46 protein-coding genes, 1 tRNA gene and 1 other RNA gene (1 of these 48 running past the window's edge) are annotated in these 46,072 nt (G+C 62.7%); 34 read left to right on the top strand and 14 right to left on the bottom strand.

Going from position 1 to position 46,072, the window contains the following annotated elements; translation table 11 throughout:
• The 14 genes from AUR04nite_RS12635 to AUR04nite_RS12700 all read left to right on the top strand — a co-directional run.
• Positions 1–158 carry the end of a CpaF family protein gene (locus tag AUR04nite_RS12635; protein ID WP_141365576.1) on the top strand. Its footprint begins 1,069 nt before the window's first position, so 158 of the gene's 1,227 nt are visible here — the last part of the coding sequence; its start codon lies beyond the left edge, outside the window; the stop codon is at positions 156–158.
• Positions 155–1,006, top strand: a complete 852-nt coding sequence (locus AUR04nite_RS12640; protein ID WP_141365578.1) for a type II secretion system F family protein — start codon at positions 155–157, stop codon at positions 1,004–1,006. Before AUR04nite_RS12635 ends, AUR04nite_RS12640 begins: the two co-directional genes overlap by 4 nt.
• Positions 1,003–1,944, top strand: a complete 942-nt coding sequence (locus AUR04nite_RS12645; protein WP_141365580.1) for a type II secretion system F family protein — start codon at positions 1,003–1,005, stop codon at positions 1,942–1,944. Before AUR04nite_RS12640 ends, AUR04nite_RS12645 begins: the two co-directional genes overlap by 4 nt.
• Before the next feature lie 82 nt (positions 1,945–2,026).
• Positions 2,027–2,239: a hypothetical protein gene (locus AUR04nite_RS18335; protein ID WP_407646699.1), complete on the top strand. Its 213-nt coding sequence runs from the start codon at positions 2,027–2,029 to the stop codon at positions 2,237–2,239.
• Positions 2,240–2,245: 6 nt separating this feature from the next.
• Positions 2,246–2,665: a TadE family protein gene (locus tag AUR04nite_RS12655; protein WP_141365582.1), complete on the top strand. Its 420-nt coding sequence runs from the start codon at positions 2,246–2,248 to the stop codon at positions 2,663–2,665.
• A 49-nt stretch (positions 2,666–2,714) separates the two neighbouring features.
• Positions 2,715–3,113: a hypothetical protein gene (locus AUR04nite_RS12660; RefSeq protein WP_141365584.1), complete on the top strand. Its 399-nt coding sequence runs from the start codon at positions 2,715–2,717 to the stop codon at positions 3,111–3,113.
• A gap of 25 nt (positions 3,114–3,138) precedes the next feature.
• Positions 3,139–3,606 (top strand): hypothetical protein, encoded by a 468-nt coding sequence (locus tag AUR04nite_RS12665; protein WP_141365586.1) that lies wholly within the window; start codon positions 3,139–3,141, stop codon positions 3,604–3,606.
• A 49-nt stretch (positions 3,607–3,655) separates the two neighbouring features.
• The gene (prfB, locus tag AUR04nite_RS12670; protein ID WP_141365588.1) at positions 3,656–4,771 is read left to right on the top strand and encodes a peptide chain release factor 2; all 1,116 of its coding nucleotides are present in this window, start codon (positions 3,656–3,658) and stop codon (positions 4,769–4,771) included.
• A 311-nt stretch (positions 4,772–5,082) separates the two neighbouring features.
• A complete protein-coding gene (gene ftsE / locus AUR04nite_RS12675; RefSeq protein ID WP_141365590.1) occupies positions 5,083–5,886 on the top strand; it encodes a cell division ATP-binding protein FtsE in 804 nt (267 codons plus the stop codon).
• Positions 5,886–6,800 carry a permease-like cell division protein FtsX gene (gene ftsX, locus AUR04nite_RS12680; protein WP_141365592.1) on the top strand — a complete coding sequence of 305 codons (915 nt, stop codon included), beginning with the start codon at positions 5,886–5,888 and terminating at the stop codon, positions 6,798–6,800. Before ftsE ends, ftsX begins: the two co-directional genes overlap by 1 nt.
• Before the next feature lie 57 nt (positions 6,801–6,857).
• The gene (locus AUR04nite_RS12685) at positions 6,858–8,291 is read left to right on the top strand and encodes a M23 family metallopeptidase (protein ID WP_141365594.1); all 1,434 of its coding nucleotides are present in this window, start codon (positions 6,858–6,860) and stop codon (positions 8,289–8,291) included.
• 136 nt (positions 8,292–8,427) lie between these two features.
• Complete coding sequence (gene smpB / locus AUR04nite_RS12690; protein ID WP_141365596.1) at positions 8,428–8,907, top strand: SsrA-binding protein SmpB; 480 nt, start codon at positions 8,428–8,430, stop codon at positions 8,905–8,907.
• Positions 8,908–9,025: 118 nt separating this feature from the next.
• Positions 9,026–9,394: a transfer-messenger RNA gene (gene ssrA, locus AUR04nite_RS12695) on the top strand.
• A gap of 268 nt (positions 9,395–9,662) precedes the next feature.
• Positions 9,663–10,130, top strand: a complete 468-nt coding sequence (locus AUR04nite_RS12700) for a DUF2568 domain-containing protein (protein WP_141365598.1) — start codon at positions 9,663–9,665, stop codon at positions 10,128–10,130.
• A 59-nt stretch (positions 10,131–10,189) separates the two neighbouring features.
• Here the strand turns inward: AUR04nite_RS12700 and crcB are convergent, their stop codons facing one another.
• The 7 genes from crcB to aroA form a co-directional block, all read right to left on the bottom strand.
• Positions 10,190–10,570, bottom strand: coding sequence for a fluoride efflux transporter CrcB (crcB, locus tag AUR04nite_RS12705; RefSeq protein ID WP_141365600.1), 381 nt, complete (start codon positions 10,568–10,570; stop codon positions 10,190–10,192).
• The gene (locus tag AUR04nite_RS12710; protein ID WP_141365602.1) at positions 10,567–11,058 is read right to left on the bottom strand and encodes a fluoride efflux transporter FluC; all 492 of its coding nucleotides are present in this window, start codon (positions 11,056–11,058) and stop codon (positions 10,567–10,569) included. The genes crcB and AUR04nite_RS12710 overlap by 4 nt, the downstream gene beginning before the upstream one ends.
• Positions 11,055–11,555 carry a universal stress protein gene (locus AUR04nite_RS12715; RefSeq protein ID WP_170184201.1) on the bottom strand — a complete coding sequence of 167 codons (501 nt, stop codon included), beginning with the start codon at positions 11,553–11,555 and terminating at the stop codon, positions 11,055–11,057. Before AUR04nite_RS12715 ends, AUR04nite_RS12710 begins: the two co-directional genes overlap by 4 nt.
• 202 nt (positions 11,556–11,757) lie before the next feature.
• The gene (locus AUR04nite_RS12720) at positions 11,758–12,387 is read right to left on the bottom strand and encodes a metal-dependent transcriptional regulator (RefSeq protein WP_141365606.1); all 630 of its coding nucleotides are present in this window, start codon (positions 12,385–12,387) and stop codon (positions 11,758–11,760) included.
• A 6-nt stretch (positions 12,388–12,393) separates the two neighbouring features.
• The gene (locus AUR04nite_RS12725; protein WP_141365608.1) at positions 12,394–13,197 is read right to left on the bottom strand and encodes an inositol monophosphatase family protein; all 804 of its coding nucleotides are present in this window, start codon (positions 13,195–13,197) and stop codon (positions 12,394–12,396) included.
• A 12-nt stretch (positions 13,198–13,209) separates the two neighbouring features.
• The gene (gene rsgA / locus AUR04nite_RS12730) at positions 13,210–14,304 is read right to left on the bottom strand and encodes a ribosome small subunit-dependent GTPase A (protein ID WP_174787883.1); all 1,095 of its coding nucleotides are present in this window, start codon (positions 14,302–14,304) and stop codon (positions 13,210–13,212) included.
• Positions 14,304–15,656: a 3-phosphoshikimate 1-carboxyvinyltransferase gene (gene aroA, locus AUR04nite_RS12735; RefSeq protein ID WP_141365661.1), complete on the bottom strand. Its 1,353-nt coding sequence runs from the start codon at positions 15,654–15,656 to the stop codon at positions 14,304–14,306. The genes rsgA and aroA overlap by 1 nt, the downstream gene beginning before the upstream one ends.
• Positions 15,657–15,938: 282 nt before the next feature.
• On the opposite strand from aroA, the gene AUR04nite_RS12740 reads away from it, so the two are divergent.
• Together AUR04nite_RS12740 and rsrA are read left to right on the top strand one after the other, a co-directional pair.
• Entirely contained in the window at positions 15,939–16,586 is a 648-nt protein-coding gene (locus AUR04nite_RS12740; protein WP_141365663.1) for a sigma-70 family RNA polymerase sigma factor, read from the top strand.
• Position 16,587: 1 nt separating this feature from the next.
• Positions 16,588–16,848 carry a mycothiol system anti-sigma-R factor gene (gene rsrA / locus AUR04nite_RS12745; RefSeq protein WP_141365610.1) on the top strand — a complete coding sequence of 87 codons (261 nt, stop codon included), beginning with the start codon at positions 16,588–16,590 and terminating at the stop codon, positions 16,846–16,848.
• A gap of 76 nt (positions 16,849–16,924) precedes the next feature.
• Here rsrA and AUR04nite_RS18540 read toward each other — a convergent pair whose 3' ends face one another.
• The 3 genes from AUR04nite_RS18540 to AUR04nite_RS12755 all read right to left on the bottom strand — a co-directional run bounded on the left by AUR04nite_RS18540 (position 16,925) and on the right by AUR04nite_RS12755 (position 21,679).
• Complete coding sequence (locus AUR04nite_RS18540) at positions 16,925–16,999, bottom strand: 50S ribosomal protein bL37 (RefSeq protein WP_369299107.1); 75 nt, start codon at positions 16,997–16,999, stop codon at positions 16,925–16,927.
• A 147-nt stretch (positions 17,000–17,146) separates the two neighbouring features.
• Complete coding sequence (locus tag AUR04nite_RS12750) at positions 17,147–17,752, bottom strand: GDSL-type esterase/lipase family protein (RefSeq protein WP_141365612.1); 606 nt, start codon at positions 17,750–17,752, stop codon at positions 17,147–17,149.
• A 159-nt stretch (positions 17,753–17,911) separates the two neighbouring features.
• Positions 17,912–21,679 (bottom strand): multifunctional oxoglutarate decarboxylase/oxoglutarate dehydrogenase thiamine pyrophosphate-binding subunit/dihydrolipoyllysine-residue succinyltransferase subunit, encoded by a 3,768-nt coding sequence (locus AUR04nite_RS12755; protein ID WP_141365614.1) that lies wholly within the window; start codon positions 21,677–21,679, stop codon positions 17,912–17,914.
• A gap of 426 nt (positions 21,680–22,105) precedes the next feature.
• Between AUR04nite_RS12755 and AUR04nite_RS12760 the strand changes: the two genes are divergently transcribed.
• The 5 genes from AUR04nite_RS12760 to AUR04nite_RS12780 all read left to right on the top strand — a co-directional run bounded on the left by AUR04nite_RS12760 (position 22,106) and on the right by AUR04nite_RS12780 (position 27,117).
• Positions 22,106–23,425 carry a hemolysin family protein gene (locus AUR04nite_RS12760; protein WP_141365616.1) on the top strand — a complete coding sequence of 440 codons (1,320 nt, stop codon included), beginning with the start codon at positions 22,106–22,108 and terminating at the stop codon, positions 23,423–23,425.
• Positions 23,422–24,504 carry a hemolysin family protein gene (locus AUR04nite_RS12765; protein WP_141365618.1) on the top strand — a complete coding sequence of 361 codons (1,083 nt, stop codon included), beginning with the start codon at positions 23,422–23,424 and terminating at the stop codon, positions 24,502–24,504. Before AUR04nite_RS12760 ends, AUR04nite_RS12765 begins: the two co-directional genes overlap by 4 nt.
• Positions 24,505–24,668: 164 nt before the next feature.
• Positions 24,669–25,511: a metal ABC transporter ATP-binding protein gene (locus tag AUR04nite_RS12770; protein ID WP_141365620.1), complete on the top strand. Its 843-nt coding sequence runs from the start codon at positions 24,669–24,671 to the stop codon at positions 25,509–25,511.
• 8 nt (positions 25,512–25,519) lie between these two features.
• Positions 25,520–26,377 (top strand): metal ABC transporter permease, encoded by an 858-nt coding sequence (locus tag AUR04nite_RS12775; protein WP_141365622.1) that lies wholly within the window; start codon positions 25,520–25,522, stop codon positions 26,375–26,377.
• An 86-nt stretch (positions 26,378–26,463) separates the two neighbouring features.
• A complete protein-coding gene (locus AUR04nite_RS12780; RefSeq protein WP_141365624.1) occupies positions 26,464–27,117 on the top strand; it encodes a maleylpyruvate isomerase family mycothiol-dependent enzyme in 654 nt (217 codons plus the stop codon).
• Positions 27,118–27,130: 13 nt separating this feature from the next.
• On the opposite strand, the gene AUR04nite_RS12785 is transcribed toward AUR04nite_RS12780, so the two are convergent.
• Positions 27,131–27,625: an NUDIX domain-containing protein gene (locus AUR04nite_RS12785; RefSeq protein ID WP_218024683.1), complete on the bottom strand. Its 495-nt coding sequence runs from the start codon at positions 27,623–27,625 to the stop codon at positions 27,131–27,133.
• A 7-nt stretch (positions 27,626–27,632) separates the two neighbouring features.
• Positions 27,633–28,055: a Fur family transcriptional regulator gene (locus tag AUR04nite_RS12790; protein ID WP_141365626.1), complete on the bottom strand. Its 423-nt coding sequence runs from the start codon at positions 28,053–28,055 to the stop codon at positions 27,633–27,635.
• A gap of 164 nt (positions 28,056–28,219) precedes the next feature.
• On the opposite strand from AUR04nite_RS12790, the gene AUR04nite_RS12795 reads away from it, so the two are divergent.
• From AUR04nite_RS12795 to AUR04nite_RS12805, 3 genes are read left to right on the top strand one after another with little or no spacing between them, the layout of a single operon-like run.
• Positions 28,220–28,960, top strand: a complete 741-nt coding sequence (locus AUR04nite_RS12795) for an MBL fold metallo-hydrolase (RefSeq protein WP_141365629.1) — start codon at positions 28,220–28,222, stop codon at positions 28,958–28,960.
• Positions 28,957–29,793, top strand: a complete 837-nt coding sequence (locus AUR04nite_RS12800) for a sulfurtransferase (RefSeq protein WP_141365631.1) — start codon at positions 28,957–28,959, stop codon at positions 29,791–29,793. Before AUR04nite_RS12795 ends, AUR04nite_RS12800 begins: the two co-directional genes overlap by 4 nt.
• Before the next feature lie 10 nt (positions 29,794–29,803).
• A complete protein-coding gene (locus AUR04nite_RS12805) occupies positions 29,804–30,232 on the top strand; it encodes an HIT family protein (RefSeq protein ID WP_141365633.1) in 429 nt (142 codons plus the stop codon).
• 132 nt (positions 30,233–30,364) lie between these two features.
• On the opposite strand, the gene hrpA is transcribed toward AUR04nite_RS12805, so the two are convergent.
• Complete coding sequence (gene hrpA, locus AUR04nite_RS12810) at positions 30,365–34,345, bottom strand: ATP-dependent RNA helicase HrpA (protein WP_141365635.1); 3,981 nt, start codon at positions 34,343–34,345, stop codon at positions 30,365–30,367.
• 402 nt (positions 34,346–34,747) lie between these two features.
• Here hrpA and AUR04nite_RS12815 point away from each other — a divergent pair, with 402 nt between their 5' ends.
• From AUR04nite_RS12815 to AUR04nite_RS18545, 4 genes are all read left to right on the top strand, one after another.
• Positions 34,748–35,746: an ABC transporter substrate-binding protein gene (locus tag AUR04nite_RS12815; RefSeq protein ID WP_141365637.1), complete on the top strand. Its 999-nt coding sequence runs from the start codon at positions 34,748–34,750 to the stop codon at positions 35,744–35,746.
• Between the two features lie 98 nt (positions 35,747–35,844).
• Positions 35,845–36,765, top strand: coding sequence for an ABC transporter permease (locus tag AUR04nite_RS12820; protein ID WP_141365639.1), 921 nt, complete (start codon positions 35,845–35,847; stop codon positions 36,763–36,765).
• Positions 36,758–37,549 carry an ABC transporter ATP-binding protein gene (locus AUR04nite_RS12825; protein ID WP_141365641.1) on the top strand — a complete coding sequence of 264 codons (792 nt, stop codon included), beginning with the start codon at positions 36,758–36,760 and terminating at the stop codon, positions 37,547–37,549. Before AUR04nite_RS12820 ends, AUR04nite_RS12825 begins: the two co-directional genes overlap by 8 nt.
• Positions 37,550–37,718: 169 nt before the next feature.
• Positions 37,719–38,102 (top strand): GNAT family N-acetyltransferase, encoded by a 384-nt coding sequence (locus AUR04nite_RS18545; RefSeq protein WP_141365643.1) that lies wholly within the window; start codon positions 37,719–37,721, stop codon positions 38,100–38,102.
• Between the two features lie 75 nt (positions 38,103–38,177).
• On the opposite strand, the gene AUR04nite_RS12835 is transcribed toward AUR04nite_RS18545, so the two are convergent.
• Positions 38,178–38,253: transfer RNA gene (locus AUR04nite_RS12835), tRNA-Arg, on the bottom strand.
• A gap of 154 nt (positions 38,254–38,407) precedes the next feature.
• Here AUR04nite_RS12835 and argS point away from each other — a divergent pair.
• The 6 genes from argS to AUR04nite_RS12865 form a co-directional block, all read left to right on the top strand.
• Entirely contained in the window at positions 38,408–40,051 is a 1,644-nt protein-coding gene (gene argS, locus AUR04nite_RS12840; RefSeq protein ID WP_141365645.1) for an arginine--tRNA ligase, read from the top strand.
• Positions 40,052–40,057: 6 nt separating this feature from the next.
• On the top strand, positions 40,058–41,479 hold the full coding sequence (lysA, locus tag AUR04nite_RS12845) for a diaminopimelate decarboxylase (protein WP_141365647.1): 1,422 nt from the start codon (positions 40,058–40,060) through the stop codon (positions 41,477–41,479).
• Positions 41,480–42,769: a homoserine dehydrogenase gene (locus tag AUR04nite_RS12850; RefSeq protein WP_141365649.1), complete on the top strand. Its 1,290-nt coding sequence runs from the start codon at positions 41,480–41,482 to the stop codon at positions 42,767–42,769. It begins immediately after the preceding gene.
• Between the two features lies 1 nt (position 42,770).
• Positions 42,771–43,871 (top strand): threonine synthase, encoded by a 1,101-nt coding sequence (thrC, locus tag AUR04nite_RS12855; RefSeq protein WP_141365651.1) that lies wholly within the window; start codon positions 42,771–42,773, stop codon positions 43,869–43,871.
• A 149-nt stretch (positions 43,872–44,020) separates the two neighbouring features.
• Positions 44,021–44,953, top strand: a complete 933-nt coding sequence (gene thrB / locus AUR04nite_RS12860; protein ID WP_141365653.1) for a homoserine kinase — start codon at positions 44,021–44,023, stop codon at positions 44,951–44,953.
• A gap of 307 nt (positions 44,954–45,260) precedes the next feature.
• On the top strand, positions 45,261–46,072 hold an 812-nt coding region (locus AUR04nite_RS12865), incomplete at its 3' end, for a Rho termination factor N-terminal domain-containing protein (protein WP_174787884.1).

Below are 46,072 nucleotides of genomic sequence, written 5' to 3' on the forward strand. Positions count from 1 at the left end.
CTGTTCGCAACCGAGTTGAAGCAGGGGCCATAGAAACGTCGACGCTCTTCGATAGACAGCAAGGAGAACTCCTTCCTGCAGCTGGAGCAGACTGGGCGCACGCAAAATTTGATTTGGCTGGGTTCAATGTTGCTGAGCATATGGGGCGAGCATCATGAGTCTGCTGCTCGGGTTGCTCGGGGGACTGGGGCTGGCGCTCATTGCCGATTGGTGGTTCTTTGCGCCCTGGGAGAAAGAACGAAGGAAAAGCTCGGTCATACAGCTGGCGCTTTTGAGAGCAGGGATTACTACCGTCAGCCGCACAAAATTCATCATGATCTGCTGTGCCAGTGCCATAGTATTCGGACTAGTAACGTTTGGACTGACATCGTCTTGGCTATTTGCAGTCATATTTATGGGTTTCGGTCTGCTTGCACCCTGGATTTATCTGCGGCACCAAGCTGCAAAACGCCAGGCTGCCCTTCAAGAGCAATGGCCGGAGGTTGTCGACCATCTTCGTAGCGCAATTCGGGCAGGCCTTTCGCTTCCAGAATCACTAAGCCAACTTGCTACGGTGGGCCCCGAAGCCCTTCGGCCTGTTTTTAAAGAGTTCGCTCTGGACTATCGGGCTACCGCAAATTTCAGCGTTGCCATCAACCAGCTTTCAGATCGATTAGCAGACCCCATTGCAGACAAAATCATCACCACCCTGCGAATCACCAGAGAAGTAGGCGGCACAGATCTAGGGCTGACGCTTTCTACTCTCGCGGCTTTCTTGCGGGATGACGTGCGAACACGTGGAGAGCTGGCGGCGCGGCAGTCTTGGATTGTCTCAGCAGCTCGGTTGGCAGTGGCCGCTCCGTGGATCCTGTTGTTGGTATTGGGAACTCAGCCAGCTGCCAAAGAAGCCTATATGACGCCGAGCGGAGTGGTAGTGCTTGGTGCAGGCCTTGTTGTTTCTTTTGTCTGCTATCGTGTCATGCTGCGGCTTGGGACATTACCTGTCGAAGAACGGGTGCTGTCATGAGCAGCTTCATGCCTTGGGCAATATTGTGCGGAATTGGCTTGGGACTCGGACTGTGGCTTGTCGTCCTGCGGCTACCAGCTTGGAGAGCGATGGGGTTTGCCGATCGTGTTGCTCCGCATATTCGAGTTGGAATGAGATCGTCTCGGATGCTGCAAGATTCGTGGCAGCAAGATTCAGGAACTTCTGCGATGTGGCAATTGGCACGTCCAGTACTTGAACAGCTTAAACGAATTGCAGCAGTTCACAGCCCTACTTCTGCGACTGTTCGAAGACGGCTCCAAGCAGCAGGCCTGCGCATGAGCTTGGTGGACTATCGATCGCAGGAATTGTTGTGCACTTTCATAGGACTAGTTGTTGGTGCCGCCCTGATGACCGCAATGTCCTTGCGACAACCTTCTCCTGTTCTCTTTTCGCTCGTAGTCGTGATCGGGTGCGGGCTTCTTGGCTACTTTCTGCGCGGCTGGTGGCTTGGCGAGCAAGTTAAGAAGCGCGCTCGCCGAATACTGACACAGTTTCCGACGGTGGCCGAAGTACTCGCACTGACAGTAGGCGCCGGTGAATCAACGACCGGTGCAATTGAGCGAATTTCCAGAATTTGCCACGGAGAAATCGGTGAGGAATTTACCCAAGCACTCAACGACATCCATGCGGGATCAAGCCTAATTGCAGCATTGTCGAATTTGGCGGACCGTGTCCAAATTGGCGCCATGACGAGATTTGTCGATGCCATCGCAGTCGCGAGCGAACGAGGCACTCCACTAGGGCAGGTGCTTCGTGATCAAGCACAGGACGTGCGGGATGCCTCAAAGCGTGAACTGATGGAAATAGCAGGAAAGCGTGAAATTTCCATGCTCGTGCCCATCGTTTTTGGTGTGCTTCCGTTGACAATTGTCTTTGCTATTTTCCCGGGACTAGCGCTTTTGGAGATGAGTTATTGAACAAAAACCATCGACGACATCCCCAAATAAATAGTCATCCTCAAACGAAGGAGTTGCTCACATGCTTAGGCTACAGATCTTGATGTGCACCCTAGCCGCCGGGCTCGTAGAACGGATCCAGAAAACTTCGTCCGCTGGCATTCGAAAGTTCCATGACTCAAGGGGAGATGTGCCCGGATGGGTCATGATCACATTAATGTCCGCGTTGCTGGTTGCGGCATTGCTTGCGATCGCTGGGCCCCGGCTTCAGGAACTCTTCAATCAGGCAATTGATCGAGTCTCCGGTTTGGGATAAAACGGCATGAAATGCATCTCGGCAGTTTGCCAGTCGTTCCCTGTTTCGCTTCGTCGAAACGGGGAACGAGGTTCTGCAGTTGCTGAGTTCGTCATGATTACGGCATTGCTCATCGTCCTGGCGATGACAGTAATACAACTCGCGTTGATCCTGCATGTTCGAAACACGCTCGTTGACGCTGCTGCAAATGGTGCTCACTATGGCGCCTTGGCAAACCGTACTCCGGCCGATGCGGTAGGACGGACGCGGACACTAATCACTGAATCACTCAGCAGTCGATTTGCCAACGATATTGCAGTCGGTGTGCGATCGGTGGGCGACGAGCAGGTAGTCACCGTAACGGTCAATACCCGTGTCCCCTTGGTTGGCTTGCTTCCTAACGGATGGGAGATTTCAACTAGTGCAGGTGCAGTTCGTTATGGCTGACCCGTGTGCGACCGCAAGATCCTACCGGGAGCGGACAAGCGGGAAATTCTTGGATACTAAAGGCAGCGCAATCATCGAGTTTATTTTTGCCGCAACTGTTTTGATCATTCCCATGATCTATCTGGTGCTTGCTGCGGCGGCGTTAGAAGCTGGAAGTTATGCCGTGGTTTCAGCTGCAGATCAGGCGGCGAAAGTCTATGCAGTTTCAGAGACCCCTGCCCAGGGGCAATCGAACGTGCGCAATGTGGTGCACCGAGCGATGAGTAATTTTGAATTCTCTGAGGCGCAGTCCAACATCGTTTGCGAACCGAAGTGCTTGGAGCCTGGGTCAATCGTGACCGTGACCGTCAGTCTGGCAGTTCCGTTGCCTTTCATCTCGGATTATTTCGAAGCATCGGTCTTCACCGTTGATTCGACCGCTGCACAACGGGTTGATCGCTTTGGCTAATGAGAACGAAGGCACCGAACACAGGATGGGCGAAAAACACCGTAAGTCGCGAGGTGCCAAACAGCTGCTGATTGAGGAAGCAGGCCAATCTCTAGTCCTTGCAATAGGACTTTGCGCGCTCACGTTGTTGACCATTTCGGTAGTCATGGGTGCTAGTGCAGTTAATCTCAAAGCGAGGCAGCTGTTGGCCATTGCCGACGGGGCAGTTGTTGCAGCAGTTGATGAATTTGAGTTTGTGGCTGATGAGGGGTCTCCTCGAATCCAGCTGACCACCGATCAGGTAAGCCAGGGCGTTAGACGCTACTTGGCTGACATTGGGGCAAGTGGCCGAATAGACAATTTGGAAATCGGTTCGGTAAGAATTCTGCCGGGCGGGCAAGGCGCAGAACTTACACTGAAAGGCACCGTGAGCCCGCCAATTGTGGGCTGGGTAGTTCCGTCAGGCATCACCATCGAAGTTAGTTCTAGCGCGCAGACGGTATTGAGCCGATGAAGCTCAGAAATCGGGATCTGCTGGAGCTATGACGTAGTCTTAGAAGACCATGGCAAAAACTGACTTTACTGCTGAAATCCGCTCCCTCCGTGCGACCTACGCCACCATTGAGGAAGTGAGCGACGTTGAACAGATCAAGGCGGATATCGCCGTTTTGTCTGAGGAAGCCGGTGCCCCAGACCTCTGGGACGATCCAGCCAGTGCACAAATCGTCACGAGTAAATTGTCATACCGCCAAGCTGAACTGGAACGTCTGACCAAACTGCGGACACGGATCGATGACTTGGAAGTACTAGTCGAGTTGGCAGAGTTGGAGGACGACGCTGACACGATCGACGAAGCTGACAAAGAACTGGCTTCGATTCACAAGGCACTGGACGACCTGGAAATCGTCACGCTGCTCAATGGAGAATTCGATTCTCGCGGTGCCGTGGTCACCATTCGTTCTGGTGCGGGAGGCGTAGACGCCGCGGACTTCGCAGAAATGCTGCTGCGCATGTACCTGCGTTGGGCTGAGAAACGTGGTTATAAGGCAACTGTCATGGACACTTCCTATGCGGAAGAAGCTGGCCTGAAGTCCGCGACGTTCGAAATCGATGAACCATATGTATTTGGCGTTCTTTCAGTCGAAGCTGGTACCCATCGCCTCGTGAGAATTTCCCCATTCGACAACCAGGGCCGCCGACAGACTTCCTTTGCCGCGGTTGAGGTGGTTCCGCTGATTGAACAGACCGACACTATCGATATCCCTGAGTCTGAAATTCGTGTTGATGTCTTCCGTTCGTCTGGTCCTGGTGGCCAGTCGGTCAATACCACTGACTCAGCGGTTCGAATGACGCACATTCCAACAGGAATCGTAGTGTCAATGCAGAATGAAAAGTCGCAGATTCAAAACCGAGCCGCGGCGTTACGCGTGCTTCAGTCGCGACTTTTGCTGCTGAAGAAAGAGCAGGAAAACGCTAAGAAGAAGGAACTTGCCGGCGACGTCAAAGCTTCTTGGGGCGATCAAATGCGTTCCTACGTCTTGAACCCATACCAGATGGTGAAGGACCTGCGCACTGATCATGAGGTTGGCAACACGCAAGCAGTGCTTGACGGAGAGATTGACGATTTCATCGATGCTGGGATTCGCTGGCGTGCTGCTCAGCGTCGACCAGAAAAATAAGACTTCAGACACTAGAAAAAGCGGTGTAAAGAAGCGCGGGTACTGTGGCTATGGCCAACGGAGACTCGCTCTTGCATCGCTTTAGGTCGAAAGTCGTTGAAATCACTATGGGACTGGTACTTAGCATCTGATTTTCGGCATACTTTGGAGCAAGCTGTTAGTAGCTGATGAATCTGGCAACACGCCCTTGAATTCCTCAGAAATGACAGCAACGCACCGATAAGGTTTGGTTGATTGGCGCATCAAATGACGTTTGCACTCGAGATTGGTTTTCGTGGGTCGCGCCCCGACGAAAGCTGGCGATTGAAGAAATGATTAAATTCGAAAACGTCTCGATGGTTTACGAGCCTCGGCAGGAAAATGCTGCTTTGGACGACGTGAGCATCGAGATTAACCGCGGCGAGTTCGCATTCCTCGTCGGCGAATCCGGCTCGGGAAAATCTACATTCCTCAGTCTTGTGCTGCGCGAAAAGCGCTCATCCGCTGGTGCAGTTTATGTCGCCGGCCAGAACCTCAATAGGATCTCCAGCCGTAGAGTTCCTAAACTTCGCCGTAATATCGGGTTCGTCTTCCAGGACTTCCGTTTGTTGCGTGAACGTACAGTCTTCGACAACGTGGCTTTCGCGATGGAGGTCATTGGTGCGTCTAGGGCACAGATTCGGGATCGGGTCCCCGACGCATTGAAGCTGGTCGGGCTGGAAGACAAGGCTCGCCGCAAGCCTACAGAACTCTCGGGCGGTGAACAGCAGCGCGTGGGTATTGCCCGTGCAATCGTCAATAAGCCAGCGATTCTTTTGGCAGATGAGCCCACCGGTAACCTCGACCGGAAGAACAGCATCGAGGTCATGAACGTGCTCGACAGGATTAATCAGAACGGAACCACCGTTTTGATGGCGACGCATGCTCATGAACTGGTCAGTGAATATCGTCATCGAGTGATCGAGCTGAATCGAGGCCGCATCATCCGTGACGAGGTTGAGGGCCAATATACGAAGATGACTACTGTGATCAATCAGGACGGATCACGTGCATTGCTCTTTGGCGACGATTCGGCCCCGCAGGAACGGGACAGCGACGCGACCGAAGCTATCAATGACAAGAAGGACGAAGACTAGTGAGACTTGGATTTATCCTGCGCGAAGCGGTCAAGGGGCTGCGCCAGAACGTCGTCATGGTCGTTTCAGTCGTACTTGTAACCTTCGTTTCTTTGACATTCGTCGGGGCCGCGGCCTTGCTGCAGCTTCAAATCAACCAGATGAAGGGCTACTGGTATGACCGCATGGAAGTAGCGGTCTATCTGTGCGACGACACCAGTGCGGCCACAAATTGCGCGGGGAAAGAAGTTACCGAGCAACAGCGCAACGACATCAAGTCGCTTCTAGAGTCTGAGCAGTTAAAGCCTTACATCAAAGAAATTGCTTACGAGTCCAAAGACCAGGCCTACAAGAATTTCCTAGATCAGTACAAGAATTCTTCTCTGGTCGACCAGGTTAAGCCTGATCAGTTGCCTGAGTCCTTCCGAGTTGCCCTTGTCGATCCTGAAAAGTATCAGGTGATCAATGAAGCTTTGTCTACGGTTCCTGGGGTTGAGTCAGTCGTGGACCAGCGCGAGTTGTTGGAAAAGGTCTTCCAGCTGGTTCGAGTTGCTTCGGGTGCAGCAGCCATCGTAGCTGCCGTAATGATCGTCTGCGCCGTCCTGCTGACAGGTACGACGATTCAGCTCTCGGCCATGCATCGCAGGTTGGAAACCACCATCATGAGATTGGTGGGTGCCTCTAAAGCGACGATTCAGTTGCCCTTCGTTATTGAAGGCGTTATCGCATCGTTAATCGGTGGCGTGTTGGCCACAGGAACACTTTGGCTCCTAATGAAGTTCTTGGTAGAAGACAAACTAGCAAGTGAAAACGTAGGAGTTGCGTTCATTTCGACTGGCGAAGTTTGGCTCATTGCCCCGGCCCTCTTGATACTTGGTATCGTTTTGGCAACAATTTCATCAGTGGTAACGTTGAAGCGATACCTGAAGGTTTAGTTCAATCCACCCATGCCGGTGGCTACCATGACGCACTACTTATCCCCAAGGAGTCCTATGCTGTCCAACGCAGTTCGGCGCAAGTTCCTGCGCGCCACCATCGGTGGAGCCATGGCGTTTGCCCTCACGTTGCCTGCAGGGCTAGTGGTAGCCGACGAGTTAGACGACAAAAAGGTCGAGATTCAGCAGAATATCGACAACTTGGAACAGGATATGGAGTTCTTGGATGCTGACATCCAAGAAACCGATAAGAAGCTGCGCGAGCAGCAAGCCCAAGTTCCCGTGTTGCAGTCAGCACTTGCTGACGCTCAGAGCAGAGTGGTCAACGCGCAAGCGGCAGTTGCAGATCTGAATAATCGCCTAATCAGTGCGCAGGATACTCGGGACAAGGTCGCTGCGCAGATACAGGCAAATGACGCCAAGCTCGCCGAAGCCGAAGATGCCATGGCCAAGATTGCTTCAGAGGCCTATAAGCGCGGAGGGATCTCCGGCGGCCTGGATATGATCCTCAATATGGATTCGGCTACGGCCATGGCTGATGGCTTGGATATGGCCAACCGCGCCATGGAATCGCAGAATTCTGCCTACAACGATCTGGCGCAGGAACGTGCGAACAACGAGAACAACAAGGCACGCCTTGTCGCAGTGGAGAAGGAAATCTCTTCGCTGAAGTCTCAGGCTGAAGATGCTCTTGCGCAGGAAGAAAATGCGCGTGACGCAGCCCAGTCCGCGAAGGATGAACTGGACGCTCTCGTGTCCAGTACTGAAGCTCTTAGCGCCCAGCTGGAGGCCAAGAAGCCTCAGATTCAAGCTAAGCTCAATGCTGAGCAAGAGGAGCGGGCTCAGAATAACGCCGCGATTAAAGAGCGCCAAGAACGCCTGATTCGTGAAGAGAAGGAACGCCAGCGAAAAGCAGCTGAAGCTGAAGCTAAGCGGAAGGCTGCATTCGAAGCTGAGCAGCAACGCAAGGCAAAAGCCGCCAAGGCGCAGAAGAAGACTTACGTCAAGAAACAGTATGTTCCCAAGGCATCGTCGAGCGCGCCAAAGTCGAGCAGCTCAGGCTCCAGCGCGTGGGGCTTGATCAAGCCTACGAACAGCAACAACATCACTTCAACCTTCGGATGGCGTCCAACACCGGCTGGGACTATCGATTATGGTGGCCGCGGCGGTTATGTCCATGCAGGACTTGACTGGGGCTTCGGCGGGCAATGTGGAGCACCGATTTATGCAGCCGCCAGCGGAGAAGTATGGATGGCTGGTTGGGGTGGAACCGCAGGTAACAAGGTTCTCATCTCCCACGGCGTAGTCAACGGCAAGGCATTGGCTACCGGATACCATCACATGTCCAAGGTTGCTGTGAGCGTCGGCCAAAAGGTCTCGCAGGGACAGGTGATCGGCTATGTCGGCACTACCGGCAACTCAACTGGCTGCCACCTGCACTTTGAAACCGTGATCAACGGACAAGCGGTCAATCCGATGGGGCTTTTGTAGATCTGTAATTACGGGTGACCGTCGTCAGCTACCCCACGCGCAAGCGGTTAGGGGTAGCTTTGGCGTTTCATCAGCACTTTTCATTTAGACTTGGTGATTGTGCGTAGGAATTCGACTGCGCGATGCAAGGAGTGTCATGGCCAAGAAAAACCAAGAAGATCGTGTGATTGCCAGCAATAGAAAAGCACGCCACGATTACGAAATTCTCGATACCTTCGAGGCAGGCATGGTCCTTACCGGAACCGAAGTTAAGTCGCTGCGCGAGGGCAAGGCATCGCTTGTCGACGGGTTCGGCCAGTTCTATCGTGGGGAACTGTATATCGAGAATTGCTATATCCCGGAGTACCTCAATGGTTCATGGACGAACCATGCGGCACGGCGGCGCCGCAAACTGCTCTTGCACCGTCAGGAACTCATTAAGATCGAACGCAAGATTTCCGAAGCGGGTCTGACAATTGTTCCGTTGAGCTTGTATTTCAAATCAGGCCGGGCCAAGCTCGAAATCGGTGTGGCACGCGGTAAGCGAGAATTCGACAAGCGCCAGACCTTGCGAGAAAAGCAAGACAACCGTGAAGCGCAGCGTGCGATGCGAGAGCGCAACCGTCGTAGCGCATAACTGAACATAAAGTTGTTCATGGCGAAGCTCTCATTGGGTTCTGACCAGTGATTGCGCTATGATTGATGAACGCACTTCGGTGCAGTTGCACCCGGCGACGGGACTGACAACAAAATACGGGGATGATCGGTTTCGACGGTGTAAGTCGCGACAGATGAAGCGGGCCGAGGACGCAAAGTTATCTCGTAAACGCTCTTTGCAAAACAATAAGTGCCGAATCTAAGCGCACTGACTTCGCTCTCGCTGCCTAAGCAGCCAGACAGTCCGTTAGCCAGGGGATGCTATCGCCCCTGATCCTAACGTCATTTAGATAGCCACTGTATTGGGCAGTTGTTGCCGCTGCCAGGTACATATTTAGGCAACTGTGCCCGGACCAGCCACATGTTTGCGTGATGGCTGGGGCAGAGAAAATCCGCAGCAAACTGCGCCCGGAGAAGACCTGGCAACACTACATCGGACGGGAGTTCAATTCTCCCCATCTCCACCAATAAGAGCTCTGGAACTTCTCAGTTCCAGAGCTCTTTCATTTAACTAGCGGTCGATTGACGCGTGGCGATGTTTTCACAGCTGCTGAGCCTCGGGGAGAAGGGCTTTTTCTGAGCCTGATTTGATCGAAGAAGCCTATTTCGCATCCTGGCTGGTTCGCTTCGAAAGCGAGCCTGTTCGCGAGCGGATTGATAAACACATAGACTTGAGTAGATACCGCAAGAAGATAGTCGGATCAGTAGCGCATTTAGACGATAAGGAAGTAAGCAATGGGTAAGGGCGGCTCAACGCAGGTTTCTCCCATAGTCAGGTCCCTGTACGCTGCTGTTGCTTTTCTCCTCGAAGTAGGCCTGCTCTTTGCGGCGGCGCTTGCTGCAATCGCATTCATTCCGTTGCCGATGATTATTGCCATTTTGATAGTTGTCGTTCCATTGCTTGTCATCTGGTCAGTGTTCTTCTCGCCCAAGGCGGTTGTAAAACTTCGGCTTCGTACCAGGATCGTTCTGATCCATCTGATCTACCTGGCTGGGGCCTACACGCTGTGGCTTAGCGTTGATCATTCATTTACGGATCAGTCGCAGATTTGGGCCATCGCCATGCTGATTTTGACCGGTACCAGCGCAATCCTCATTCTTGCCACGGGCGGATATGTAGTTCCCCACGATCGGAGCAAACCGCAACCGCAAGTTGTGGAGAGCCAACGACCAGCAGCCCGCGGCCGCAGAGCTGCCAGATAGGACGTCTTAAATAGGTCATGCCGAAGCGTCGCTTCGGCATGACCTATTTAAGACGTCGACTAGTACACCCAGCTGGCAGCCCAAAGCCCGCAGAGTGCTGCTCCAACAGCTCCTATAAGTGTCCCGAAAGCGTTCAATGCACCGGCCACGGGCTTACCCGCCTGAATTAGTTTCACTGTCTCGAAACTCGCCGTGGAGAAGGTTGTGTATCCGCCCAGGAATCCGGTACCTACTGCCAGCTGCCATACCGGTGGAAGACAGTTTCCGAGAACCAAGCCGGTGATCAAGCCCAGCAGGAAAGACCCCGAGATGTTGATGGTGATCGTTCCCCACGGCAGAGCTCCAGAAGTGCGAGCCTTAATCAGCGCGTCTAGGAAGAATCTAGTGCAGGCGCCGAGTCCTCCGCAGGCGGCCAATACGACAAATAGTAGCGGAGTCATTCGGCCTCCAATGAGGCTGCTGCACGAGGGATTCTCGATCCGACGAGAATTCCGAGGAACGTGGCCAACGCACCGAGGAGAATTGTTCCAACGGCATATCCGAGCATGGTGCCGGTCATCCCGTCGGCCAGCAACAGTGCGCTGTCGGTGGCCAACGTACTGTAGGTGGTGAATCCTCCCATGAACCCGGTGCCGACCAAGAGCCGGATCCGTCGCCGCCAGCCTTGATCGCTGCCCCGCCGCAGCAGCGACTCAAGCAGCAGTCCCAGGAGGAATGCTCCTGCGATATTGATGATGAATACCGTCAGTGGAAACCCCGTAGATGTCGGAAAGATCAGGCTGCACGCCTCACGCGCTGCTGTACCGGCGGTGCCGCCGAGGAATACCAATGCCAACAAGCCCGGTCGCAAGTGCAGCGGACGCATTACTGCCGGCGGATCTGTGTGTGTATCGCCGCCGCTTGGTGAATTAGATTCTGGCTTGGTCATAGGGCGTTTCTCTTCAAGGACGATGATGCTTCGGACGGCGGGATGATGAGGACCGGATGCAACTGGCGTTGAGCGAGCTTGACGGCTACTGAACCGTTGACCAGTTCATGCAGCGTCGTGCGAAGCGAACGCGGACGGCTGCCGAGAACCACAGCGAGTGCATTTCGTTCTTGAGCCAGCAGTCCCAGTTCATGGGCTGCGTCGCCGGCGCGAGCCACCGCTGACCAGGCCACGCCGGTCGATTCAAGCAATGCGGTGATTGCTCCCAGAAGCTTCTCGGGCATCATTTGTGTCTGGCTGCCTGCCGATTCCGGGTCAATCGGTGAAGACACCACGGTGCCGTCCGGGAGCCTGTCAACGGTGTATCGGGAAGGATCGACCCAGACGCAGATCAGGTGAGCATTCATCTGACGTGCGAATTTCGAGGCCTGTTCCACCACGCGGGGATCCTGGCCGGGATAGACGCCGACAACGTACGGACGGCCTGGGCTATTCATCGCTTGCCTGACGCTGGATTCTGCGTGAACGATGCTGGTGCATGTCTCTCCTACCTGTGGGCGCAACAATGTGGCTGAGGTAGGGACTGTTGTCGAACCAGTATTACGCTGATCTGAAGTTTGTCTCCGGCGAGCCCCACCGCCGCATCGGGCTTCCCGACAGCTCCATTTTTGCACAAGCCGTCGGCGAATGCGATGTGCGCTAGGCGGGACGGACCCACACCATAGAAGCATCCAGATAATTCAATGAATGCGGCAGCGTGATGGAGGCGCCGGGCACCAGGCCCATTTCATGCGCCCGGCGCAGGAAGTCCGGGTCCTCGTCGCTGATCCGGTCGATGACGGCGGTGCTTGATCCGCTGTACCGGTCTAGGCGGACTGCGTCGCTGGCCGGGAGCGTGCCGTCGGCCGAGGGGATGGCATCTCCATGGGGGTCCCGGCTGGGACGGCCCAGGCGCAGATCCAACGCGTCGATGAAGCGGTCGGTGACAGTGTGTTCCAGCGCCTCGGCTTCATCGTGCACTTCGTCCCAGCCGTAGCCCAGCTCATCGCGCAGGAAGGTTTCCAGCAGGCGGTGGCGGCGGACCATGCGCAGCGCCTCGCGCCGGCCGGTGGGGCTGAGCGTAATGGCGCCGCGGGGGATGTGGTGCACCAGCTGCTTGACCGCGAGCTTCTGGACCATCGTGGTGGCCGAAGCGGGGGACAAGCCCAGCTGGTCGGCCAGCGCTCCGGTGCTCACCGGGGTGTCTTCCCACTCGGTGAGCATGTACAGCGCCTTGAGGTAGTCCTCTTCGCTGGTGGTCAGCTGGCGCGGGTCGCGGTATCTGGCCATCGACGCCTAGCGATTCAGATAGGGCAGGATCGCCGGGTGCAGCAGCCCGTTGGTGGCCAGCGCGTTGCCGCCGTGGCATCCTTCGGCACCTGCCACGGAGGTGAACCTGCCGCCGGCCTCGCGGACCACGGGGACCAGCGCAGCCATGTCGTAGAGCTCAAGCTCCGGTTCAAAGGCGGCGTCGACGGCGCCTTCGGCCAACAGCGCGTAGGAGAGGAAGTCGCCGTAGCCGCGGGTGCGCCAGGCCGCCTCCAGCAGCTCCAGCAGCCCGTCGAGCTTGCCTGCCTCCTTCCAGCCGTTCAGCGAGGCATAGGACAGCGACGCATCCGCCAGCTGGCCGACCTTCGAGACCTGGATGGCGCGGGTGGCAGTGGTGCCGACCTGCGTGCCTGGTTCGGTGACGAACGCGCCGAGGCCCGTGGCGGCATGCCAGCGCCGGGTCATGGCGGGTGCGGAGATGACGCCGAGCACCGGCTCGTCGTCCACCAGCAATGCAATCAGCGTCGCCCAGACCGGGACGCGGCGTACGAAGTTCTTGGTGCCGTCGATCGGGTCGATGACCCAGCGCCGGGAAGAACTCCCGTGCACGCCGAACTCTTCGCCGAGCACCGAGTCCTGTGGGCGGTGTTCTGCCAGCGCGGCGAGGATCAGCTGCTCGGCGCCGCGGTCGGCGTCGGAGACGGGGGTCATGTCAGGCTTGGTCTCGACGTTCAGGTCGTTGGCGCCGTAGCGGGCCAGCGTGAAGGCATCGACCTGGTCGGCCAGAGCGAGCGCGAAGTCGAGGTCCTGCTGCAGGGTGTATTCAGCCATGTTCCTGGGCGCCTAGAGAGCGCCGAGCTCCTTCTCGTTGGTAGTTTCCTCGGTGGTGACCAGCCGGCGGTAGGAGGCCAGCCGGGCGGCGGCGTGGGCAGGCGTCGCTTCGTCGCGGGCCCAGGCGTCCAGTGCGCAGCCTGCCTCGCCTTCCGCGTGCGTGCAGCCGCGCGGGCACGCGGTGGCGATCTGCGCCAGGTCTTCGAACGCTGCCAAGATGTTCTCCGGATCCACCAGGCCCAGCCCGAAGGAGCGGATGCCCGGGGTGTCGATCAGCCAGGAGCCGGGGGTGTCGCCCAGACGCAGGGCCAGCGCGTTGGAGGAGGTATGCCGGCCGCGGCCGGTGACGGCATTGACATGCCCGGTGGCGCGTTCGGCGCCGGTCAGCGCATTGACCAGGGTGGACTTGCCCACGCCCGAATGCCCCAGCACCACCGAAACGCAGCCTGCCAGCAGCTCTTCCAGCTCGCCCAGAGCCGCGGAATCCAAGCGGGCGCTGGAGCCGTCGGCGCCTCGGGCGTCCACGCCGGAAGCCTCCGCGGAGGTGGTGCGGGAGATGACCACCGGCAGGTCAAGTCCTTCGTAGTGGGCCAGGAATTCTGCGGGGTCCTTCACATCGGCCTTGGTCACGCAGAGCACCGGCTGGATGCCGGCGTCGTAGGCGGCGACCAGCGCGCGGTCCACGAAGCCGGTGCGGGGCTCCGGGTTGGCGGCGGCGACCACGATGACCAGCTTGTCCACGTTGGCCACGACCACGCGCTCGGTGGCGTCGGTGTCGTCGGCGCTGCGGCGCAGCAGGGTGCGGCGCTCCTCGATGCGCACCAGCCGGGCCAGGGTGTCCGGCTTGCCGGAGGTATCGCCCACCAGCGCCACCATGTCCCCGGGGACGATAGCCTGGCGGCGCAGCTCGCGGGCGCGGGCGGCGATGACGATGCGCTCGGCGGCGGTGTCCTCGTCGAGGATCGCCGTATAGCGGCCGCGGTCCACCGTGATGATGCGCCCGATCTGAGCCTTGTCGTAGCTCGGCCGGTCCTTGGTGCGCGGGCGGGATCCGCGCTTGTTCGGGCGGACGCGGACGGCGGATTCATCGTAGTCTGAGTAGCGCATCAGTCCTGCTTCTGCCCGGTGGCGGCCATGGCGGACCATAGTGCCGGGAAGCCGGGCATGGTCTTGGAAGTGGTCGCGATGTCCTGCACGCGGATGCCCTGCACTGCCAGCCCGAGCAGCGCTCCGGCGGTGGCCATGCGGTGGTCCTCGTAGCTTTCCAGATCAGCCGCGCGCAGCGGCCCCGGGGTGATGACCAGCCCGTCCTCGGTGGCCTGCACCGCGGCGCCCACCTTTGCCAGTTCCGCTTCAAGGGCCGCCAGGCGGTCGGTTTCGTGCCCGCGCAGGTGGCCGATCCCGGTCAGCCTGCTGGGCGAATCGGCCAGCGCGCAGAGCGCTGCAAGGGTCGGGGCCAGCTCGGAGGCGTCAGCGTAGTCGATGCCGTGGATGGCCCCGGTGCCGTGCACCGTCAGCACGCCGTCCGCACCCAGGGATACTTCGGCGCCCATGCTGCGCAGGATCTGCACCCACTTGCCGCCGACCTGGGTGGTTTGCGAGGGCCAGAAGGGGACGCGCACCGTGCCGGTGGCGGCCAGCGCGGCGGCTAGGAACGGCCCGGCATTGGACAGGTCGGGCTCGACGGTCACGGTGAAGCCTGCAATGCGCCCGGCGGCGATCTGCCAGCCCCGCCCGTCGGCATCGATCTGAACGCCGGCGCCGAGCTCACGCAGGGTCTGCACGGTCATGGTGATGTGGTCGGGGGAGGCGATCGGTCCGTCGGCGGCGCGCAGGTGTAGGCCGCCGGGCAACGCCGGGGCGGCCAGCAGCAGGGCAGAAATGAACTGGGAGCTGCCCGAAGCGTCGATCTGCACGGTGCCGGCCGGTGCCAGCTGGCGTGCGTCCATCGTGAAGGGCAGCTTGCCCGGCTCGCCGGAGTAGGCGAAGTCCACGCCCAGGGCGGCCAGCGCGTCGAGCACCGGAGCCATCGGGCGCAGCCGCGCGGAGGCGTCGCCGTCGAAGCCGAGCTTGGCTCCTGCCACCGCGGCCAGGGCAGGGACGAAGCGCATGACGGTGCCCGCCAGCCCGCAGTCGACGTCGCCCGGTGCCTGGTTCAGCTGCGCCGGGGGAGCCACGAGCACCGTGGTGGAGCCGTCGGGGTGCTCTTTGCGCTCAATGCCCACGCCGAAGGATTCCAGCGCACGGAGCATCAGCTCGGTGTCGCGGCTGATCAGCGCGTTGTGGATGGTGGAGGGAGAGGAGGCCAGGGCCGCGAGGATCAGATAGCGGTTGGTCAGCGACTTGGAAGCTGGGACGATCACCGTCGCGTCGAGCGGAGCCTGCGCATAGGGGGCCTGCCACCAGCTGCTTGCGTGGTCTTGGCTGCTGGTGCTTCCAGTGCTGGGTTGGGTGCTGATCTGGCTGGTCCTTACTCTCTGGGTGCTGGTGCGGGCAGCCTCGTCGCTGCCTGGCGCCGGAGCCTGCACATGCGGCGCGGCGGATTCTTCGCGGTAGTTAAATCCTAGCCGAGAACGGGCGGTGAAGCAGGGAATAAGGGCGGCCGGCGGCCGGTTGTATCAAGTGTGACGACGATTGAAGACACCAGCACCCTGGGCGGCGGCTCATGCACCGTGGAGGATGCGCCGCGGCCGGCAGTTTCACTGTCCGAGGCCCGGCGCAAGCGCGTAGACTCTAAGGCGATGACTAATGAGAGTGTGGACGCGAATCTTCCCGATGTGAGCGTCGAGACCGAGGCCCAGCGCCGCGAACGTTTCGAACGGGATGCACTGGGCTATGTCGACCAGCTGTACTCAGCTGCGCTGCGCATGGCCCGCAACCCCTCGGATGCCGAGGACTTGGTCCAGGAGGCGTACACGAAGGCCTATTCGGCCTTCCACCAGTACAAGCCCGGGACCAACCTCAAGGCCTGGCTGTACCGCATCTTGACCAACACCTATATCAACCTCTACCGCAAGCGCCAGCGCGAACCGCAGCGGACCAGCACGGATACCGTCGAGGATTGGCAAATGGCCTCCGCGATGGAGCATTCTGCCACGGGGCTGCGCTCGGCCGAGGCAGAGGCGCTGGACCACCTGCCGGATTCCGACGTGAAGGCTGCGCTGCAGTCGATCGGCGAGGATTTCCGCATGGCTGTCTACTTCGTCGACGTCGAGGGCTTCAGCTACAAGGAGGCCTCGGAGATCCTTGGGGTGCCGATCGGCACCGTCATGTCCCGGTTGCACCGTGGACGCAAGCAGCTGCGAGATCTGTTGGCAGACTACGCGGCAGATCGTGGAATCAAGGCGGCGGATAAATCCGCAGCCAAGGTTGATGGAGGGACGAAGTAAGATGGACTGCAATTCATTGGGGGACTGCGCCGATGACCGCATGGTGCGCATCTACGAGTACCTCGACGGCGCGCTGACCCTGGCAGACCTCAAAGAGGTCAAATCGCATCTGGAGCAGTGCCCGGAATGCACCGAGCAATACGATCTTGAATGCATCATCCGCTCTGTGGTGCGCCGTAGCTGCCAGGAGCATGCACCGCAGCAGCTCAAGGCGAATATCATCACGCGCATTTCGCAGATTCGGATCGAATCAGGACACTAGCCGCAGGCGCAGGAAAAAACCCCGTATCGCTCGAAATATTCGAGTGCTACGGGGTTCTTCGTCTTTTTCGCTTCGCTTAGCTGTTTGGGCGCTTGCCGTGGTTGGCACCGCCACGCTTGCGATCGCGACGCTTGCGTGCGCGCTTCGACATGGTGACTCCTTAGAGGGATCATTTCAACTGCCCGAGAGGTTCGGGCCGACTAATAGTCTTTCACATTTGAGGCGCAAAAACCTAACGGGCGACTGTGGCGTCCAGCCCATCGGGCAGGAGCCGCGCTCCCTGCAGGGCGGAAGGCGCCTAGCCTGCGCTGGGTTCTGGCAGCTGCAGCCAGGAGTACCAGCCGCGGTGCAGCACCAGCCAGGCCATGAGCCCGTAGCCTGCCTGCCCGGGGACGCCGCCCGAAGCGTTGAGGTCGGCACGCCACTGCGCATGGGCGCGCAGCGGGGCGAAGGTGTCGATGTAGTGGTGGTTGCGGCGCATGGCGACGTCGGCGTAGACGCGGTTCAGCTCGGCAACGCGTTCATTGCGCGCCTCGTCCAGGCCGGGGGCCGGGCCCACCAGCAGGGCCTTGATATTCATCTGGGAGGCCGAGTCCAGGATGTTCGCGAGGTTCAGCCGGCTGCGCGCGGTGCTGACTTCCAGGTCGACGTCGCGGTCCGAGAGCGCGATGACCAGGCGGTTCTCGTACTGGTCGCTGAAACGCCGCGAGGCTTCGCCCAGCCAGCGTTCGGCCAGCGCTTCGGAGCCTTCGGCGGGAGCGGCCAGGACGAAGGACTGCAGGCGCAGCGAGGGATCCTGGGTTCGGGCCATAACGCGTCCAAACCAGCCCAGGGCCCGCGGGTCGCCGTGGCCTGCCAGAAGTTCATCTCCGATTGCTGTAATGCGGATAGTTCGTAATTCCAACTGGCGACCTTTCGTTGGCAAAAGATGAATCGTGAACAACCTTAGCAGTGTTGCCAGGTGGTCTTGGGGATGTCGGGGCGCGTTAAGCGCCACAGCCGGCGAACCTGCCCCGGGTGGGGCGAGGTCCGCCGGCTGAGTTTGCTTCAGTGCGGAACTGGCTTAGCGGGCGAAGGCCTGCTGCATCAGTACTGCGTTTTCAGCTTCGTGGCGCTTGGCGGTGCCTGCCGAGGTCGCGGCGGATGCCGGGCGGGAGACCAGGTTGATCTTCTGCGGCAGCTGCGGTGCGACGTAGAGGCCGACATAAGGCCATGGGCCCTGGTTGGCTGGCTCGTCCTGAACCCAGGCGATTTCTGCGTTCGGGTACTTGGCCAGCTGCGCAGCGATCTGCTCCACAGGGGCAGGGTAGAGCTGCTCCACGCGGATGATCGCGGTCTTCTCGTCGCCGGCCTTGGTGCGGGCTGCGAGCAGGTCGTAGTAGACGCGGCCCGAGCACAGCAGGACCTTGTCCACTGCGGCTGCATTGGTGATCGATGCATCTCCGATGACTTCCTGGAAGCCGCCGGTGGTGAAGTCCTCCACCGAGCTTGCCGCGGCCTTCAGGCGCAGCAGCTGCTTCGGGGTGAACACGATCAGCGGCTTGCGCGGACGGGCGTAGGCCTGGCGGCGCAGCAGGTGGAAGTGGTTGGCGCCGGTGGACGGCTGGGCCACCACCATGTTGTTCTCCGCGCACAGCTGCAGGAAGCGCTCGATGCGGGCCGACGAGTGGTCAGGACCCTGGCCTTCGTAGCCGTGAGGCAGCAGCATGACCAGCGAAGAGGACTGCGACCACTTCTGCTCGGCCGAGGAGATGAACTCGTCGATGACGGTCTGCGCGCCGTTGACGAAGTCGCCGAACTGGGCTTCCCACATCACCAGTGCATCCGGGCGCTCCACCGAGTAGCCGTACTCGAAGCCCAGGGCAGCGTATTCGGAGAGCAGCGAGTCGTAGATCCACAGCGGGGCCTGGTCCTCGCTCAGGTGGTGCAGTGGGTACCACTCGTTGTCGTTCTCGCGGTCGTGGAAGACCGAGTGGCGCTGCACGAAGGTGCCGCGGCGCGAATCCTGGCCTGCCAGGCGGACCGGCACGCCTTCCATGGACAGCGAGCCCAGGGCAGCGATCTCTGCGAAGCCCCAGTCGATGCCGCCTTCGCGGGACATCTTCTCGCGGCGCTCCAGCAGCGACTTCAGCTTGGTGTGCATGGTGAAGCCCTCCGGCACTGCCAGGTGGGCCGCGCCGATGTGCGCCAGGGTCTGGGCGGAGATCGCCGATGGGCGGGCTCCGTCGACGGTGCCCTCGTCAGCGGCCTGGGCGAATGGCTTCTCCAGGTCGTTGATGGTCGAGCCCGGGGTGATGATCGGGATCGGCGAGGTCTGGGCCGCGTGGGTCTCCGCGAAGATGCGCTCCAGGGATTCCTTGTACTCGGCCAGTGCGTTGTCTGCCTCTTCCTGCGTGATGTCGCCGCGGCCGACCAGGGCCTCGGTGTACAGCTTGCGGGTGGAGCGCTTGGCTTCGATCAGGTTGTACATGATCGGCTGGGTCATCGACGGGTCGTCGCCCTCGTTGTGGCCGCGGCGGCGGTAGCACACCAGGTCGATGACGACGTCCTTGCCGAACTTCTGGCGGTACTCGAAGGCCAGCTGGCCCACGTGCACCACTGCCTCCGGGTCATCCCCGTTGACGTGGAAGATCGGAGCCTGCACGGTGCGGGCGATGTCGGTGGCGTAGACCGAAGAGCGCGAAGAACTCGGAGCGGTGGTGAAGCCGATCTGGTTGTTCACGATCACGTGCACGGTGCCGCCGGTCTTGTAGCCTGGCAGCTGGCTCATGGCCAGCACCTCGGAGACCACGCCCTGGCCGGCAAATGCAGCGTCGCCGTGGACCAGGATCGGCAGCACTGCCTCGCGGGAGTTCAGCCGGTCCAGCTTGGCGCGGGTGATGCCCTCGAGCACCGGATCCACTGCTTCCAGGTGCGATGGGTTCGCTGCCAGGTAGACCTTGGTGGTGTTGCCCGAGTCGGAGGTGTACGAGCCCTCGGTGCCCAGGTGGTACTTCACGTCGCCCGAGCCCTGGACCGAGCCAGGGGTCGCGGTGCCTTCAAATTCGCGGAAGACCTGTCCGAAGGTCTTGCCGGCGATGTTGGTCAGCACGTTCAGGCGGCCGCGGTGCGCCATGCCGATGGCCACCTCGTTCAGCTGTGCGTCGGCGGCGTCGGAGATGATGGCGTCCAGCAGAGGAATCAGCGATTCGCCGCCCTCCAGGCTGAAGCGCTTCTGGCCCACGAACTTGGTCTGCAGGAAGGTCTCGAAGGCCTCTGCGGAGTTCAGCTTGGACAGGATGCGCAGCTGCTCTTCGCGGCTTGGCTTGGTGTAGCCGTGCTCCAGCTTGGACTGGAACCACTCGCGCTCCACCGGGTTCTGCAGGTGCATGTACTCGGTGCCGATGGTGCGGCAGTAGGCGTCGCGCAGGATGCCCAGGATGTCGCGCAGCAGGGCACGGTCCTTGCCGCCCAGGCCGCCGGCCAGCCATTCGCGGTCCAGATCCCACAGGGTCAGGCCGTAGGACTTGATGTCCAGGTCCGGGTGCTTGCGCTGGACGTACTCCAGCGGGTTGGTGTCGGCCATCAGGTGGCCGCGCACGCGGTAGGAGTTGATCAGGTGCTGGATGCGGGCGACCTTGTTGACCTGCAGGTCGATGTCGACCTGGTTGTCGACCGCCCAGCGCACTGGCTCATAAGGGATGCGCAGCTGCTCGAAGATCTCGTCGTAGAAGCCCTGCTCGCCCAGCAGCAGCGACTCGACCAGCTTCAGGAATTCGCCCGAACCTGCACCCTGGATGACGCGGTGGTCGTAGGTGGAGGTCAGGGTGATGTGCTTGCCGATGCCCAGCAGCGCCACGGTCTTCTCAGCGGAGCCGCGGTACTCGGCAGGGTATTCCAGTGCGCCGACGCCGATGATGGCGGCCTGGCCCTTGGACAGGCGAGGCACCGAGTGCACGGTGCCGATGCCGCCCGGGTTGGTCAGCGACACGGTGGTGCCTGCGTAGTCGTCAGCGGTCAACTTGTTGCCGCGGGCGCGCTTGATCAAATCTTCGTAGGTGGCCCAGAACTCGTTGAAGCTCAGGGTCTCAGCGGCCTTGATGTTCGGCACTGCCAGCATGCGGGTGCCGTCCGGCTTTGGCATGTCGATGGCGATGCCGAAGTTCACGTGGGCCGGCTGGATTGCGGTCGGCTTGTTGTCGATGACGTCGTAGGTGACGTTCATGGACGGGATCTGCTTCAGCGCACGGATCACGGCGAAGCCGATCAGGTGGGTGAAGGAGATCTTGCCGCCGCGGGCGCGCTTGAGGTGGTTGTTGATGACAATGCGGTTGTCGATCATGACCTTGGCCGGCACCGCACGCACGGTGGTTGCGGTCGGCACGGTCAGGCTGGCGTCCATATTGGTCGCGATGGCCTTCAGCGGGCCGCGAAGGGCGGTGCGCTTTTCTTCGCCGAACAGCTCGGTCGACGGGGTGGCCTTCGGGGCCTGGGCTGGAATCGGCGCAGTCTTCGGCGCTGGTTCAGCCTTCTTCGCAGGTGCCGGCGCGGCGGCTGCGGCAGGAGCGGCGGCCGGTGCTGGCGCTGGCTCGGAAGAGCGTGCGGCTGCTGCGGCGCGGGGTGCTCCTACACCGTTCGCGGGGGCAGCTGCGGAAGCTGCGGGGGTAGCTGCCGCCGGCGTCGCTGCCGGTGCTGCTGGGGTCGACTTCTCTTCGGCGAGGGATTCGAAAATATCCCACCACTTCTTGTCTACCGAATTCTTGTCAACGAGATACTGTTCGAATAGCTCATCTACTAGCCATTCGTTTCCACCAAACTCTTCAGTAAGTCGGTGGTGTGCTTGCTCTGGCACGTGCAACGCCTCTTCCCTGATTTCTACGTTGTTCTAGCTTGAGCCGGTGGTCTGACGAGGACGTGATGGTGACCGCCGAACTCACAATATTTCTAGACCTGCGCACCAGTCTAGTAACTTTTCTGCGCACTTGGCCACGGCACGTATCGAATCTCACGAAAGTGGCCCGTATTACACCCCGCTTATCGTTTCTTCACTACCGTCCGACGCCACGGCCGCAAAGTAATGCAGATTGCGCCTCGTTTCGTTAGACTAAATCGCACTATGGAATCACACTCTCCTAGCCGGCCAGCCGCCCGACGGCGCAGCGCCGGCCACGTCAGTCCATCTCAGACCGGTTCCGGCTCCCGATTGGAGCCTTCTAGTTGCCGCGCGCAACAAGAAGAACCACTAGCTAGAGCATTGCGCGGGTGGAGATAACCACCCATGGAATGGCTCTATTTGATCTTCGGCCTGCTGCTGATTCTCGGCACCGGCTTCTTCGTGGCCGTGGAATTCGCACTGGTCGCACTCGATAAAAGCACTGTTGCCCAGGCGGTTGCCGCCGGCGAACGCGGCGCAAAGCCGCTGATGCAGTGTTTAACCTCTCTTTCCACCCAGCTTTCAAGCTGCCAGCTGGGCATCACCCTCACCACCCTGCTTACCGGCTATGTTCTGGAGCCTTCGCTGAGCAAGCTCTTGGAACCGGTATTTGAACTGGTCGGCATCGACGTCACCGGAGCGACAGCGGTTTCGCTGGTCATCTCGATGGTGATCGCCACCCTGCTGTCCATGCTGATCGGCGAACTGGTGCCCAAGAACCTCGCCATTGCCAAGGCGATGGCGGTGGGCAAGGCGCTGGCGCGGCCGCACCTGGTGTTCACCGCAATTTTCAAGCCGTTCATCGTCGTGCTCAACGGGTTCTCCAATGCCGTCCTGCACCGCTTCTTCGGCCTGGAGGCCAAAGAGGAGATCTCGGCGGCGCGCTCCTCGCAGGAACTGGCATCGTTGGTGCGCCGTTCGGCGCAGCTGGGCACCCTGGATGTGCAGACGGCCCGCTTCGTTGAATCCACCATCGAGTTTGCCGAGCGCACGGCGGCCGATGTGATGACCCCGCGCACCTCCATGGCGACCATCGACTCCGAGGCGGACCTCGCCGAGCTGATTGCGATGAGCGCGGAAACTGGCTTCTCCCGCTTCCCGGTGACCGAAGGCTCCAGTGACGAGATCCAGGGCGTATGCCATATTAAAGCGGTGGTCTCGGTGCCGCGCGAACGCCGCGCGGCGCTGCAGGTGGGCGAATTCGCCCACGACGCCCTCTACGTGCCGGAAACCATCCACCTCGACGTGCTGCTCGAGCAGCTGCGCGAGGCGGAATACCAGCTGGCCATCGTGATGGATGAATACGGCGGCACCGCCGGATTGGTGACGCTGGAGGACCTGGTCGAAGAAATCGTCGGCGAAGTCTCCGACGAGCACGACGAGGACGAGGAAGAGGCAGTCACCCAGCCCGACGGCAACTGGCTCTTCCCCGGGATGTACCGCCCGGACGAGGTCAACGAGCTGATCGGCCGCGAGGTGGTGCCGGATGACGCGTCCTATGAGACCGTCGGCGGATACATGCTGGCCGAGCTGGGCCGCCTGGCCGAGTTGAACGACGCGGTGCACACCGAGGCGGGCATCTTCACGGTGACCGAGCTCGACGGGAGGCGCATCGCCCAGATCCGCTTCGAACCTGCCGAGGTTGAAGAAGGTGAGGGCGAATGAGCGACGTCATGGGCCTGATCTGGCTTGTCATCCTGCTGCTGTTCAACGCATTCTTCGTCGCCGGCGAATTCGCTGTCATGTCCGCCCGGCGTTCGCAGATCGAACCGCTGGCGGAGGCGGGCAACAAGCGCGCCAAGGTGGCGCTGTTCGCCATGGAGCACGTCTCGGCGATGCTGGCGGTGTGCCAGCTGGGCATCACCGTCTGCTCGCTGCTGATCCTGAACATCTCCGAACCTGCCATCCACCACCTGCTGGCCGAGCCGCTGATGCTGCTGGGCCTGGCCGAAGGGGCGGCGGACACCATCGCCTTCCTGATTGCGCTGGTGCTGGTGACCTTCCTGCACGTGACCTTCGGCGAAATGGTGCCGAAGAACATCTCCGTCTCCGTCGCCGACAAGGCGGTGCTGCTGCTGGCCATGCCGCTGGTGGGGCTGTCCAAGGTGCTCAAGCCGATCATCGCGCTGCTCAACGGCGCGGCGAACCTGGTGCTGCATGCCTTCGGCGTGGAGCCCAAGGACGAGGTGGCCAGCTCCTATACCGCCGCCGAGGTGCGCACCATCATCGACACCTCTTCCGAGGAAGGCGCGCTGGAGAAGGACGATGCGCTGCGCCTGACCAAGGCGCTGGAGTTCTCCACTGTCACCGCCAAGACCTGCATGGTGCCGCTGGACGACCTGTTCACCCTGGAATGGGGCACCGCCACGGCGCGCGAGTTCGAGAAGAAGGTCGGCAAGACCGGCTTCTCGCGCCTGCTGATCACCCGCGACCAGGCCCCGGTGGGGTACTGGCACGTGAAGGACGTCATGCTCATCGACGACGCGCACTCCACCGCGCCGCTGAAGGACCTGCCCCTGCATCCGCTGGGCCAGCTCAAGCAGGACACGGAGATCGAGGACGCGCTGGAGAAAATGCGCCAGGAGGGCAACCACCTCTCCGCGGTGGTCGACGAGCACGGCGCCAGCCTGGGCGTGGTGTTCCTGGAGGACATCATCGAGGTGCTGGTCGGCGAGATCAGCGACTCCACGCGAAAGCGCGTGGCTCCGCCGCGGGCTGAGAACGGCGGAAACGCCGGCCAGTAGCCCGCCTCGCCGGGCAGGGGACGCAGGCTGGAGAACCAGCCCGTATTGCGAATGACTCGCAACTGGTAGGATTAACTGCGGCACCGCATTGTGCGGTGCCGCAGTTTTTGCGTCCAGCACATTGCGCGGCCGGGCGCGCCGCCCCGAACACAGAAAGCCGGTAGATGAGCTCAACGCCGATCGTCGCCTTCAACAACGCCAGGCTCGCCTACGGCCGGAGGGTGTTGTGGCAGGACTTGAACCTGCAGGTGGCCCCGGGGGAGTTCCTCGCGGTGCTCGGGCCCAACGGCTCGGGCAAGACCAGCTTCATTAACACGATGCTCGGCACCACCGCGCTGGACGCCGGCCAGGTGAGCATCGACGGACAGCCGGTGCGCCGAGGCTCCCGCGCCGTCGGGCTGATCCCGCAGCAGCGCCCCTTCGGGGACAATGTGCCGCTGCGCGCTCGCGATCTGGTTGCGTTGGGCGTGGACGGAACCAAGCCCGGAGTCAGGCTGGCACGGCGTGCGGTGGCGAAGAAAGTCGACGAGCTGTTGGAGCTGGTCGGTGCCAGCGGCTACGCCAACCGCGCCATTTCAGACCTGTCAGGCGGCGAGCAGCAGCGCCTGCGCGCGGCCCAGGCGCTGGCCGGGGATCCGCGGGTGCTCTTGTGCGACGAGCCGCTGCTGTCCCTTGACCTGCACCACCAGCAGGCGATCAGCCAGGTCATCCACCAGCAGGCGGTGCGCCGCGGCAGCGCGGTGGTCTTCGTGACCCACGAGATCAACCCGATCCTGCCCTATGTGGACCGGGTGCTCTACTTGGCCGAAGGGCGCTTCCACATCGGCACCGTGGACGAGGTCATGCAATCGCATGTGCTCAGCGAGCTCTACGGCGCACCGGTCGAGGTGCTGCGGGTCAACGGGCGCATCGTCGTGGTGGCCGGTGCCGGCGGGCGCGAGCTGCCTGCCGACGGGCACGAGCATCCGCAGATCGCCGACGACGTGGCACACAGGGACGGAAAGTAGGAACGGGCATGGACTTTTCAGACCTGCTGCAAAAGGCATTCAACTTCCAGGACTACGCGCAGCTGCTGCCCCTGGTCTCCAATTCGCTGGTCGCCGGCGCCGCGCTGGGCATCGTCGGTGGGCTGATCGGCATCTTCATCATGATGCGCGACATGGCCTTCGCGGTGCACGGCATCGCCGAGCTCTCCTTCGCCGGGGCGGCCTTTGCGCTGCTGGTCGGCGCGGACGTGGTCACCGGCTCGGTCATCGGATCCATGGTCGCCGCGCTGATCCTCGGCGTGCTGGGCACCAGGGCGCGGGACCGCAACTCCATCACCGGCGTGCTCATGCCCTTCGGCCTGGGCCTGGGCATCTTGTTCATCTCGCTCTACGAGGGGCGCAGCGCGAACAAGTTCGGCCTGCTTACCGGCCAGATCGTCGCGGTGGACGACGTGCAGCTGACCGGCATGCTGGGGTTGTGCGCGGTGGTGGTGGCGGCGCTGCTGCTGATCTGGCGGCCGCTGACCTTCGCCAGCGCCGACCCGCTGGTGGCCAACGCGCGCGGGGTGCGCACCGGCGGGCTGTCCATCGTGTTCATGATGGTGCTGGCCCTGGCGGTGGCGGCGACCATCCAGGTGGTCGGCGCGCTGCTGGTGCTGGCCCTGCTGATCACCCCGGCCGCCGCGGCGCTGCGGGTCAGCTCCAACCCGGTGCTCACCGTCGTGCTCTCGGTGATCTTCGCCGAGGTGGCGATCGTCGGCGGCATCCTGCTGGCGCTGGCAGGCTCGCTGCCCATCAGCCCCTATGTCACCACCATTTCCTTCGCCATCTACCTTGCGTGCCGCGCCGTGGAGAAGCTGCGTTCGCCGCGACGCCACCAGGTCTAGCCAACAGGTTCAGCCGCCAAGTCTCGCCAGGCAGGCCTCGCTGATCAGGCCTTGACCGCAGGCCGCAGGCTGGCAAGGATCGAAGCATGGATAAAGCACAAGCACAGCACATCTGGGCCTTGGTGCATGCCGAGCGCAAGGCGCTGATCGCCGACCTGTCGACGCTGGATGATGAGGCGTGGGCCAGAGATTCGGCCGCCGCCGGGTGGAGCGTGCACGACGTCGCGGCCCACCTGGTCGACAACGCCCTGACCAAGCCAGGCCGGCTGCTGTGGGCCATGCTCCGCGCAGGATTCGACTTCGACAAGCAGAACGCCAATGGCGTGGCGGCCCAGCGCCAGGCCCAGCCTGCGGCAACCCTTGAACGCTTGGTGGCTGCGGCCGATGCACGCACCGGCCCACCCGCCCCGCTGGCCAGCCGGCTGGTGGAGGAAATTGCCCACGGCGAAGACATCAGGCGCGCGCTGGGAATCCGCCGGGAGTATCCGGTCCCGGCGCTGGATTTGGCCATCGGCTACCAGGCGCGCACCCCGCGCGCGGTGGGCGGGGCCAAGGAACTGGCCCAGCGGGTGCAGCTGGTGTCCGATGACCACCAGCGGGCGGAGCAGCAGCTGCGCTTGGGTCTCGGAGCGGTGCTGGCAGGCCCGCGGCTTGAACTGCTGATGGCGCTTACCGGCCGAACGCCTGCGCCCGGCTCACTGCACGGACCTGGCATCGCCTTCCTGGCACCGCTTGCCTGATGGCGCCCGGCAGCTAGTGCGCAGCTGCTTCTTCCTGCGCAATCAGCCGAGCCAGAGCGCCGAGCTTGGCGCTGAACCCCGCGGCCAGCACATGTGCCTGGGCCAGAGGCATCCAAAAGCAGGTGAACGGTCGGTCGAGGCCGTCGGCCGCATCGGCCTCGCCGCCGAGAAAGCTCTGCTCAAGGCCCGGCAGCAGTGCATCAGCGGGGGCTTCCAGCCAGAAGAAATGGCGGGTGGCTACCTCATCGCGCACTGGAAACAGGTCGTAGTCCTCACTGCCGAGAAATGCGCGCACGCGGGCCTGGATCCCAGATTCTTCGGCTAGCTCTCGCACTGCGGCAGCGGCGGGATCTTCACCTGGCTTTACGGTGCCCGCAGGAACTTGGATACCGGTGGTTCGCAGATCGAAGCCTTTATGGGTGAAGACCAGCACATGCCGCTGGCGCACCAGGAAACAAACTACCTTTTCGCTGCGCGTGCCAGGAGCATTGGCTGGCATCGGAGTCATGGGGATCCTAGGCACCAGCGCCGGACGCGTTGGCTGCGGCGCGGCATTCGGCACAGACCCCATAGATCTCCACCGTGTGCTCGGGGTCGGAGAAGTCGTGCTCGGCGGCCACTCGGGCGGCCCAGCGTTCCACCGAGGGAGCCATCACCTCGACGGTCTTCGAGCAGACCCGGCACACCAGGTGGTGGTGGTGGACCTCGGTGATGCAGCGGCGGAAACGCGCCTCGCCGTCCCCGCTGCGCAGCACGTCGACCAAGCCGTCGTCGGCCATCGACTGCAGCAGCCGGTACACGGTGGCCAGCGAGACCTTCTTCTGCGCTTCCTGCAGCCAGCGGTGCAGCTGCTGCGCGGTGGCGAAGTCGTCAACCTGCTCCAGCGCCTCGGCTAGATCCAGGCGCTGCTTGGTCACTCGGGTTTCGGGCTGGGCCATGGGCGTCCACCATTCCTCTCGCACAGCGTTGTCCGGCGGGCGGTGCGGCGCGAGGAGACGAACCGACACTAGCCACCGGCGGTTTTACCTAATTTTAGCCAACTTTGTGGGCGCTGGCGTGTCTGGTGCTGGCGCGGCAGGTTGCACAAGCCTAGGCTAATGACATGCGCATCACATCCCGCGGGCACGCTTGCCTGGAAATTAGCACAGTTGACGGGTCGTTGCTGCTCGACCCGGGATCCTTCAGCGCGCTGGACGGCGCGTTCACCGGCAAACATGCGGTGTTGATCACGCACCAGCATGCCGACCATGCCGACCAGGGCGCGCTGGCCGCGGCGCTGGCCGCCGATCCGGTCCTTGAACTCCATGCACCGGCCACCCTGGCCGCCACCTTGCGCACCGAGCTTCCCGCGGCGGTGCGCAGCCAGATCCGTGCGGTGCGCGAAGGGGCAGACTTCATCGTCGGCGGCATCAGGGTGCGGACCTTCGGCGGCACCCACGCTACGATCCACCATTCGATCGACCTGGTCCAGAACGTCGGCTACCTGATCGGGGACAAGGCCATGGGCGGCGCCACGCTCTTCCATCCGGGAGACAGCTACCAGGTGCCGGTGGGCGTGCGCCCCGACATCCTGGCCCTGCCGATCATGGCGCCCTGGGGGAAGATGGCGGAGGCGGCCGACTTCGCCGTGGCCACCGCCGCGCCACTGTGGGTGCCGATCCACGACGGGCTGCTCAACGACGCCGGCAAGGCCCTGTTCGACCGGCAGCTGGGCGCCATCGCCGCCCGGAATTCGGCCAGCTACCAACGCCTTGAGGTGCACACCGAGTACCGCGCCGACGATCTTCTGTCCCGCGCCGCGCAGTCGGCCACCGATGCAACGAGTCTGGAAGGACTGGCATGAACCCGCTGATTTCAGCCCAGGAGCTGGCACAGCTGCTCCAGCAGCCGCAGACACCGATCCTGCTTGACGTGCGCTGGTCGCTGGGCCGCGACGACGGCGCCGAACGCTACGCCGCCGGGCACATCCCCGGCGCGGTGTTCGCCGACCTTGAACGCGAGCTCTCTTCCGCCCCCGGGCCCGGCACCGGCCGCCACCCGCTGCCCCTGCCTGAGGATTTTCAGGCCGCTGCCCGCGGCTGGGGCCTCAACGACGACTCGCAGGTCGTGGTGTACGACGACGCCGGCGCGCTCTCTGCCGCCCGCGCCTGGTGGCTGCTGAAGCACGCACGCTTCGAGCAGGTGCAGGTGCTGGACGGGGGATTGGACGCCTGGCGGCAGCTTCCCGGCGCCGAACTTGCCTCCGGCGCCGAGCATAACTCCCCGGGGCAGGTGAACCTGTCATGGGGCCGCATGCCAGTGGCGGAATTCGAGGACCTCAGCTCCATCGCCGGCACGCTGATCGACTCGCGCGCCACCGCCCGCTACCTGGGCATCGAAGAGCCCATCGACCCGGTGGCAGGGCACATCCCCGGCGCCCGCAACCGGCCCACCACCGACAACCTGGATTCCCAGGCGCGGTTCCTTCCCGCCGCGGCGCTGCGTTCTGAGTTCCAGAAGCTCGGCGCGCAGGACGGGGCGGTCGCCTACTGCGGCTCGGGCATCACCGCGGCCCACCAGGTGCTGGCCGCCGCCGTCGCCGGAATCGACATGGGCCTCTACCCGGGCAGCTGGTCTGAGTACGTGACGCATCCCGAAGCGCCAGTGGCCACCAGCGACGAACAACACCGCCATTAGAAAGGCAGCAATGAGCACCCTGTTCACCAAAATAATCAACAAGGAAATCCCGGGCCGCTTCGTCTGGTCCGATCAGCAGTGCGTGGGCTTCCTGTCCATCGGCCCGCTGTCCGACGGGCACACCCTGGTGGTGCCGCGCGAGGAGATCGACGAATTCACCGACGCCTCCGACGAGCTGGTGGCCCACCTGACGCTGGTGGCCACGAAGATCGGCCGCACCCAGAAGCGCGTGTTCAACTCCACGCGCGCCGGGCTGATGATCGCCGGCTTCGAGGTCCCGCATCTGCACGTGCATGTGTGGCCCACCAATTCGCTGGCCGACTTCGACCTGTCCAACGCAGCGGTCAACCCGGACCCGGCGCAAATGGATGCCAACGCCCAGGCACTGCGCGAGGGGCTGCGTGCCGACGGCTACGGGGAATTCGTGCCCGAAGCCTAGCCTCCAGGCGCTGCGCTGAGCTGGCAGCACAACAGGCCCGCCCGAATCATGCGATTCGGGCGGGCCTGTTTTCTGTGGTCCGGTTATTTGCAGACTGGTTGAGTGCGGACCTGCTTCCGCGCGCGGTCAGCGCTAGAGCGCGTCCAGCCCGTCCTTGATGGCCTTGCGGATGCGCTTCTCGCTGACCGAATAGGCGGTGCCCAGCTCTTGGGCGAACAGCGAAATGCGCATCTCCTCCAGCATCCACTTCACCTCTGCCAGCGTTGCCGGAAGCCTGGCGCCCTGCGGCACGCGGTCCAGCGCCGCATCGTAGTCGTCCTCCAGCTTCTGGATCACCATCAGCGCCTGCCCATCGCGGGTCACCGCGCCGCCTGACAGCTTTTCAAGGCGCAGCTCAATGCCCTGAAGGTAGCGCGGCAGGCGCATCAGGTGCGCCGCCCCGGTAGCTGCGATGAAGCCCGGGTAGATCAGCTGCTCGACCTGCGATTTCACATCTGACACCGCGGCGAACATTGCCAGTGAGGTGGTGGACTTCAGCGCCTTGGCGATGCGCGTAGCCGAGGCGAACACCTTGGCCACCACTGCGGTGATGGTGAAGACAGTGTCGATCTGCTCCGCGCGCACCGTTTCAAACAATGCCTCGAAGGCCTTGCGGTTCATCGGCAGCTTCTCAGGAACCAGCTTGTCCACCGCCGCCATGGTGCAGTCGGCGATGAGTTTGTCGATGGACCCGTGCGGGTTCTGCGTGAAGGCGAGCTTCTCCGTGTTGTTCAGGTGCGTAGTCACGAACTTCGCCGCCGGCGGCAGCGAAAGCATGAGCAGCCGGATCACGCCGCTGCGATGTGCGGCATCGCGCTCGAGCGGGGTGCGGAACACCGTCAGGTCTGCCGTGGCGCCGTTGTCGACCAGCCCCGGGTAGGCGGTGATCTGCTGGCCCATCACGGTGGTGGTGACCTTGGCAGGCAGCGTGTCGCCCAGGGTTTCGCCCTTGGCTTCCAGCTGCGGCCAGGCGCTCAGCTTCCGCTGGTCCCAGGCGCCTGTTGCGCCCTGGGACTTCTTGGCTGCGGGCGCCGGGGCTCCGGGCTTGCCCGACGCGGCGCCAGCTGTGCCTGCCTTGCCGCCCTTGCCCTGCTTCTTCCCGGAAGGACCTGGCAGGCCGGGGGAGTTGACCCCGCTGGCCAGCGCCGCCCGGTTGGCGCTTGCCAGCTTGTACTGCAGCGCCGCCAGGTCGTCCCCGCGCCCGATGACCTTGTTCGCCGCATCGGTGACGATGAAGCCGAAGCGCAGGTGCGCCGGCAGAGCGCTGAAGTCGAAGACCGAGGGCTCGACGACCACCCCGCGCAGCCGCCGCAGCACCAGCGCCAGGGATTCGGCCAGGTCGTCGACCGCGGGGTCGAAGTCGGCGTCCAGCATTGCCAGCGCCTTGGCCGCCACATCTGGTGCGGGAACGAAGTTCTTGCGGATCGCCTTGGGCATGGAGCGGATCAGCGCGGTGAGCAGCTCATGGCGCAGGCCCGGGATCAGCCAGGCGAAGCGCGCAGGATCCAGCTGGTTGAGGAACACCACCGGCACGGTCAGCGTCACGCCGTCGCCCTGGCCTGCCTGGGCTGCAGGGTTGTACTCATAGGACAGCGGCAGGTGGATGCTGCCCAGCGGCCACGTGGTGGGGAAGGCCTTCTCATCCAGCTCCTGGGCGTCGGCTGCCAGTAGGGCCTCGGGATCGAAGTCGAGCAGCGTAGGGTCTTCGGTCCGCGCTTTCTTCCACCAGCGGTCGAAGTGGCGCTCCGAATAGACCTGCTCGCCCACGCGCGCGTCGTAGAAGGCAAAGAGGTCCTCGTCGCTGATGCGCAGGTCGTGGCGGCGCATGCGGGTTTCGAGCTCCTCCACCTCTTCGAGCAGCGCGCGGTTCTTGGCGAAGAACTTGTGGTGGGTGCGCCAGTCGCCCTCCACCAGTGCATGACGGATGAACAACTCGCGGGCCAGGTCCTTGTCAACCCGCCAGTAATGGAACTGGCGGCGCGGCACGATCGGCAGCCCGAAGAGCGTGACCTTCTCATAGCCCATCACCGAGCCGTTGCGCCGCGACCAGTGCGGCTCCGAATAGGTGTGCTTGACCAGGTGCGGGGCCAGCTCCTCCACCCAGGCGGGGTCGATCGCCGCATTGGTGCGCGCCCAAAGCCGCGAGGTCTCCACCAGCTCCGCCGACATGATCCAGGTCGGGGACTTCTTGAACAGCCCGGAGCCCGGGAAGATCGCAAAGCGGGTGCCGCGCGCGCCCGCATACTCGCGCTTGCGCTCGTCATAGAGGCCGATGTGGCCCAGTAGGCCGGCCAGCAGCGACTTGTGCACCGCATCCTCGTTGGCCGCCGGTTCAATCGGCGCAGCCGCCACGGTGACGCCCAGGGGCTTGGCCAGCTGGCGCAGCTGGGTGAACAAATCCTGCCATTCGCGCACCCGCAGATAGTTGATGAACTCGGCCTTGCACAGGCGGCGGAACGCGGAGGAGGACAGCTCCTGCTGCTGCTCGCGCAGGTACGCCCAGAGATTCAGCAGGCTGATGAAGTCCGACTTCTCGTCCACGAAGCGCTTGTGCAGCTCGACCGCGCGCTCGCGCTGCCCGGTGTCCTCGCTCGGGCGTTCGCGCGGGTCCTGGATGCTCAGCCCCGCGGCCAGCACCATCAGCTCCTTGGCCACGCCGCGCTGCGCGCCCTCCACGATCATCCGGCCCAGGCGCACATCCAGCGGCAGCTGCGCCAGCTGGCGGCCCACCGCGGTGATCTTCGCCCGCTTGTCGCCCTCCAAGGCGCCCAGCTCGCGCAGCAGATTCACGCCGTCGGAAATCGCCCGCGCTTCCGGAGGCTGCACGAAGGGGAACTGCGCCACCTCCGCGGCCGAGGCCACCACGCCCATGGAGATCATCTGCAGGATCACGCTGGCCAAATTGGTGCGCAGGATCTCCGGGTCGGTGAATTCCGGCCGCGAGAGGTAGTCCTCCTCGGAGTACAGGCGGATCGCAATGCCGTCGGAGGTGCGGCCGCTGCGGCCCGAACGCTGGTTCGCGCTGGCCTGGGAGACCCGCTCGATCGGCAGACGCTGCACCTTGGTGCGATGTGAGTAGCGCGAAATACGCGCCGTACCGGTATCGATCACGTACTTGATGCCCGGTACCGTCAGCGAGGTCTCGGCCACGTTCGTGGCCAGGATGATGCGCGGGGCGCCGCCCGGATGGAAGACCTTGTGCTGTTCAGCCAGCGACAGGCGGGCGAACAACGGCAGCACCTCATAGCGCGGTAGCCGCTTATTGCTGGCGACGAGCGCGCGCAGGGCATCGGCGGCGTCGCGGATTTCGCGCTCGCCGGAGAAGAAGATGAGGATGTCGCCCGGGGCCTCGGCCGCCAGCTCGCGCACCGCATCGGTCACCGCATCCAGCGGGTCGCGGTCGTCCTCCAGCGAATCGGCATCGGCGTCTTCGTCGACGAGATCCAGCTCAGCGCTCAGCGGGCGGTAGCGTAGCTCCACCGGGAAGGTGCGCCCGGACACCTCGAGGATCGGAGCCGGCACCAGTTCGCCGTCCGCGTCGAGCTTCCCAAAATGCGCCGCGAAGCGCTCCGGGTCGATGGTGGCGGAGGTGATGATGATCTTCAAATCCGGCCGCTTGGGCATGATCTGCTTGAGGTAGCCGAGCAGGAAGTCGATGTTCAGGCTGCGCTCGTGGGCCTCGTCGATGATGATCGCCGAGTATTTCTTCAGCAGCTTGTCGCGCTGGATCTCCGCCAGCAGGATGCCGTCGGTCATCACCTTCAGCTTGGTGTTGCGCGAAACCTCGCCGGTGAAGCGGACGTGGAATCCCACCTCGTCGCCGATTTTCGTGCCCATTTCCTCGGCAATACGCTCTGCCACGGTGCGCGCGGCCAGGCGGCGGGGCTGGGTGTGGCCGATCATGCCCTTTTCCGCCAGGCCCAGTTCGATGAGCATCTTGGGCAGCTGCGTGGTTTTGCCCGAACCGGTTTCGCCGGCGATGACAACCACCTGGTTGTTGGCCACCGCGTCGAGGATGTCCTCGCGGCGGGCGGAGACGGGCAGGGCTTCGGGATAGGAAATGGTTAGCGCCATGATTCTTCCATTCTATTAGCGCCGCAGCCCATCGCGCCCGCATTGCCCTGAGCGAAACACACCGCGCCTCACCAGCGCGGTCCAGATCACGTTCGGCGCAAGTCAAATTCGAATTTTGTCCAAAAACCCGTCGACAGCTTCCAGGCCAAAAATACAAAAAGTGTGATTGAAACATCAAATCCAGCGCATTTGTGTGCAACTACGGCGATTTCAAGGTGCAAGTGTCTGCGATGGAGATCAAATTGTGGCCTAAGTGAGGTCGTTCACATGTAAGATCGTGGGTAATCGCCGTCACATGGTCTGGGGTGTTCCCAAGCGGGGCATTCATCCTGCCTTTGCTCCTGGGGCCTGTTGCTCGACGGCGGCCATAACTCGCATCAGGGAACTTTGAAAGGAACCTTCATGAAGCGCTTCACCGCACTGAAATTCGCAGCCATCGCAGCCACCAGCGCGCTGGCACTGACCGCTTGCGGCGGCAGCGGCGACGCTGGCGCCAAGGATGCCGGCAGCGACGGGCCAGTTAAGATCGGCATCGCCCAGTATGTGACCCACCCATCGTTGGATGCAGTGGTGACGGGCTTCAAAAAGGGCATGGAAAACGCTGGCTACACCGGCGACAAGATCTCCTACGACGAGAACAACGCCCAGGCGGACCAGGCAACCAACACCTCCATCGCCGGCAAGCTTGCAGCGGACAAGGACATCGACCTGGTGCTTGCTGTTGCCACCCCGACCGCGCAGGCAGCCGCACAGGCTATCACCAGCATCCCAGTGCTCTTCTCCGCGGTTACCGACCCGGTGGACGCCAAGCTGGTCAAGTCCAACGAGGAACCTGGCGCCAACGTCACGGGCACCTCGGACAAGAACCCGGTGAAGGAGCAGCTGGAGCTGCTTAAGCAGATCAAGCCTGATGCCAAGAACGTCGGCATTGTCTACTCTTCGGGCGAGCCGAACTCGGCAGTCCAGGTCAAGTGGGCGAAGGAAGCCGCTTCTGAGCTGGGCCTGGAAATCAAGGAAGCCGCGATCTCAGCACCAAGCGAAGTCCAGCAGGCTGCAGCTTCCCTGGACGTTGATGCGTTCTACGTACCTACCGACAACGCTGTGGTTTCTGCACTTGAAGGCCTGCTGCAGACCGCCAACAACAAGAAGATCCCTGTGATCGCAGCCGACGGCGCTTCGGTCAAGCGCGGCGCCACCGCGACCTACGGCATCAATTACGAGAAGCTGGGCGAGCAGACCGCCGCGATGGCAGTGAAGATCCTCAAGGGCGAGGCCAAGCCGGCCACCATGCCAGTAGAGACCATCTCCGAGGTCGAGCTGTACCTGAACGATACCGCTGCGAAGAAGATCGGCATCGAATTCTCCCAGGAACTGCGCGACAAGGCTGTCCAGACCTACTAGGTCTATCAGCATCAACCTGCGACAGAAGGCGAGGCGAGCAGCACACCGCCTCGCCTTCGTCGTGACCATCTACTTTTTGACAACTCAAGGATCCGAACATGATCACCGCAGTTGAACTCGGACTGATTTACGCCATTATGGCGCTCGGGGTGTACCTGACCTTCCGCATTCTGGACTTCCCCGATCTGACAGTCGATGGCAGCTTCACCACCGGCGCGGCAGTGGCCGCTGTCAGCATCGTCAACGGAATGAACCCGTGGCTCGCCACCGTGCTTGCCTTCCTTGCCGGCATGGTCGCCGGCGCAATTACCGGCCTGCTGCATACCAAAGGCAAAATTGACGGCCTGCTGGCAGGTATCCTCACGATGATCGCGCTGTATTCGATCAACCTGCGCATCATGGGCAAGGCGAATACGCCGCTGCTCGGCGAAGACACGCTGATTAGCCCGATGCGCGCCGCTGGAATTCTGGGCACATGGCAGTCCATCGCCATCTTCTTCCTCGTCAGCCTGATCCTCGTCGGCGCGACCGTGTGGTTCCTGCACACCGAGATGGGCATGGCGATGCGCGCCACCGGCGACAACGAAGAAATGATCCGCTCCTTCGGCGTCAGCACCGACAACCAGAAGATTCTGGGCTTGGCCCTGTCCAACGGCCTGGTCGCCATGTCCGGCGCTGTCGTTGCCCAGTACCAGGGATTCGCCGACGTCGGCATGGGCATTGGCGTCATCCTCATCGGCTTGGCATCTGTCATCGTGGGCCAGGCAATCTTCACCCAGCGCTACATTTGGCTCGCTGCCCTGGCGGTAGTCATTGGCGCTGTCATCTACCGCCTGGTCATCCAGTTCGCCTTGGGTGCGGGCCTGGAAGTCAACGACATGAAGCTGATTTCCGCTGTACTAGTCGTCGTTGCGCTGCTGCTGCCCAAGTGGAAGGGCTTCCAGAAGATTGTGAAGTCCATCAAAGGCAAGCCGCAGCCAGTAGCAGAAACCAAGGAAGAGGTTCGCTCCAATGCTTGAAATTAAGAACCTGTCTCGCACGTTCTTCCCTGGAACGGTCAATGAGCGCAAGGCGCTGCGCAACATCAACCTCACCCTGTCCGACGGCGAGTTCGTCACTGTCATCGGCTCGAACGGCGCAGGCAAGTCCACCGTGCTGAATATGGTGGCCGGCAAACTGCAGCCGGATGTAGGCTCGGTGTCCATCGCCGGCAAGAATGTCACCAAAATGGCGGACTACAGCCGCGCCAAGTACATCGGCCGAGTTTTCCAGGACCCAATGGCGGGCACCGCACCTACCATGTCCATCGAGGAGAACATGGCGTTGGCCTATTCCCGCGGCAAGTTCCGCGGGTTGGGCCTTGGCGTCAGCCCGAAGCGTCGCGAGTTGTTCGTGGAGGAGCTCAAGAGTCTGGAATTGGGCCTCGAGAAGCGACTGAAGACCAAAGTTGGCCTGCTCTCCGGCGGCCAGCGTCAGGCATTGAGCTTGCTCATGGCGACGTTCTCGGAGCCTAAGATCCTGCTTCTCGACGAGCACACGGCGGCGCTGGATCCGCAGCGAGCAGCTCTCGTGTCGCGCCTGACCAACCAGATTGTGGAACGGCACAAGCTCACCACGTTGATGGTCACCCACAATATGGAGCAGGCGCTGCAATTGGGAACCCGTCTGATCATGATGCACGACGGCGAAATCATCCTCGATCTGGATTCTGCGCAGAAGAGCCAGATGACGGTGAAGGATCTGCTCGGCGAGTTCGAGAAGATCAAGGGTGCGCAGCTCGATGACCGCACCATGCTTCAGTAGATAGCTCTTTCGCTTGGTCCTGCCCTCCACATGAAAAGTGGAGGGCAGGATCATTGCATTGAGATTAGAGGGCCGGTAAAGCAATGGCTGATTCGATGGTGCAGGTTCGCCAAGCGCGTGCCACGGATTCTTCCCGGATCTATGAACTGAGTTCTTTTTCACGCCGTCGTTGTCGCTGCCTCAAGAGCAGTTCACTGTCAGATTCCAGAACATTCTGCACGACGCCAACTGGTTTATCGGCGTGGCCGCTGAGGGAAGGATGTTGTTGGGATACGTAGTGGTTCAAGATTTTGGCCCTGGGCTGCGGGGTTCTTTTTCGGTCGGGCGGATGCATGACATGTTTGTCAATCTTGCGCATCGGCGCCGAGGGGTGGGGCAGGCGCTCATGGAGTCTGTGCAGGCGTGGGCCAGTTCTCGTCCCACACGGTTAATACTCGACTGGCAGGCGCCTTTATCAGCAGTCTCTTTTTATGAGTCCTTGGGCTATGCCGCTGACTACGAAGGGGATTTTCGGAATTTTCCCGGCTTCAGCCTTGAATCTGAGGACGTATAGAAGACACGAATGCCGGGCCTGATCCGCGAGAGGGCAAACAAAATGGGCAGGTTCCACATGTGGAACCTGCCCATTTGGTGCCCCTGAAAGGAATCGAACCTTCGGCCTTCTGCTCCGGAGGCAGACGCTCTATCCACTGAGCTACAGAGGCGTGTTGCGTTAGCAACGAGAACGAGCTTATCAGGTCAATGACCTTTCTGCGTAACTGGACATGCGGCGCTTCGGGTGTCGCGGGCTGGTGATCTTGCACATTGATCGCGTCATGAATGCCCAAACTGCCATATGAATACCGGTAGTCTTAACGGGTGACTCCAGAAGAACTCTCCGCAGCAATATCCGCATGCCTTACCCAGGCCGTAGCAGCCGGCGAAATCACCGTCGACGTTCCCGATAATGTGCGAGTCGAGCGACCCAAGAGCCGTGAACACGGCGACTGGGCGACCAACATCGCACTGCAGCTAGGCAAAAAGGCCGGCATGGCTCCGCGCGATTTCGCGCAGCTCCTTGCCCGACGACTGGCAGAGGTTCCTGGAGTTGGCGCGGTAGACATCGCTGGCCCTGGCTTCTTGAACATCACGCTCGACGCGGCGGCCGCCGGCGAGCTGGCCCGCACCATCGTCGAGGCTGGCAAGCAGTATGGCCGCAATGAAACTTTGGCCGGGCACACCGTGAACATGGAGTTCGTCTCCGCGAACCCCACCGGTCCGCTGCACATCGGCCACACCCGCTGGGCCGCGCTGGGCGATGCGATTGCCCGCGTGCTGCGCGCCTCGGGTGCCGACGTCACCAGCGAGTACTACATCAACGACGCTGGCAACCAGATGAACGTGTTCGCGCGTTCGGTCTACAACCGCATGCACGGCCAGCCGGTCCCAGAGGGCGGCTACCCGGGCGAATACATCAAGGACCTGGCCGACATCGTCGAAGCCCAGGCGCCTGAGCTCAAGGGTCAGGAAGAGGACGCGGTCCTCGCGCAGATCCGCGAGCTGGCCTACAAGGCCCAGCTGGAAGACATCAAGAAGACCCTGGCCGACTTCGGCGTGAGCTTCGATGTGTTCTTCTCCGAGACCGCACTGCACGAGGGCGGGGCAGTGGCCGACGCCGTAGCGCGCCTGCGCGAGCAGGGCCACATCTTCGACCAGGAGGGCGCTGTCTGGCTGCGCACCACCGACTTCGGCGATGACAAGGACCGCGTGCTGATCCGCGCCAACGGCGAGCCGACCTACTTCGCCGCCGACGCCGCCTACTACCTGTCCAAGAAGGACCGCGGCTTCGAAGAGAAGATCTACCTGCTGGGCGCCGACCATCACGGCTACGTCAACCGCCTGAAGGCCATCGCCGCCTGCGCGGGCGATGACAAGGACAAGAACATCGAGGTGCTGATCGGCCAGCTGATCAGCGTCAACGGCGCCAAGCTGTCCAAGCGCGCGGGCAACATCATCGAGCTGCGCGATCTGATCGACTGGATCGGTGCCGACGCCCTGCGCTACTCGCTGGCCCGCTTCCCGGCTGATTCGCCGATCTCGCTGGATCCGGAACTGCTGAAGAAGAACACCAACGACAACCCGGTCTTCTACGTGCAGTACGCCCACGCGCGCTCCGCCGCAGCGGCCCGCAATGCGGCCGCCAAGAACGTCACCCGCGATTCCTTCGACGCTGGCCTGCTCACCGACCCGACCGAGAACGAGCTGCTGGCAGTTCTGGGCCAGTACCCGTCGGTGGTCGCCGGTGCGGCTGAATTCCGCGAACCGCACCGCATCGCCCGCTACCTGGAGCAGGTGGCAGGCGCCTACCACTCCTGGTACGCGGCCACCCGCATCACCCCGGTCGGCGAGGACGAAGCCGTCGCACAGGTGCATTCATCGCGCCTGTGGCTCAACGACGCCACCACCCAGGTGCTGGCAAATGGTTTGGAACTGTTGGGCGTCTCCGCCCCAGAGAGGATGTAACACCCTATGGCATCATCGCCGCTGGCACCTGCCTGGCTGAATTTCCCGAACGACGTTAATGCGCTGCGCGAGATTGAATGGGCCGCAGGCGTGGCCCGCGGCGCTGATGGCCAATTGGCCGTGCAGGGCATCAACGCCACTGCCCTGGCCGCCGAATTCGGCACCCCGCTGTTCGTCATGGACGAGGACGACTTCCGCTCCCGCGCCAAGGGCTTTAAGACCGCGTTCGACGACGCGTTCAAGGACCTGTGCGGCGGGGTGGACGTCTACTACGCCGGCAAGGCGTTTTTGTGCACCGAGGTGGCCCGCGCGGCCACCGCCGAGGGGCTGCGCCTTGACACCTGCTCCGGCGGCGAGCTGGCGGTGGCCCAGGCCGCCGGCGTGCCGGGGGAGAACCTCTCGCTGCACGGCAACAACAAGTCGGCCGCGGAGATCAGCCGCGCCATCGAGCTGGGCGTCGGGCGCATCGTCATCGACTCGCTGGATGAGCTGGAACGCGTGATCCGCGTGGCCGATGCACTGGGGCAGCGCGCCAATGTGATGCTGCGCATCACCCCGGGCGTGCACGCCTCCACCCACGAGGCCATCGCCACCGCCCACGAGGACCAGAAGTTCGGCCTGTCCATTCTGGCCGACGCCTCCGGCACCTCCCCGGCGCTGGCCGCGGTAGCCCGCGCCATCGAAGCTTCCCAGATCAACCTGCTGGGCCTGCATGCGCATATCGGCTCGCAGATCTTCGAGGCCGAGGGCTTCGCCATGGCCGCGCGCACCATGCTCGGCATCCTGGCCCAGATCCGCGACATCCACGGCGTGAGCCTGGGCGAACTGGACCTGGGCGGCGGCTACGGCATCGCCTACACCTCCGAGGACCACCCCTCCACCCCGATGAAGCTGGCAGCGCAGATGGCAGACGTCGTCTCCGCAACCTGCTCCGAGCTGGAGATGGACTGCCCGCGCATCTCCATCGAGCCGGGCCGCGCCATCGTCGGGCCCTCCACCTTTACCCTCTACGAGGTGGGCGTGCGCAAGGACGTGCAGGTGGAAGACGAGGCAGGGGCGCTGCATCCGCGCCGATACATCTCCATCGACGGCGGCATGAGCGACAACCCGCGCCCGGTGCTCTACGACGCGCAGTACACCAGCGTGCTGGCCAGCCGTGTGACGCAAAGCGACGCAATTATTTCTCGCGTAGTTGGGAAACACTGCGAGTCAGGTGACATAGTCGTGAAGGACGTTTACCTGCCCGAGGACGTCGCCGCCGGCGATCTGCTGGCCGTGCCGGCCACCGGAGCCTACTGCTGGGCCCTGTCCAGCAACTACAACTACCTCACTCGGCCCGCCGTGGTGGCGGTGCGCGACGGAGTAGCCCGGCTGATCGTGCGCAGGGAGACGGAAGCAGATTTGTTAGCCCGCGACATGGGAGTTTAATTGAGCGGTGAAAAGAGCCTGAAGGTCGCCCTGCTGGGCGCCGGCACTGTTGGAGCGCAGACAGCAAGGATTTTGCTCGACGACGCCCAAGCGCTGGCCGAGCGCAGCGGCGTGAGCCTGGAGCTGATCGGCATTGCCGTGCGCACCGTGGACGCGAAGCGCGATGTGCAGCTGCCGGCCGAATTGTTCACCACCGACGCCAACGCGCTGATCGATCAGGCCGACGTGGTCATCGAGCTGCTCGGCGGACTGCAGCCTGCAGGGGACTACATCGCCCGCGCGCTGTCCCGCGGCGCCAGCGTGGTCACCGGCAACAAGGCCCTGATCGCCGCCGAAGGCGCCCGCCTGAACGCGCTGGCCGCCGCCAACGGCGCCCAGCTGCGCTATGAGGCGGCCGTGGCAGGAGCGATCCCGATCCTGCGCCCGATCGCCGACTCGCTGGCCGGAGACCACATCACCAAGGTCATGGGCATCGTCAACGGCACCACGAACTTCATCCTCGACGCGATGGATTCCACCGGCGCCGCCTTTGCCGACGTGCTCGCCGAAGCCCAGGCGCTGGGCTACGCGGAGGCCGACCCCACCGCCGACGTGGGCGGGCACGACGCTGCGGCCAAAGCGGCGATCCTCGCCTCGCTGGCATTCCACACCACCGTCTCCTCCGACCAGGTGCACACCGAAGGCATCACCCAGGTGACCGCCGAGGACGTGGCGGCCGCGGCGGATGCAGGCTATGTCATCAAGCTGCTGGCCATCGCCCAGAAGGACGAGGCCGGCGTATCGGTGCGGGTCTACCCGTCGCTGATCAAGCGCAGCCACCCGCTGGCCAGCGTGCGCGGCGCGTTCAACGCCGTCTTCGTCGAGGCCGAGAACGCCGGGGACCTGATGTTCTACGGCGCCGGCGCGGGCGGCAACCCGACCGCTTCGGCAGTGATGGGCGACGTCGTCGCCGTCGCCCGCCAGCTGGCGGCCGGTGCTCCGCTGCCCAACGGCTCGGCGGACCTGCCGGTGAACCTGTTGGACTTCGATCAGATCACCACCCGCTACTGGATCGGCCTATCCATCACCGACCAGCCGGGCGTGCTCGCTCGCGTCGCCGATGTGTTCGGCACGCACGGCGTGTCCATCGAATCCATGATCCAGCACGGCGGCGAAGGCAGCGAGGCGGCGTCCCTGCGCATCCTGACCCACCTGGGCACCGAAGCCGCCCTGCGCACCACCGTCGAAGCGCTTGAGGCGCTGGACGTGGTCAATACTGTTACATCCGTTATGCGAGTTGAAGGAAACTAACGTGGCTCACCAGTGGCGCGGAGTCATCCGCGAATATGCCGACCGTCTGCCAGTAGACGAAAACACCAAGGTCATCACCCTGGGCGAAGGCGGCACCCCGCTCGTCTTCGCACCGGCCCTGTCCGAGCTGACCGGCAATGAGGTGTACCTGAAGGTCGAGGGCATGAACCCGACCGGCTCCTTCAAGGACCGCGGCATGACCATGGCGATGACCGCCGCGGTGGCCGCCGGCGCCAAGGCGGTGGTCTGCGCCTCCACCGGCAACACCTCCGCCTCCGCCGCAGCCTACGCCACCCAGGCCGGCCTGAAGTGCGCCGTGCTGGTGCCGGACGGCAAGATCGCCATGGGCAAGCTCTCCCAGGCCATCGCCCACGGCGCGCAGCTGCTGCAGGTCGACGGCAACTTCGACAACTGCCTCGAGGTGGCCCGCAAGCTGAGCGAAAACTACCCGGTGTTCCTAGTCAACTCCGTGAACCCTGCACGCATCGAGGGCCAGAAGACCGGCTCCTTCGAGGTCGTGGACTACCTGGGCGACGCCCCCGACTACCACCTGCTGCCGGTGGGCAACGCGGGCAACATCACCGCCTACTGGAAGGGTTACAAGGAGTACGCCTCCGAGTACACCAACGCCGCGGGGGACACCCTGGCACCGGTGGCCACCAAGACCCCGATCATGTGGGGCTTCCAGGCAGCCGGCGCGGCCCCGATCGTCGCCGGCCACCCGATCACCGAGCCTGACACCATCGCCACCGCGATCCGCATCGGCAACCCGGCCTCCTGGGAGCAGGCAGAAGCGGCCCGCGACGAGTCAGGCGGCCTGATCGACTCGGTCACCGACGAGGAAATCCTCGCAGCCCACCGCTGGCTTTCCTCCCGCGAAGGCGTGTTCGTGGAGCCTGCCTCCGCCGCCGGCGTCGCAGGTTTGATCAAGCACCATGCAGCCGGCAATGTGCCGAGCGGCAAGAAGATCGTGATCACCGTGACCGGCCACGGACTGAAGGATCCGAACTGGGCGCTGAAGCAGGCCGACGGCACCGAGGTCGAGCCGACCAAGGTGGCCTTCGACGTGGTGGAAGTTGCCACCGCCCTGGGTCTTCACTAAAGCTGGGTCTTCACTCAAGCCCTGCACTAATCAGCAACTCCGCGGCCCGCTGCCTGCCTGAATCTTGGCAGGCGGCGGGCTTCGCACTCTCATCCCCGGCCTGCCTCGCGGCCGAATTATTTACTGAAGTTTTTACTAAGGAACCCCAGATGGAACAGCAGATCGCCGCCGGACAGCAGCTCATCGTGGAACCGCCTGCCACCAGCGCCAATCTGGGCCCGGGATTCGACTCCCTGGGGCTCGCACTCGAATTCCGCGACCGCATTCAGATTCGCACCGGCCAGCACACCAGCGTGCAGATTTCCGGCGACGGCGCCGAGTCGCTGCCCAAGGACGCCTCGCACCTGATCATCGCCGAAATGTACAAGTACTGGGCGGCCCGGGGCTTCGCGCCGGTGGGCATCGAGCTGCAGGCCGAAAACAACATTCCCCACGCCCGCGGCATGGGCTCTTCCGCCGCCGCGATCGTCGCCGCCTATGCCGCCGCCGACGCACTGCTGCCAGAGCACGCACGCGGGGGACAGCAGGCGGTCTTCCAGGCGGCGGCCGCCTGGGAAGGGCATCCGGACAACGTCGCCCCGGCAGTCTTCGGCGGGCTGAGCATCTCCACCACCAACCCCGACGGCAGCTTCTCTACGGCCCTGGTTCCGCTGCACGAGCAGGTCCGCGCGGTGCTCGCGATCCCGTCCAACGGCCTGTCCACGGAGGTGGCGCGCGGCGTTTTGCCTGCTCAGGTCGAGCATTCGGTGGCTGCAGCGAATTCCGCCAGCGCGGCACTGCTGATCCACGCGTTGAGCAACGACCCTTCCTTCCTGCTGGCCGGGACCGTGGACTACCTGCACCAGTCCTACCGTGGCGCGTCGATGCCGCAGAGCACAGAACTGATCGCGCAGCTGCGCGCCGTGGGACTGGCAGCGGTAGTTTCGGGTGCCGGACCGACCGTCATGACGCTGGTTGCCGACGAGGACCAGGCGGCGCGCGCCGTCGAGCAAATTCAGCGATTCAGCGCACAATCCACGGTGTCGTGGAGGGTCGAAGTTCCATCACTTGCCACCAAGGGTGTTACAGTAGAGGTGCTGTAGCACCAAAGCAGTCTCGGATCATGCGGGTTTGACCCCGGTGATGAACCAACAGGCGAGTGCTAAGGGAAGTGCTTACTTCTTCAAGCCGTTCCGAATTTTCTGCAGTTTGCAGCACCTTTGATATCCCACACTCATGCACAGTCGTGCCGTCGAGATATCAGTTTTCAATCCCGGATTTCCGCGATCAACAGTTGTACCTTGATGGCGGGCCGGGCGGTGGAACAGCCATTTTCTTCGCTGCAACACCTCAATTACGGCACAGTGGGCTGCCTGAGGGCACCCAAACAACGAGTCAGAAGGAACTTTCGTGACCGAAACCACGAGCCTGAATGAAGGCGTGGACACCAAGACTTCCGATACCAAGAGCGCCGGTCTGGCCTCTTTGAAGATGACCCAGCTGCAGCAGCTTGCCTCGCAGCTCGGTATTACCGGCGGATCGCGCATGCGCAAGGCGGACTTGGTCTCAGCCATTGCAACCCACCAGCGCGGTGGATCCATTCCTGCCAAGGACGCCGCGGCCAAGTCTGCCGGCGCCAAGAAGGCCGACGCCAAGGCCGAAGAGACGACCGAGGCCGCTTCGGCAGATGCGGCTGGGGCCAAGAAGAGCGCAACGAAGTCGACGCGCACCCGCCGCTCGGCCAAGTCCGAAGCAAAGGCTGAAACTGAGGCCGCCCCGGCAGTGACCGGCGAGGCGACCGCAGCGGTCAAGGACGAGGCACCGGCTGCAGAGGCCAAGGCCGAAAAGCCTGCCCGCACCCGCCGCCCATCGCGCCGCGTCACCGATTCGGGCAAGATCTCAACTCCTGCAGCTGCGCAGGACGCCGAGAGCACCGAAGCCGCCCCTTCGCAGGCAGATGACGCCGCCGAGGCGCAGTCCGGCCAGGAAGCAGCCGCCGCCCGCGCACCTCGCCAGCGCCGCAACACCCGCGCCGCCAAGGCCGAGGCCGCCGCGCAGGCTGAAGCTGGCGAAGCAAACTCCGAAGCAGCCGCAGCGCAGGCCCCGGCAGAAGCCGGCGCCGAGTCGGAGCAGCGCAATGGCGAGCAGCGCGAAGAGCGCCGGAACAACCGCCGCGAGCGCAACAACCGCCGCGACCGCAACGAGCGCAACCAGGACCGAGG

This window comes from Glutamicibacter uratoxydans, assembly GCF_006539925.1.
Lineage (GTDB): Bacteria > Actinomycetota > Actinomycetes > Actinomycetales > Micrococcaceae > Glutamicibacter > Glutamicibacter uratoxydans.

Excerpts from the sequence above, each read along its gene's own strand:
- AUR04nite_RS12820 (WP_141365639.1), top strand. The coding sequence starts at position 35,845 with ATGATCACCGCAGTTGAACTCGGACTGATTTACGCCATTATGGCGCTC.
- AUR04nite_RS12700 (WP_141365598.1), top strand. The coding sequence starts at position 9,663 with ATGGGTAAGGGCGGCTCAACGCAGGTTTCTCCCATAGTCAGGTCCCTG.
- prfB (WP_141365588.1), top strand. The coding sequence starts at position 3,656 with ATGGCAAAAACTGACTTTACTGCTGAAATCCGCTCCCTCCGTGCGACC.
- ftsE (WP_141365590.1), top strand. The coding sequence starts at position 5,083 with ATGATTAAATTCGAAAACGTCTCGATGGTTTACGAGCCTCGGCAGGAA.
- smpB (WP_141365596.1), top strand. The coding sequence starts at position 8,428 with ATGGCCAAGAAAAACCAAGAAGATCGTGTGATTGCCAGCAATAGAAAA.
- AUR04nite_RS12640 (WP_141365578.1), top strand. The coding sequence starts at position 155 with ATGAGTCTGCTGCTCGGGTTGCTCGGGGGACTGGGGCTGGCGCTCATT.
- lysA (WP_141365647.1), top strand. The coding sequence starts at position 40,058 with ATGGCATCATCGCCGCTGGCACCTGCCTGGCTGAATTTCCCGAACGAC.
- AUR04nite_RS12825 (WP_141365641.1), top strand. The coding sequence starts at position 36,758 with ATGCTTGAAATTAAGAACCTGTCTCGCACGTTCTTCCCTGGAACGGTC.
- AUR04nite_RS12710 (WP_141365602.1), bottom strand. The coding sequence starts at position 11,058 with ATGACCAAGCCAGAATCTAATTCACCAAGCGGCGGCGATACACACACA.
- AUR04nite_RS12800 (WP_141365631.1), top strand. The coding sequence starts at position 28,957 with ATGAACCCGCTGATTTCAGCCCAGGAGCTGGCACAGCTGCTCCAGCAG.
- AUR04nite_RS12785 (WP_218024683.1), bottom strand. The coding sequence starts at position 27,625 with ATGACTCCGATGCCAGCCAATGCTCCTGGCACGCGCAGCGAAAAGGTA.
- AUR04nite_RS12815 (WP_141365637.1), top strand. The coding sequence starts at position 34,748 with ATGAAGCGCTTCACCGCACTGAAATTCGCAGCCATCGCAGCCACCAGC.
- hrpA (WP_141365635.1), bottom strand. The coding sequence starts at position 34,345 with ATGGCGCTAACCATTTCCTATCCCGAAGCCCTGCCCGTCTCCGCCCGC.
- AUR04nite_RS12720 (WP_141365606.1), bottom strand. The coding sequence starts at position 12,387 with ATGGCCAGATACCGCGACCCGCGCCAGCTGACCACCAGCGAAGAGGAC.
- AUR04nite_RS12780 (WP_141365624.1), top strand. The coding sequence starts at position 26,464 with ATGGATAAAGCACAAGCACAGCACATCTGGGCCTTGGTGCATGCCGAG.
- AUR04nite_RS12715 (WP_170184201.1), bottom strand. The coding sequence starts at position 11,555 with ATGAATAGCCCAGGCCGTCCGTACGTTGTCGGCGTCTATCCCGGCCAG.
- AUR04nite_RS12725 (WP_141365608.1), bottom strand. The coding sequence starts at position 13,197 with ATGGCTGAATACACCCTGCAGCAGGACCTCGACTTCGCGCTCGCTCTG.
- AUR04nite_RS12645 (WP_141365580.1), top strand. The coding sequence starts at position 1,003 with ATGAGCAGCTTCATGCCTTGGGCAATATTGTGCGGAATTGGCTTGGGA.
- rsrA (WP_141365610.1), top strand. The coding sequence starts at position 16,588 with ATGGACTGCAATTCATTGGGGGACTGCGCCGATGACCGCATGGTGCGC.
- crcB (WP_141365600.1), bottom strand. The coding sequence starts at position 10,570 with ATGACTCCGCTACTATTTGTCGTATTGGCCGCCTGCGGAGGACTCGGC.
- AUR04nite_RS12805 (WP_141365633.1), top strand. The coding sequence starts at position 29,804 with ATGAGCACCCTGTTCACCAAAATAATCAACAAGGAAATCCCGGGCCGC.
- AUR04nite_RS12665 (WP_141365586.1), top strand. The coding sequence starts at position 3,139 with ATGGGCGAAAAACACCGTAAGTCGCGAGGTGCCAAACAGCTGCTGATT.
- AUR04nite_RS18335 (WP_407646699.1), top strand. The coding sequence starts at position 2,027 with ATGTGCACCCTAGCCGCCGGGCTCGTAGAACGGATCCAGAAAACTTCG.
- rsgA (WP_174787883.1), bottom strand. The coding sequence starts at position 14,304 with ATGCGCTACTCAGACTACGATGAATCCGCCGTCCGCGTCCGCCCGAAC.
- AUR04nite_RS12795 (WP_141365629.1), top strand. The coding sequence starts at position 28,220 with ATGCGCATCACATCCCGCGGGCACGCTTGCCTGGAAATTAGCACAGTT.
- AUR04nite_RS12765 (WP_141365618.1), top strand. The coding sequence starts at position 23,422 with ATGAGCGACGTCATGGGCCTGATCTGGCTTGTCATCCTGCTGCTGTTC.
- AUR04nite_RS12655 (WP_141365582.1), top strand. The coding sequence starts at position 2,246 with ATGAAATGCATCTCGGCAGTTTGCCAGTCGTTCCCTGTTTCGCTTCGT.
- AUR04nite_RS12760 (WP_141365616.1), top strand. The coding sequence starts at position 22,106 with ATGGAATGGCTCTATTTGATCTTCGGCCTGCTGCTGATTCTCGGCACC.
- AUR04nite_RS12770 (WP_141365620.1), top strand. The coding sequence starts at position 24,669 with ATGAGCTCAACGCCGATCGTCGCCTTCAACAACGCCAGGCTCGCCTAC.
- AUR04nite_RS12790 (WP_141365626.1), bottom strand. The coding sequence starts at position 28,055 with ATGGCCCAGCCCGAAACCCGAGTGACCAAGCAGCGCCTGGATCTAGCC.
- AUR04nite_RS12740 (WP_141365663.1), top strand. The coding sequence starts at position 15,939 with ATGACTAATGAGAGTGTGGACGCGAATCTTCCCGATGTGAGCGTCGAG.
- AUR04nite_RS12775 (WP_141365622.1), top strand. The coding sequence starts at position 25,520 with ATGGACTTTTCAGACCTGCTGCAAAAGGCATTCAACTTCCAGGACTAC.
- thrB (WP_141365653.1), top strand. The coding sequence starts at position 44,021 with ATGGAACAGCAGATCGCCGCCGGACAGCAGCTCATCGTGGAACCGCCT.
- AUR04nite_RS12685 (WP_141365594.1), top strand. The coding sequence starts at position 6,858 with ATGCTGTCCAACGCAGTTCGGCGCAAGTTCCTGCGCGCCACCATCGGT.